The organism is Alkalicoccobacillus murimartini, assembly GCF_030813245.1.
GTDB lineage: Bacteria > Bacillota > Bacilli > Bacillales > Bacillaceae_D > Alkalicoccobacillus > Alkalicoccobacillus murimartini.
In genome coordinates this window covers 172,289-229,959 of record NZ_JAUSUA010000005.1, presented here as the reverse complement: position 1 = coordinate 229,959, position 57,671 = coordinate 172,289, and the positions used below count along the sequence as shown (strand labels likewise).

Sequence of the window (57,671 nt, the reverse complement as noted above, 5' to 3'; positions counted from 1 at the left end):
TCAGTGAGTGGCCTTAATGCCTTCCCGCGGTAAGCGTGCCCCCCATTCTCGGGAGCGATAGCGAAGGAACCACATTCGGATGACCTCTGAACCCTTTCTTGTACTGGGTATTGTGTGACTCACCCGCTCCACAGTAATAAAGGTCTAAACTCTCTCATTTTTTATATAAAAGGGCCGAACATTGATGTGTTAGACGACGTCATTGTTCGGCCCTTTTTGTGTTTAAAAGAACCTAGTCTCCTTTTTTATTCCATAAAAAGACCCGAAAATATTCAATTATTATGGTAAACTGGTAAGAGATTAAACGGAAGATACATAGATAAAAAATGGAATTGGATGGTGGATTTTATGCATTACGCAAAAACGGGTATCGTCATAACCGGCCTCTTCTCAACTCTTCTACTAACAGGTTGTTTTGGAGATGAGCCTGATCCTAAGGAAACACTTGATGCGTTTATTGAGAAATGGGAAAACAATGAATTTGAAGATATGTATGCGATGTTAACGAACGATTCAAAAGAAGCACAATCGGAAGGGCAATTTGAAGAAAGAACAGGGTCCTTATATGATTCCATGCATAGTACAGAACTGACTATAGAGGCCATGTATCCGGATGAAGACAGTGAAGATAGCCAACAGGAAACCGAGGATTCGCAGTATTCGGTTTCTCTCTCTATCACTCTATCAACAGAGATTGGTACGATCGAATTTGAAGAGCCGATCACACTTGCATTAGAAGAAAGTGAAGAGGAAGAGAGCTGGGCTGTTACTTGGGATGAATCTCTTGTCTATCCAGCTATCGAAGCAGAAGATACGATTGAATTTCAAAGATCAACCCCTACCAGAGGACAAATATTTGATCGAAATGGTAATGGGCTAGCAATAAATGGAGAAGTGTTAGATATTGGTGCAGTTCCTGGGAGAATCGAAGACCGAGATGAATTTATTAGCGAATTCTCAGAGCTTACAGGCGTCTCGGAGCAGACAGTAGAGTCGAGGCTTGACCAAGAATGGGTGACAGATGAGAGCTTTGTCCCTATTCATACCTTTCCTTCCTCGCGATTGGATTGGGCAGAAGAAGACTTAAGGCAAATACCCGGAGCGTCATATGAATTGAATAAAGGTAGGGAGTACCCATACAGCGAGACTGCTGCTCATCTTACGGGCTATATACAAGATATTACAGCTGAACAATTAGGCGAACTTAAAGATGAAGGCTACGGCACGCACGATAAATTAGGACAAACAGGGTTGGAAAGAGTATTCGAAGATCGATTAAGAGGAACATCCGGTGGAAAAATTTCTCTAAAAGATAATGAAGGTGAGACGAAGGAAACGATTCTTGAAGAAGAACCTGAACATGGTGAAGATATTACACTAACGATAGATATGGATTTACAACAAGAGATTTTTGATGAGGTGGGAGAGGACGCTGGTACAGCTTCAGCAATACATCCAACTACTGGAGAAATATTAGCGTTAGTGAACCGACCTTCTTATGATCCAAATCAAGCTTCATTTGGTTTTACTTCAAAACAGCGAGAAGAGATTGATTCAGATGAAGATAAACCGCGTTTAAATCGTTTTGCTCAAATTTATTCACCTGGATCGACGTTTAAGCTCTTAACGGCAGCTATAGGTCTAGAAGAAGGCACGTTAGACCCAAATGAAACGTTAGATGTTCAGGGGGACAGCTGGCAACCTGAGGGATCTGATTGGGGTGGTTATGAAGTCACACGAGTGAGCGATTATGGTGAACCTGTTGATTTGCGTAAAGCACTGGTGTACTCAGATAACATTTATTTTGCTAATCAAGCTCTTAACATGGGTGAAGATGCCTTTGTTAATGGAGCTGAGGCCTTCGGTTTTGGAGAAGACTTGCCGTTACCTGGTTTATTTAATACATCTTCACTCACAGGTGCTGACGGGATTCGCAATGATATACAATTGGCGGATAGTGGGTATGGACAAGGCGAAATCCAAATGACGCCACTCCATTTAGGTTTAACCTTTACGACGATTGTGAATGAAGGAAATATGATTCAACCGATACTAGAATTAGATGAAGAACAAGGCATTTGGAAAGAATCTGTAATGTCAGCTGAACACGCAGAGTTACTCCAACAAGATTTGGTAGACGTCATTGAGGATTCAAGAGGATCCGGGCATGCTGCTGCCATGGATGGCGCTCGAATTGCTGGTAAGACTGGGACAGCTGAGTTAAAAGCTTCACAGGAAGAGGAAGGGCAGGAGCATGGCTGGTTTGTCGCGGTTGATGCTGATGAAGATCCGGAGTTACTTCTTGTGATGATGATTGATGATGTGAGCGATAAAGGCGGAAGCGGATATGTGGTAGACAAAGTGGCGACCATCTTAGATTCTAATTTAAGATAGGCAGTCACCATGATCGGGCTGTATGCATAGGATACATGGATTGCCCTTATAGGCTATAGGGAGGGAAACATATGTATTCATCAAATTATTACAGGCAAGTACCATATACAGCGGGTTTTAGGCGTCCGCCTTACGGGCGGCCACCTTTTAGACCACGTCCTCCATACGGTGGATTTGGTGGTGGATTTGGCGGTAGTTTACTTGGAGGGTTCTTAGGGGGATTTGCAGGCAGTGCTTTTTCACAGCCGTACGGATATTACTATCCTCCGTACCCTCAATATCAACCCTATCCACCTTATCAGCCATATCCTTACTACCGGTAGTAACAGAAAAAAAGGCTGTCTAAAAACTGACAGCCTTTTTGTTTGTACTTTTTTAATACCAACCAGCTCCACCTACAATGACAAATAATATGAACAGCAGAACGATCAGCGCGAAGAAAAATCCAGTATTACCTTTCTTTTGTCCTTTATAGCAGCATGGATTATAAGGATATCCATAGCCATAACCTTGCGGAGGATAATAGGATCCAGGATAACCGCCATAGTAACCCATAGGATGTGTACCACCTTTCCTTTTACTATCACATTATGGAAATACTCCACAAATGGTGTGTCCCAAAAGGAAAATAGGCACTAGACTTCGGGTTACATATTAATTACCATAATAAGATTGAACACCATCGTGAATGGCGTTTGCGGCACTTTCTCTAAAGCTTGATGATTTCATCCGTTCCGCTTCGTCAGAATTGGTGATGAAACCTAACTCTAGGAGTGTCGCTGGCATTGCTGTGTTACGCAAAACACTAAAATTAGCATCTTTTACACCACGATCTCTTGTTCCGAGTTCGTTAATAAGTTCTGTTTGAATTGATGTGGCTAGACTGCGGCCATTCGTACTTGTCGGAAAATGATAGGACTCGGTCCCACTTGCAGATGTTGCTGCAGCAGCATTTGCATGAATACTAATAAAAATACTTGCGTTTGCTCGATTGGCAATCGCTGCTCGTTCTTCTAGCTGTATAAATTCATCAGTAGATCTTGTCATAATGACATTGGCTCCTGATGCACTAAGCTTGTCCGCTGCCCGTTGCCCAACATCTAAGACAACATCCTTTTCTTGAAGACCATTTGCAACAGCGCCAGGGTCACTGCCTCCGTGTCCCGGGTCAATGACAATGGTTTGACCAGATACTGATGTCGTATTTGGAGTGTCACCACTTGTTGAAATGTACTGAATCGATACATAACCAGTTTGGCCATTATAATCAATGGAGGCCCAACCATTTCCTTGATCCTCAAAGGTCAGTTCTGTTCCGGAAGATAAAGAACCAATGATTGCACTAGATTCCGATGTATCAGATCGAACATTTAACGATCCAGATACATCCACAGTTCCTGACTCGGCAGCTCCTGCAATGCTTGGAAAAAGAAAAGCACTCATCAAAAGAAAAACAAATAATAAACCTATTTTCATTCTTTTCTGTTTCACATGTTCAGCTCCTTTGAAAATCACTAGAATGTGGATCCATTATACAAAAACATATGATAGTATCAAAGAATGCTAATCATTGATGTGAAAGGCTTTGTAAGGCTATAGTCCTGTATTTTAGCTTAATAATTAGAGAGTCCTGTCAAGTTAAGAGCGTGTAACAGAAGAGTACAATCAATTGATTTGCGTTAGCGTGGTCATTTTAATTATTGGGAAATTTAAAGGCTTAGTAGAAGATTATCTATTAAATTAGTGATTAACATAAAATGGATGATTCGGTATACGAAAGAAGGGTTTTTCAAAAAAATATCGAAGAGTGTAGAAATAAAGGGTGAGAATACAATGTATGTAAAAGTAGGAATCATATTATTACTTAGTGTAGGAATTCTATATATGGTCTTTTTACAAACGAAAATCTATCAATATAGTCATCAGGAAGTCCCTGATCAAGCAGATTATCTGATTGTTTTGGGAGCAAGAGTAAAAGGGGAAGAGCCATCTCTTAGCTTACAGTATAGAATTGATGCGGCTGCGCAGTATTTATTACGTAATGAGAAGACAATAGCGATTGCTTCTGGAGGACAAGGACCTGATGAAGGAATCTCTGAGGCATTAGCAATAAAACGAGGATTAGTGAAATTGGGTGTAGAGGAAAGTCGGGTTCTGCTAGAGGATCAATCAACCTCCACCTATGAAAATCTGTTGTATTCAAAGGAACTCATTACGGAGGAAAAAGGGACGGGGATTATTGTTAGTAATGGTTTCCATTTATATCGGGCCATTTTGATGGCGAGTGACCAAGGTTTAGATGTAACAGGTTTGGCAGGAGAAACACCCACAATATCAATCATTCAATCTCATATTAGAGAGTATGCTGCATTGACGAAATTATTTTTAGACAGGCAATGGAACTAACATAAAGCAAAGAGCTGTCATGAATCCATGATTATGGATGCCCAGACAGCTCTTTGTTTATTTGCAGTGGGAGTTTTATTGTAAACCGATCCTTCCCTGGGTCCGTTTGCTGAGAATAGTAATTGAATTGATCGAGGTAAGGAGAGTAGGTACTAACAGTGACTTCCTCACTACCAGAATGAAGTGATAACAAACGCATGAATCCTTGACCGCCTGAAGGTGCGCTTTGATAATCAGCAAGTAGTTGATATACAGTCCGATCAGGCTTACCGTCATTATTGTCATCAATCAAGTCAATCTTCTTCGCAGCACCATGGTAATGCCCACATAAAACAGCATAAATGGATGAATGTTTAGCCACGAGTTCCTTAAATAAGTGATTTCCTTGTTTTGAGCGAGCCCCATCCGCTTTTAGGTAATCATGGACATTTAGAAAGACAAGCTTATCTGGATATTTCTTTAATACAGCTTTGGCCCAGTGAAGATCTTCATCAGTGATACCCCATCCCAGATAAAGCATAAGAAAATCTCTACCTCCTGCTGAGATTAAGTCATAATGATTCCGGTTATCTTGATAAGATTCCCCGTACTCCTTCTGATGCTTAAAGCGTTTTTTTCCGAAATAATGAGTAAATGGCTTATAATCAACCTTACTGTGACCAACATCATGATTGCCTGCTAATACGCCGTAAGGAATAGGTGAACGATCTAGCTTTTTTAATGCTTTGTGAGCTACCTTCCATTGCTCTTTGTCTGCATATTGATCAACAATATCACCTGTATGAATCATATATTTAATTTGATAAGAGGCATGATTTTCTTTTATCCAATCCGTCATTTTCATAAATATGTCTGGATATTCCTTACTATAATATTGTGTATCCGTCATCCATACAATCGTATCAGGTGTTGAGCTTGCTTCAACGTGATTGACAGATGATTGGCAAACCAAAACAAACAGCGATAAAAATATCATTAAACTAATTCGACTGCGTGTAAGTTGATTACGCTTCACCTACAACACCTCCATTCATATGATTAGGATGAACGGGATGTTTTATGGTTATGTATAAAAGATGATGGTAAAAGTTACACACCATTTCAACTCAGATTTGCTATTAATATGTAAAAAGGGTCTGGAAGAACTGTTTTAGCAATCTAAAAACCCGAATCAGTACGCTGTTTAAACCGCATAATGATTCGGGTTTTATAAATTTTAAAAAAGAGAGCGAGGCTACCGCTCCAGACATACACTCCGCTTTCCATGGGCGGCTGGTGAGCTTCCTTGTGCTGACGCACTGCGGAGTCTCACCCAGGCCTTTGCTCCCATGGGAGTCTCCGTGTATGTCCTACGCTTGATTTAGCTCATTTGTGAGGGATTGAGTTAATGACGAATTGAGTAAATTTCAGCTTTAACTGTGCAATCGATTCGAGTTCTTCATTTTTTCATATCATCTGTATCGTTATGTCCTAATCTGTTTTTTGAATTAACGGAGTGTACTTGGTACAAGGTTGAAGCAACGCTTGTATAACCATTCGTAATCGGCAAGTGTCAAATCACGAGGATTACCAATCGTTTGTGGATCCTTCAGGGCTTCTTTTGCCCAACGTTCGGTTTGTTCTGGATCAACACCTTGTTCTTCAAGAGTAGGTACATCAAGCTCTTCAACAAGATTATACATATAGTCAACAGCTGCTTTAGCCGCTTCATCTGTAGTCATTCCTGCTGTATTAATGCCAAATGCTTGCGCGATCCGTGCGAATCGTCCGGGTGCACCTTTCCAGTTAAATTCCATAACCGGTCCCATCATGGCTGCCACACACTGTCCGTGTGCAACAGGAACCATTCCACCAAGTGATTGACTCATTGCATGTGCTGCACCTGCAGATTCGCTTCCATAAGAAAGACCAGCAAGCATAGCTGCTTGAGCCATACCATAACGCGCTTCCAGGTCGTCTCCATCAGAGTATGCCCGGCGAATATATGTTGCAGCATATTCAATAGCGAGTAGCGCGACAGCATCAGTGACGGGTTGAGCATATTTCATTGTATAACATTCAACCGCATGAGCAATCGCATCAATACCGGTCATCGCTGTTACATGTGGAGGCATGGAAGTATGAAGTTCTGGATCAATGATTGTTAAATGTGCTGCAATGAGAGGTCCACCTGTATTGAATTTGTATTCACGTTCCTCGTCCGTGATAACCGCCCATTGTGTAACTTCAGAACCCGTTCCGGCCGTTGTTGGAATGGTTGTAAGTGGTGGAATACGGTTTTCAAGTGGTTTTTTTCCTTCTGCGGCTTCATAATCTAGAACTGGTCCATCATGTGTAATCTCTACTCCAATGGCTTTCGCTGTATCCATCGAGCTTCCGCCACCAACAGCAACTAAGCCATCACATTGATTCTCAAGATAAAAAGCAGAGCCTTCAGCTATTAGACGAGTAGGAGGATTCGGTTCGACACGATTAAAGACAACCACCTCAATACCAGCTTTTTTCAAACTTTCCTCAACAGGTTTTGTTACACCCGCATTGTAGATACCTGGGTCAGTAACAAGCAACGCTTTACTAACACCAAGGTTTTTGACTTCTTCGCCTAGATATTTAGTCGCACCAATTCCGTGTTTGATTGCTGTTGGTAATTCAAATGTATGAAACCCTAACATTGATTCTATTTTCATGTGCATACTCATTTGTCATCGTCTCCTTTTTAATGGTAATCGTTATTAGCTAAACCAATTGACTGCTTCTGGCTTGGTATTGCGATAAACATGCTTTACTTCTGTGTATTCTTCGAAGCCGATTTTACCTAGCTCGCGACCGAATCCTGACTGTTTGTAACCACCCCAAGGTGCTTGAGCAAAGTAAGGGTGGAAGTCATTGATCCAAACGGTACCCATTCGTAACTGACGAGCCACATCTTCGGCTTTATCGATGTCTTTTGTGAAAACAGCACCAGCTAGACCATAAATGGTATCATTTGCTTTTTTAACAGCTTCTTCTTTTGTCTTGAATGTTTCAACGGTAAGAACAGGTCCAAACACTTCCTCTTGAACGATTCTCATCTCAGATGTACAACCAGTAAAAATGGTAGGCAGATAAAAGAATCCATTTTGAAGCTCGGCTTGCTCAGGACGACCTCCACCAACTACAAGCTGAGCGCCTTCCTTAAGACCTACCTCAACATAGCCTTCAACCTTGGCACGGTGCTCGGCACTAATGAGTGGCCCTGATTGAGTTGAATCATCAAATCCGTTCCCAAGCTTAATTTGTTTCGTACGTTTAACTAAAGCTTCAACGAATTGATCATGAATCGATTCTTCAACAAGCAACCTCGAACCAGCTGAGCATACTTGACCTGCATGGAAAAAAACCGCATTTAAAGCTTGATCAACTGCGACGTCAAAATCAGCGTCTGCAAACACGATGTTCGGATTCTTTCCGCCAAGCTCAAGGGCTACTTTCTTTACATTTGTACTTGCTGCCTGCATAATCGTTTTTCCTGTTTCAATGCCTCCAGTAAAAGAGATCAAGTCAACATCGGTATTCTCTGCAAGCTCGGCACCCACCTCAGCACCTGCTCCAAGAACAAGATTGGCTACGCCTTTTGGAACACCAGCCTGCTCAAATAATTCAAAAACCTTCACTGAAGTAAGGGGTGTAATTTCACTTGGCTTAAGCACAAGCGTATTGCCTGAAGCAAGGGCCGGTGCAAGCTTCCAAGCTGCTTGGAGTAATGGATAATTCCAAGGTGTGATTTGACCACAAACACCAATTGGTTCACGGACGATTTTGCTTGTTGAATGTGGGATCGGGCTCTCAATCAATTCGCCCCCATCTTTATCGGCAAGACCGGCAAAGTAGAAGAACACATTCGAAATGTCATCCATATCTGCGCGGCTTTCTTCAATGGTTTTACCTGTATCTAATGTTTCAAGACGTGCAAGTTCTTCTTTTTCTTGTAAGATTAATTCTCCAATTTTACGAACAATTTCTCCACGTTCACTTGCTGGAGTTGTTGACCATGTACCTTCATCAAATGTCTTTCTGGCAGCGACAATAGCTTGTTTAGCATCTTCGCGGCTACCTTCAGCAACAGTAGCAATGACCTCTTGATTAAAAGGGTTTATGATTTCTCGCGTCTCTTTATTAATAGAAGAAACCCACTCACCGTTTATAAACATATTTAAACGCATATGAACACTCCTTTTAACTTTTCGTTTAATTTAAATTAAATGTATTGAACAAATAAAACATAACATGACTTTTTTAAGCTGTCAAAGAAAAAGGGGGAGGATCTTTGTAACAAAAAAGCAGTGAACATCATTTGATTGATGTTCACTGCTTTATCATTATCTATTATTCAGATCGTATTTCTCATTTAGGTATTGAACAAAATCACCAGATTGGAATTCATCTACCATCACGTCTAAAAAGTCATAGTACTTTAATGAATCTGTGACTTTTTTTAGCATCCTGCTCGCATCTTCCTGTTCTTCTTCTGTACTTTCAGGATCATCAATAATGGCTTGGTATTTAGGTTGCGCTTGTTTGATTGCATGGACATTCACACTAACTTCTCGTTGCCACCGTTTTGTAAAGAAGGAAGAAAAGAATTGAAAGAAGTCTCCTTCAGCTTGATAAAGGTCCTTTCTTTCTCCACGTTTAAAAACCCTGTGAATAATTTTATCATCTAACAATTTACGAACACCTAGGCTCATACTTCCTTTACTCATGCCGGTTTCATCCCGCAGTTCATCCAAAGTCATAGGGCCACCATTCATATAAAGAATCGCGTAAATCTGTCCAACCGATCGACTACCTCCGTACATATCCATTGTGTCCGCGAGGCCTTCTTTTATAATTTCATCTATTATTAACAATTTTTCAGATCGTTCATCTCTCACTCTTCTCACCTCAATGATTCAATATGTTTTATATAAATAAAATTTAGGTAGACATAGTATAGACTGATTCTGAATGTGAATCAACACGGTTGTTTAGTTGACAGTAAAAATGGGTGTGTTATAGTCCATATTATATATTTAATTTATATTAAACACAATTAACGAATTTCACAACTGGAGGCGATGTATCATCTTAAGAAAGAGTGTAAGCAAACACAGAATAGGTAGTATTGGAGTGTTTTCATTAACAGCGCTAGTATTAGCAGCGTGTGGGAGTGATCAAGGGTCTGGAGATGACATAGAGCTTGTTTATGTAGCATGGGATTCTGAAATTGCTTCAACGAATGTAATCAGTCAGGTGCTTGAGGAAGCAGGCTATGAAGTAACAATGACACAAGTGGAGCAAGGACCGATGTGGAGCAGTGTAGCAACAGGAGATGCAGACGGATTCGTTGCAGCATGGTTGCCAAATGATATGGCTTCTTCATATGAAGAGTATGGAGATGAAATGGTTGAATTGGGAGCGAATTTAGAAGGGGCGATTACAGGTTTAGCTGTCCCGACCTATATGGAAGACGTAAATAGTATAGAAGATTTAACACCAGAACATATTGATTCAATTACTGGAATTGATGGAGGAGCTGGCGTCATGATGGCAACTGAACAGGTCATTTCAGATTATGAGTTGGATATAGAGCTTACAGCTAGTTCAGATGCCATTATGACAGCAGCACTTGGCGATAGTTATGAGAACCAGGAACCGATTGTTGTGACAGCTTGGCAACCCCATTGGATGTTTAATACGTATGACCTAAAATTTCTCGATGATCCAAAAGGAGTATATGAATCAGAGGGAGAAATTCGAACAATGGTACGTGAAGGTCTAGAGGAAGACAAACCAGGAGCTTATCAGATACTGTCTAATTTTTATTGGGAACCAGACGATATGAATGAAATTATGCTTGAAATCTCACAGGACGGTGTCGCTCCTGAAGAAGCTGCAGCCAACTGGATAGAAAGCAATCGTGATAAAGTAGATGAATGGTTAGAAGGAGCAGAATAATGAAGAGAAAAAACGTAGCGGATGCTGCGTTTTTCTTTATATGCCCTTTTCTTATAAAGAGTAGGTTTCCTTTTGCCTTAAAAAGGTAGCGCATGGTACGATAGACCATAGAATAGGACAGGAGGAAGTACCTTGGAAGAATTAAATCAATGGTTTGAAAAAGGCTTAAGCCGTTACGCATATATTCATTCTATGCAAGTGAATCAGCAGCATCTATTGCAAATCTATAATTCGTTCCATTTAGAGCAATTCGAGAAAGAATCTCTTCATTCAATCCAGCCTCAAAAGTTACGAGCACTTATCTTAACAGCAGACTGGTGTGGAGATGCCATGGTGAACCTACCAATCTTTATGCGCATTGCGGATGAAGCATTAATTGAAACTCGTTACTTCCTTAGAGATGATCATCTTGAGCTAATGGATCAATACTTAACGAATGGGACAGCGCGTTCCATCCCAATTATTGTTCTTATAGACCAAGAAGGCAAAGAAGTCATGAGATGGGGGCCACGTGCTCCTGAACTTGAAGAACTTGTCTCCAAACGTAAATCTACGCTACCGGACAAAGAATCATCAGACTACCAAACGGCGTTTAAATCATTTGCTCAGCAAATGGCCGAAACCTATACCCAGGATCAGACAAGCTGGGATTGGATTAAAAACGATATCCTTAAGACTCTGCAAAAAACGCTATAGAGAAAGATATCTATTAAGTCAACTCTTCACATCGGTTCTAATCCTCATGGAGGATTAGAACGCTTTTCATATATAAAGTGTCAAACCAAGAATTACGGGGTAAGGAAATAAGATTTAAGCAAAATCAGTAGAGTTAATAGGAGGGTGATCCATGCGTTCAGCTGAAAAAGTAGAAATGGTCATAGCTAATATTGAACGGGTTGTTGTCGGGAAACGACAAGAAGTTGAACTAAGTTTAGTTGCTTTGCTTGCTGGAGGACATGTTCTACTTGAAGATGTACCTGGAGTAGGTAAAACCATGATGGTTAAAGCGATTGCCAAATCATTAGGTGCTAATTTTAAACGCATTCAATTTACACCTGATCTTCTGCCATCTGATGTCACAGGTGTATCTATTTATAATCAAAAGACGCAAGAGTTTGAATTTAAGCAAGGACCTATTATGTCTAATATCGTATTAGCTGATGAAATCAATCGGACATCCCCTAAAACCCAATCGGCATTGCTAGAAGCTTTGGAAGAAGGAAATGTCACAATAGATGGTGAAACGCACCAGTTACAGCAACCGTTTTTTGTGATGGCTACCCAAAATCCAATTGAATATGCAGGTACATTCCCTTTACCGGAGGCACAGCTTGATCGGTTCCTTCTGAAAATTAAATTAGGATATCCAACTTTACAGGATGAACTAGAAGTGCTAAATAGACTAGAAAACCAACACCCTATAGATCAACTTGAATCCGTCATTGATACAACGGAACTTCTTACATTAAGGGAACAAGTAGCGGCTATTTTTGTAGACCAAGATATTAAAAATTATTTGGTGCAAATCATCCATCAAACAAGAGGTAATGACCTGATTGAGTTGGGTGTTAGTCCACGTGGTTCCATAGCATTAATGAAAGCAGCAAAAGCATTGGCCCTCTTGAATGGCCGAGAGTACGTTCTTCCTGATGATATTAAACGGTTGGCTGTGCCTGTTCTTGCTCATCGAATGACACTTTCTACACAAGCGAGAATGTCCAATTTGTCAGCAAGAGAGATCATACAGCAGATCCTAAGTCGTGTAGAGGTCCCTGTTTCCCGAAGAAGGGTAACATCCACGTGAGGAATTCGTTTCGTTTTTTGATTCCAATGATGAAGGGGCTTGCAGGCTTATTAATACTTGGCGGCTGTTTCGCATATGCCATGTTTCAAGGAGGCTTTGTTAGCTGGTTTTTATTTTATAGTGTATTAATGGTTGGATTATTCATAATGGTTTCTGTTCTATTTACGATTCGTTTCTCCCCTGAACGAGTAATTAAACAGAAGACGTTATATGCAGGAGAACATGTGGAAGTTGAAGTAGTCCTGCGTAAGAAGGTATTTCAGCCTTTTATTTACCTAAGAATCAAAGACTTAGCCCCTAGTCAGGTGGGGTCAGTCTCTGGAGAAGAAGCGATGTTTTTCTTTTCATTTTCTAAGCAGCTGTCATTTCGTTACGACATTCATAGCCTTAAGCGTGGAATTCATACACTCGAAAAAATGGAAATCACAACGAGTGATTTTTTTGGCTGGTTTGAGCGGGTACATACCATTCACGTCCCAACAAAGATGACGGTTTTTCCAAGATATAAACAGCTTGGAGATATATCCACACTTCAGTCTCCACAACACATTAGTGGATTAACGGCAAAACCTTCCTTTAGGGAAGAAGATCGATCCCTTGCAGGCGTGAGAAATTATGTACCAGGAGATCGAATGACAAGCATTAATTGGAAGCAATCTGCGAGAAGAAAAGAGCTAATGACTAAAGAATTTGAGACTCATGAGGGACAAGCAACCATTCTTGCGTTTGATGCATATGCCTCTAAAAAATCCTATGAAGAATTTGAACGAGTGGTTGAACAGGTTGCTTCAATCACCTCTACTTTTTTGCAGTCACAAGTAGAATGTCAGCTGGCTGTTCATTTTCAAGACTGGGTGGTAGAAGACATTCAAGCTCATTCATGGGAAAAAAACTTAACCCTATTAGCTACTGTTGAAGCAAATAAGGAGTGCGCGCCGAGTATTCATCCAATGTACAGACAGTGGAAAAATCGAACCGTTTTCTATATTTGTGCTCAATTAGATGAGAGGGTGTTCAAAACCCTGGAAGGACTGGTTTTAGAAAATGCAAGGGTGAAAGTTTGCCTACTTGAGATGGAGCCAGATCAAGTAAGCTATGCCGATCGTCTTCGAAACAAAGGAATGGAACCAATTTATATGACATCATGATGGAGAGAGGAGAGGCATGCTGTTGAGGCGTAAGAAAAAAAAGCTGCATATTGGCAGAGACGGACTTCTTTATGGTTTTAGCTTTCTCCTATTGCTGGAATGGTTATTGCCACTGCCAATGATGACGTATACCGGCTATATCAATGGTTTTTTGTTTGCTACTGTTCTATTTTTTTTGGTGTCATTTCTGCAAATTCCACTACTATTTAGTTTCATTGTAAGAACAATCATTATTTTTGCGGGGCTATTTTTTCTCTTCCCTGGAGGTGGGGCCTCACCTTTTGAATGGATCCAACTGTTTATTTCAGATATGACAGTAAACATCGGGCAAATTATTCAGGGGAATTGGCATGAACTATCTGATGTGTTTCGTAGTCTCTTATTTTTTGTCTTACTGTCTATTATGAGTTTCCTTTTATTTTATTGGACGGTTTATTTACGACGTATCTTTTTCTTTTTAATGGCTACCGTTATATTTGTTGCTGTCATTGATACATTCACATTGTACGATGCCACATTCGCTATCATTCGAATTGTTGTAATTGGTTTCTTATTACTCGGGTTGGTAACAATGTATAGAACGCTTGAACTCCACCCGGTTTCTAAGGTTCCTCAATTTCTTCCTGTTAGAATTAGCTTATTAATTGTTGGAGCTTTGCTTGTCACAGCAGTTGCTGCTTTTGTCGCTCCAAAGCCAGGTCCACAATGGGCGGACCCTGTTCCATTTTTGCAGGCAGCCGTAACAAATGATGAGTCCGGACAAAGTGGAACGCAGCGAATTGGATATGGAGATAATGACGAACAGCTTGGTGGAGGCTTTGAAAATGATGATACCCCTGTTTTTATGGGCTCTGTTGAAAGGAGTCTGTACTGGAGAGGGGAGACGAAGGATTTTTATAGTGGGACTGGTTGGCAGAGTACTACACCAGAATCTCTTACCCAAACGATTAACTCTGATGATGTTCTTGAGACATCCGATGCTACAGAACGAGAGTTAAAGGAAGCTAGAGTTACCATGTATGGAGGCGCTCGTTTCTCTCATTTATTCCACCCCGGTGAGTTATATTCATCGTTCATTAACGAAAACAGTAGTGATCCGATTTATATTGATGAATTTACCGCAAAAGCTGAAGTTAGATCTGAAGATGAACCACTTTCACTTGAAGAATATAGTTTTGAATATGTTCAGCCCGCGTATACGATTGATGGATTGAGAGAAGTCAGTGGGGATGATCCTGATGACATCGTTGAATACTATACTCAGCTTCCTGATTCTCTTCCAGAAAGAGTAAGAGATCTTGCAGAAGAGCTTACCAGTGATGCCGACAATCGATATGATCAGGCTAAAGCGATTGAGGAACATTTTGCTGGTCCTGAGTTCATCTATGAAACAGAGGATGTACCGGTTCCGGATGAGGGACAGGACTATGTCGATCAATTTCTTTTTGAGACGCAGAGAGGGTACTGCGATAATTATTCTACTTCTATGGTTGTTCTGCTAAGGTCAATGGATATACCAGCGAGGTGGGTGAAGGGATTCACTGGAGGCACGCTTGTAGATACAAATGAAGAGCTAAATGTCTATACGGTGTCAAACTCTAATGCTCATTCGTGGGTAGAAGTATACTTTCCGGAAGAAGGCTGGGTTACATTTGAACCAACAAGAGGTTTCTCTAATACGTATGAATTTGAACAAGATGTTGAGAGTGAACCAGATCCACTTGAATCTCCTGATACAGAGACAGAAACAGAAGAAGAACCAGAGAATGAAGTAGAGCAAGAGCCTGAAGAGGATGAAGAACTAGAGCAGTCGGGTGTATCGGATAATCAAACAAACTCAGGTTCTTCCGTAGGCATATGGATTGTTGGCGGCATTGTTCTGGTCTTACTGGGTCTATTATTATTCTACAGAAAGACCATCTTGACCTTGTTGATGTTGCGATATTACTCGGCCAAAGACAAAGATATAGACTTTGAACGAGCATATGAACGACTATTGTGGCTTCTTAATCTCCACGGGTATAGAAGAGACAAAAGTGAAACATTAAGTGAGTATGCACACCGGATGGATCAGGATCTTCGTTCAGATGATATGAAGGTATTAACTCAAGCATACGAGCAAAGATTGTATAGTGGAAGCCAAGCTTTAACTGCATGGGGTGAACATAAACAACGCTGGGAAAGAATTGTAAGGAAAATCAAACCTTGACCACGCTAGGTACACCTTGTTAAAATAAGTCCGTGTATAGCAGAAGCTATTAATATCAGATAATTAATCTTCTAAACGCCAATGCAACGTGCTTTCTGGTATGAAGCTGCTGGTATTTTGCCTGGTGGAACCATCAATAGGCAGAGTATCAGCTTTCTTTTTTATGACCTGCTTCATGGCAGATTTGTACAATTTAATAGGAAAAGGATGGAATATCATGACTGAACTTGATCAAGAAATGATTGTTGTTCTCGACTTTGGAGGGCAGTATAATCAGCTGATTACAAGACGTATCCGTGATTTCGGCGTATACAGTGAGCTTCATTCACACAAAATCACAGCTGAAGAAATAAAGAAACTGAATCCAGTAGGTATTATTTTCTCTGGTGGTCCAAATAGTGCGTACAAAGAGGGATCACCACATTGTGATCCAGCAATTTATGATCTTGATATTCCGATCCTAGGAATTTGTTATGGTATGCAGTTAATGACTCAGCACTTTGGTGGATCTGTTGAAGCTGCTTCACACCGTGAATATGGAAAAGCAGTAATTAACGTACAAAATCAATCAGAGGTATTTAAAGGACTTCCGATTGAGCAATCTGTATGGATGAGCCATGGTGATAAAATCGTTGCGCCGCCGGAAGGTTTTGTTGTTGATGCGTCTAACCCATCATGTCCGGTAGCAGCTATGAGTAACGAATCGCAAAAATTATACGGAGTGCAATTCCACCCCGAAGTGCGTCACTCAGAGTTTGGCGATGAATTACTTAAGAACTTCACCTTTGAAGTGTGTAAAGCTAAAGGTGAATGGTCAATGGAGAACTTTATCGAAGTGGAGTCGCAAAAAATCCGCGAACAGGTTGGAGACAAACATGTACTATGTGCACTTAGTGGCGGTGTAGATTCTTCCGTTGTTGCGGTCCTTCTACATCAAGCAATCGGTGATCAGTTGACGTGTATGTTCATTGATCATGGTCTTCTTCGTAAAGGAGAAGCTGAGAGTGTGATGAAAACTTTCAGTGAAGGCTTTAACATGAATGTTATTAAAATTGATGCAGCTGAACGTTTCTTAACAAAGCTAAAAGGTGTGTCTGACCCTGAGCAAAAACGTAAAATTATCGGAAACGAATTTATCTACGTATTTGACGAAGAATCAGCAAGCCTTAAAGACATGGACTTCTTAGCTCAAGGTACTTTGTACACAGACATTATCGAAAGTGGAACAGATACCGCACAAACGATCAAGTCTCACCACAATGTTGGTGGCCTTCCTGAAGACATGCGCTTTGAATTAATTGAACCACTAAAAGCATTATTCAAGGATGAGGTTCGTAAAGTGGGATCAGAGCTTGGTATTCCAGATGAAATTGTTTGGAGACAACCCTTCCCAGGACCGGGTCTTGGTATTCGAGTTTTAGGAGAGATCTCGGATGAGAAGCTTGAAATTGTGCGTGAGTCAGACGCCATTTTACGTGAAGAAATTAAAAAGGCCGGACTCGATCGCGAAATCTGGCAATACTTTACCGCTCTACCTAACATGAGAAGTGTTGGAGTTATGGGAGATGCGAGAACGTATGATTACACGGTTGGAATTCGTGCCGTTACCTCAATTGACGGCATGACAAGTGATTGGGCACGTATCCCATGGGACGTTCTTGAAATCATTTCAACTCGAATTGTAAATGAAGTAAATCACGTAAACCGCGTTGTGTATGACGTGACGAGTAAGCCACCAAGCACGATTGAGTGGGAATAGAGTTAACCGAACCACCTTTTCTTATAACAAAGAAAAGGTGGTTCTTTTTTTATGAAACGTTATCCCAATTGATACATGACGTTAATGTTGCTAGTCTACACTAGAAGCATAGATACAATGAGGAGGCAGGATTATGAGCAGAAAAAAAGTAATTAGCTGTTTGAGTATGACTGGAATTCTACTTGTAGCTTGGGGAGCCGATGCAAAAGCAGAAGAGGACATGATTCGAATTCTACATACAAATGACTCGCATGGTCGAGCATTTGAAGGGGAGTTTGACGGAATGGGATTTGCAAAGCTCGCCACGTTGATTGAAGAGAATCGAGGAGAGCATTCCTTATTACTTGATGCCGGAGACACGTTTCACGGAACAACCTTTGCATCACTTGAACAAGGCGAAACCATTGTTCAAGCTCTGAACCTGCTTGAATATGATGCACTTGTTCCCGGTAATCATGATTTTAATTATGGACTAGAACGACTCAAAGAACTGAGTGATACAGCTGAATTTCCTGTCATTGGAGCTAATGTACTTGATGATGCTGGAGAAACGATGTTTGATCCATATGTGATAGAAGAAGTAGATGGAGTTTCAATTGGGATTTTTGGGCTAGCAACGCCAGAAACCTCTTTCAAAACCCATCCGAATAATGTTCGTGATGTTACATTTGAAGAGCCATCCATTACAGCTCAGCGTATGGTCGACCAATTGCAAGAAGAAAATGTGGATATTATTATTGCGTTAGCCCATCTTGGCATTGATGAATCAAGTGTAGATACAAGCGAAAAAGTAGCAGCAGACGTTGAAGGCATTGATGTGATTATTGACGGTCATAGCCACTCTGAATTGGAGAACGGACTTGATGCAGAGAACAACACACTGATTGCAAGCACAGGCGAATACGTGCAAAACTTAGGAATTGTCGAACTTGTTATTGAGGACGGTCATCTCAAGGATAAGAGTGCTCGATTAATTCATATGGACGAAACAGAAGAGACTGAGCCAGATGCAGAAGTAGAATCTTTGCTTAACGAGTTGGAAGAGGCACAACAAGAGATTCTTGCAGAACCAGTTGGACAAACCGCAGTTGAATTAAATGGAGATCGTGAAAAGGTGCGTGTAGAAGAGACCAATCTAGGTAACTTAATCGCTGACGTACTTCGGGAATCAACAGATGCAGATATTGCTTTAACAAACGGTGGAGGCATTCGAGCTTCGATTGCAGCAGGTGAAATCACAACGGGTGATGTAGTAGAAGTTTCACCATTCGGTAATTTTGGCGTAACAAAAGAAGTAACAGGTGCCGAGCTACTTGAGATTTTAGAAAATGGCGTGAAGGCTTACCCAGAACCGAGCGGCGGATTTCCTCAGATCAGTGGCTTCTCATTTTCCATTGATCCCGATCAAAATCCTGGTAGTCGCGTACACTCCGTGAACATTGATGGAGAACCTTTACAAGAGACACAGACGTACCTTCTGGCAACCAATGATTTTCTCGCAAGTGGTGGAGATGAGTATGAAAGCCTTGCAGAACTACCAATAGTAAATGAATTTAACGCATTAGATGAACTTTTAATGGACTATCTAAAAGGAGCAGGAGAGATCTCGCCCCAAGTGGAAAGTCGAATCCAAGTAGCAGAGGCAGACGAGGAACCGAGTGACCATACAGAGGCAGAGTACACAATTCAGTCTGGCGATACACTATTTGAAATCGGACTGCGCTCTAATGTGCAATGGACCACGCTAATTGAATTGAATCCTTCTATTTTAGATGAAGACCTTATCTATGCAGGAGAAACGATTCATTTGCCAGGGCAAAAATAGACGGTTGTGGAAAAAGTAAGAGGGATCTATTTAAGAGCAAGAAGGATTGGGATTTAGCAAGAGCAGAGGCGTGATATCAAGAGGGTGAGGGAAGAGAGTAAGAGCGTTTGGGATTTAGTAAGAGGTGAGGCGTGATATCAAGAGGTCAGGGGAAAAGAGCAAGAGCTAAGGTAATCTAGCAAGAGCTGGTGCGTGATACCAAGCGTTCTGGTATAGATAGTAAGAGCGTTTGGGAATTAGCAAGAGCACGAGAGATATCAAGAGGTCAGGAGAAGAAAGCAAGACCGCTGGAGTTCTAACAAGAGCTGGGGCAGGATATCAAGAGCTATGTTGAAAAAAGCAAGAGAGCTAGGGAATAAGCAAGAGCCGAGGTGCGTTACCAAGAAGTCAGGAACGGAAAACAAGAGAGCTTGAGATTTACCAAGAGCTGGAGAGTTAAACCGAGGTTTGGTATTGAAAGCAAAGAATCGTGAGCATTAGCAAGATCTAAAGTATAAATACTAAGACGTTAGGAACGAAAAGCAAGAACGCTTGAAATTTAGCAAGAGCAGACGAGTAATACCAAGAGCTCTTCAGAAGAAAGCAAGACCGTTGGAAATCTACCAAGAGCAGAGAAGCGATACCAAGACGGTAGGTACGATAAGCAAGACCGCAGGAGATCCACCAAGAACTAAGCAGCAACACCAAGAGGTCTGACCCATAAAGCAAGACCGCTTTATCTTCTATCAAGAAGCAGAGTACTACATCTACATCAAAAGAGACACCACACAGATCATCATTCGATGACTTGTGTGGTTTTTCCGAATAATGGGACTTGTTCTTCGTTTATTGTTCGGTTTTAATTGACAAAGTGGAAAATGATTGCTAAAATCAATTTCGTAACTTATACAAAAATGATAACTCGTATATTCGCGGAGATATGGTCTGCGAGTCTCTACAAGCTGCCTTAAAGAGCTTACTACGATTTCCTTTGGATCTGAAAGAGGATGAATTCTTTTTCTGAACTGGTGGATAGTGTATGTCGCTCGGAGCAGGATTGCTCGGAGTTTATTTTTATGGGGAAAACCCTAAGGAGGAGCAGCATGGATCGATTTTTTGGATTGACAGAAAAAGGTACTACAATAAAAAGAGAGGCAATTGCTGGTCTCACTACGTTCTTGGCGATGGCGTACATTCTAGGAGTTAATCCACTAATACTTGGGGATGCAGGAATGGATGTTAGCGCGGTATTTGTTGCCACAGCGCTCTCAGCTATGATTGGTTCTTTGATTATGGGACTTGTTGCTAATTACCCAATCGCTGTTGCACCTGGTATGGGCTTAAATGCGTTTTTTGCCTACACGGTTGTACTAGGAATGGGTTTAAGCTGGCAAGCAGCCTTATTTGCTGTATTTATTTCAAGTATTATTTTCCTTCTTATTACTGCATTTAAAATTAGAGAAATTATTATTAATGCGATACCAGCTGAGCTGAAGCATGCGGCAGGTGCTGGTATTGGACTGTTTATTGCATTTATAGGATTAAAGAATGCTGAAATTATTGTGGCGGATCCAGCGACATTTGTAGCTTTAGGTGATTTAACAAATGGACCTGTATTATTAGCTGTATTTGGGGTTGTAATAACAGCCATTTTTGTTGTTATGGGTCTTAAAGCAGGTGTCTTTTATGGACTAGCAATAACTGCAATAGTGGGTATTATATTTGGTTTAGTTGGACGTCCTGATGGAGTAGTTGCAGCTGTTCCTAGCTTATCTCCAACTCTTTTTGCAGCATTTGATATAACTAGTGCTGAAATTTTTAGTGCTCAAATGGGTATTGCCATTCTGACGTTTTTATTTGTAACATTTTTTGATACAGCGGGTACACTGTTTGCAGTGGCGAACCAAGCTGGATTTGTAAAAGACAATAAGTTACCTCGAGCAGGAAGAGCTTTATTTTCAGATGCTAGTGGTGGAACGATTGGAGCACTTCTTGGTACGTCTACAACAACGGCGTATGTCGAATCAACATCCGGTGTAGCTGTTGGTGGACGAACAGGTCTGACTGCGGTTGTAACTGGACTGTTATTCCTAGTTGCCCTGTTCTTTTCCCCTCTTCTAGTTGTTGTAACGGGTCATGTAACAGCGGCTGCTCTAATTATCGTAGGGGTAATGATGGCATCATCTCTTCGCTTTATTGACTGGACACGTATGGAAATTGCTATTCCAGCATTCGTAACATTTGTTGCAATGCCTTTAACTTATAGCATTGCTAATGGGATTGCGCTTGGATTTATCCTTTATCCAATCACAATGCTTGTCAGTGGAAACGCGAAGAAGATGCACCCGATTATGTATGTATTGTTTGTTGTGTTTGTCTTATACTTTGCCTTCTTAAGTCATTAATAAAATGTAGAAAACCGTCTCAATGTATGAGGCGGTTTTTTTGATCTTCACCTTATCTTCGCAAACACGCACGTATCTCTCAGTTCATCCCTATCAATTGCTTTACTCTCCTGCTTTAATATGGCCTCAAGTTCAAAGTTAAGGCGTTCTGCAATGGCCCGACTCTTTACATTTTTAGCATCACAGCGAATTTCAATTCTTCGTGCGTGGAGCTCGTTAATAGCAAAGTCGGTTATGCCTTGAACGGCTTCTGTCATAAATCCTTTTCCACTATAATCCGTTCGAATCCAATAGCCTATTTCAACTTTAGGAACCTCCCAGTCCATGCGATGTAAGCCAGATGAAGCAATGAGCTCGCCTGTTTCTTTTAAGAAAACAAGGAGGCGCAAGTCTTTTCTGGATAAGAAATTCACATGTGCTTCGCGAATATTCGCTTCTGTTTTTTCTAGGGATTGTTCAAAGTGTGCGAACGGTAACCAAGGCTTCAGTTCATTAATTGAGTCACAAACGGCTTCGTACATCGCTTTTCCATCACCGGGTTTTGGTGATCTGATGAACAATCGTTCTGTTTCAAAATGGTCGGGGAAATCTAGTAACATTGGATTCATTATTCTCACCTCAATTTAGATTCCGTTTAGTCTACCTGAAATGACGTTTCTTGCCAACAAAAAAATGAATGATTTTCCTTTTATTGAGGCAATCTATGGTTATTAACGTTATGAGGTGAATTGGTTATGCCTTCTATTTTTTCAATTAGTACATATGCACCTCCTCATAAGCTACATCAAAATGACACGATGGAGTTTGCAAGGGAGTTATTTAGCGAGAGTTATGAAGATATTGAACGTCTTTTGACGGTGTTTGGAAATGGGCAAATTGACGAACGTTATTTTGCGGCGCCAATGGATTGGTTTCATCAGCCACATACACTAAAAGAGAGAAATGATTTGTTTATTGAACTAGCTGTGAAGTATGGGGTAGCGGCAATTCGGAATTGCCTGCAGGATAGTCAGTTCCTGAAGAGAAGAATCGGAGTTGATGAGGTTGATGCCATCATATGTGTCACGAGCACTGGCATGTCCACACCTGGACTTGAGGCACGGATGATGAATCAGCTATCTTTTGATGAGCATACCAAACGAATACCGATCTGGGGACTAGGGTGTGCAGGAGGAGCCGCTGGGCTTAGTCGAGCCTTTGACTACTGTTTGGCTCATCCAAAAGAGAATGTCTTACTAGTTTGTGTGGAGCTATGTAGTCTGACCTTTCAGCATAACGATCACTCTAAGAGCAACCTGATTGGAACTTCATTGTTTGCTGATGGTGTTGCATGTGCCTTAGTAGGCGGAGATCAAAGCCAGCTACGTTATGATTTGGTGAAAGAAACATCGCCAGGCTATCGTGGCAGCCAGTCTACGCTAATGCCACAATCGGAAGATGTTATGGGCTGGGATGTGCGTGATACCGGTCTGCATGTGATCTTCTCGCGCAGTATTCCAGGCATTGTGGAAAAATGGTTGAAACCGAATGTAGAAGAATTTCTACAGAACCAAGGCATTGAGCTTTCTAAGGTTGATGCGTTCATTGCCCATCCTGGGGGGAAAAAAGTGTTAGAGTCCTATGAAAAAGCATTGGGTTTCTCAACTGAAAAAACAGATGTTTCGAGAGAGGTACTTCGTAAATTTGGCAATATGTCTTCACCTACCGTTCTTTACGTGCTGAAAGAATTTATGAAAGAGGATCACCCTTTAGGCTATCAGGGATTAGTGGCTGCTCTTGGACCTGGTTTCTGTTCTGAATTGGTTCATTTAGAATGGGAGGGTCATATACATTGATCTTTGTCTATGTATTTATTGCTGTGGTCATTGTTCAGAGGCTGGCAGAGGTCGGGGTTGCGAGGTCAAACGAGCGATGGATGAAAGATCAAGGAGCCTTTGAAGCGGGTGCATCTCATTATCCGGTGATGGTGGCTATGCATTGTTGCTTCTTTGTATCGTTATTAGTTGAAGTAACATGGATAAAGACTTCATCCTGGACACTTTGGAGTGTAGTACCTCTTGCGATCTTTCTAGTTGCCCAAATGATCCGCGTCTGGGCTCTAGTATCTCTCGGCAAGTTCTGGAATACAAAAATAATTGTGTTACCTGGAGCTGAACCAGTTAAGCGTGGTCCGTATCGATGGATTCGTCACCCTAATTATGTTGTGGTCATTGCGGAGGTCCTGTTGCTTCCACTTATTTTTCAAGCCTACTTTACGGCAGTAGTCTTCAGCTTATTAAATGCAGCGATGCTTATGGTGAGAATTAAGGCAGAAGAGGAAGCGCTTGACCAAGGCGGGAAGTATAGTGAAAAGTTTGAACAGGTTAGTCGTTTTGTTGCCATACGCAAAAAATGAGCAAAGGCGTGAGCCTTTGCTCATTTTTAAGTTGATCATTTAATGAGGTGGGAATAAAAAATAATCAGTAAAATAAAGATCCGATCCATCTGGAAATAATGCATAACCTTCGGGAACTGATGCGTGTGCTTCAGGTTGCTCTCTTATAATAGGTAATGATAAAGCCTGATTTTCTGCATCATACTTGATGTGTGTAGGCATGCCTAGTAGATAAAGCTGAAAGTTTGGGTCGTTCTCAAAACTTATTTTTACATTGCTGTCATTTAAGTATGTATTCACAAAGTTTAGGTTGCCCTGAACATATGTTTCAGGCGGATATTGAAACTGCTTTGCCTCTGATAGCATCTCAACATCTGGAGTTATGAGCCAGTCTAGATCTTTGAGCTCCATGAAAAATATAAACTCATGTTGCCAGTAGTCGTCCCACTCAATTGTAACGGGGATGGTGACTTCTTCTTCATTCTTATAAATAGGTTCCCCAATAGAGTAATCATTAAATGGCGTTCTCTCTTCGAATTGAGTTCGAAAAGGATCGGTGAATGACGGATCTGATAAAGAAGGATGAATATATTTCAATGGTTGTTCATGATTCGTTTGGAAATCCGTTTGATTTATCGATTGAAGGTAGTGCTCCAGTTGCTTGACTGGGCTAGAGTTAGATGGCACAAGGAAAATGACGAAGATAATAATGAAGAGGCTCATGAATCCAGCAATAATTAAGAGTTTTTTCCGATTCAAATCAAATCACTCCATTCTTATAAAAAGGAAGATATCTCCATCATAAAGGAAGAATGAACTTCCATCAACGCTATCTTTCTTAGAGAATTTGTCGAATCGAATCTACCCTCATGCTACAATATACTCGAGTACTTTTGTTGAATCAGGAGGAATGAGATTGGCAAAGAAACGAAAACAGCAGTTTACTGTTGGTACTGATGAGAGCTTGGCTGATTGCTTGGAACGGATGAAAAGCGAAGGATATCGGCCCGTTCGGCGAATGGAGAAACCTGTTTTTAAAGAAGATGGGTCAAAAACACCTGTTATTAGTCATCAGCAAGTCATTTTTGAAGGAATTTTAGAGGAAGACGAACAATGAATATCTAAATGGTTCTAACCGTTCGACTTTTAGTTGACACCCTTCGCAGAAACTTGTAAGATTAATGTGGATTCTTGATAAAAAACGAAATAATACCTCATATAATTTTGGGAATATGGCCCATACGTCTCTACCTGATAACCGTAAATTGTCAGACTATGAGGGAAAGTATCGCAGCTATAATTCCACGGAAGTCCGTGTGGACGTAGGTGCGTCAAAGCGCGGAATTAGCTACCTTTCTCTCATTATGCAGATAAAGTATCTGATTCTGCGTTTTTTTGTTGGAGTGCAGTAGTCATACGAGGGAGTGAATGATGGTCATGGAGCCAGTGGTTGGCGTTATCATGGGAAGTACATCTGATTGGGAAACGATGAAACACACGTGTGATATTTTGGACGAATTAGAAGTGCCTTATGAAAAAAAAGTAGTATCCGCTCATCGCACGCCAGACCTCATGTTTCAATATGCTGAAGAAGCTGTTGAAAGAGGATTGAAGGTTATTATCGCTGGAGCAGGAGGAGCAGCACATCTGCCAGGAATGGTTGCAGCTAAAACCCCCCTTCCGGTCATAGGTGTACCTGTGCAATCTAAGGCACTTAATGGACTTGATTCTTTATTATCTATTGTCCAAATGCCTGGAGGTGTTCCGGTGGCAACCGTTGCCATTGGAAAGGCTGGAGCAACAAATGCAGGGTTACTTGCTGCGCAAATCATTGGAGCAACCGATCATACCGTTCAACAAGCTGTTTTAACCCGTCGAAAACAAACGGAAGAAGCGGTTCTCGCAAGTAGTGATACATTATGAATGAAACAATCGTTAAACCAGGATCTACAATAGGTATAATCGGTGGAGGCCAGCTTGGTCGTATGATGGCTTTATCTGCAAAACAGATGGGTTATCGGATTGCCGTACTTGAGCCAGGTACAGATTCACCTTGTGCTCAGGTGGCTGATTATGTCATTGAGGCAGGGTACGATGATCTTGATGGAGCGGCTAAGCTTGCTGAGGTAAGTGACGTTATAACGTATGAATTTGAAAATATAGATGAAGCTACAGCAAAATGGTTGACGGAACATGGGGATTTCCCACAAGGTTTTGATGTGTTGCGTGTCAGTCAGCATCGTCTTACCGAAAAACGAACGATTGAATCGTTAGGTGTCCCGGTGGCCCCATATGCAGAGATTTCATCGCTTGAAGATGTGCAGTCGGCATTAGCTGAAGTTGGTCTGCCGGCGGTATTAAAGACTTGCCGAGGTGGATATGATGGCAAGGGACAAGCTGTTGTACGTAATGAGCAGGAGCTTGAAGTGGCAGTACGTGATCTATTACCTGCTGGTGAACTTGTCCTTGAAGGTTGGATTTCCTTTCAGTGCGAAGTATCTGTTATCGTGACTCGTTCACGTCATGGAGAGACAAGCACGTTTCCTGTGGCTGAAAATATACACAAACATAACATTCTACATCAATCCATTGTGCCAGCTCGAATTTCTGATCACACTTCAACGAAAGCTCGTGAGTTAGCTTTAAAGCTAGCAGAAGGACTGGAATTGATCGGTACGTTAGCGGTGGAAATGTTTGTACAAAAGGATGGAACGATTTTAGTAAATGAAGTGGCTCCAAGGCCTCATAATTCGGGGCATTATACGATTGAAGCCTGTAAGACATCCCAATTCGAACAGCAAATTCGAGCGATATGTGGACTACCTCTTGGGAGTACAGAATTTCTTAAACCTGTTGTGATGGAGAATTTGTTAGGGGAGCACATTGAGCCTCTGATGGCCAATTTAGATTGCCTAGGTGACATCTCGCTTCATCTATATGGAAAAGCAGATGCAAAAGAAAAACGTAAGATGGGGCATCTCACAGTTCTCAGTGAAACGGTAAAAGATGCGCTTCATCAACTTAATGAATTCCAGCAACACACTACTAAATAATCTAAAGACTATATTTGGAGGCTTACCTACATGATTGAACGTTATACTCGCCCTGAAATGGGTGCCGTTTGGACCGATGAAAACCGTTATAAAGCTTGGCTAGAGGTAGAAATTGTTGCCTGTGAAGCTTGGTCAGAGCTTGGACAAATTCCAAAAGAAGATGTGAAGAAAATCCGTGAGAACGCGAGCTTTGATATCAGTCGTATTCTTGAAATAGAAGAGGAAACAAGACATGATGTGGTTGCTTTTACTCGTGCGGTTTCAGAAACATTAGGGGAAGAGCGCAAGTGGGTTCATTACGGCTTAACGTCAACTGATGTTGTAGATACAGCCCTTTCTTATCTATTAAAGCAAGCAAATGATATTTTAGCAGCTGATCTTGATCGTTTTCTAGAGATTCTAAAGAACAAAGCTATTGAACATAAATTTACCGTGATGATGGGACGTACACATGGCGTTCATGCTGAGCCAACAACCTTTGGTTTAAAGCTAGGCTTATGGTATGAGGAAATGAAACGTAACATTGAACGCTTTAAGCACGCGGCTGAAGGAGTACGTTTTGGCAAGCTGTCTGGAGCAGTTGGAACCTATGCAAACATCGATCCACAAATTGAGCAGCTAGTGTGTGAGAAGCTTGGCTTAAATGCAGCGCCAATCTCTACTCAAACATTACAGCGTGACCGTCATGCAGAGTACATGGCGACACTTGCTCTTATTGCAACATCTGTTGAAAAGTTTGCTGTTGAGATTCGCGGTCTTCAAAAGAGTGAGACTCGTGAGGTAGAAGAGTTTTTTGCAAAAGGTCAAAAAGGATCTTCAGCTATGCCGCATAAGCGTAATCCAATTGGCTCTGAGAATATGACGGGACTTGCGCGTTTAATTCGAGGATACATGCTGACAGCTTACGAAAACGTACCGTTATGGCACGAGCGTGATATTTCTCACTCATCTGCTGAGCGTGTTATTTTACCGGATGCAACCATTGGTCTGAATTACATGTTGAATCGCTTCTCTAACATTGTGAAGAATTTGACGGTTTTCCCTGAGAATATGAAGCGCAACATGACTCGTACGTATGGTCTTATCTATTCGCAACGCGTACTGCTTTCATTAATTGATAAAGGAATGGTTCGTGAAGAAGCCTATGACCTTGTTCAACCTAAGGCGACGCAAGCTTGGGAGGAAGGCGTTCAATTCCGTGATTTGGTTGATGCAGAAGAACGCATCACGTCCGTTCTTTCTAAAGAAGAGTTGGATGAGTGCTTTAACTATGAGCATCACTTAACACACGTGGACACGATCTTCACACGTCTTGGCTTAAACTGATTCTATCTAGGAGGGTTTCAATCAATGGAGAAGCAGGAGCTACTTTACGAAGGTAAAGCTAAACGAATCTATCAAACCTCTGAACAGGATGTATTGTGGGTGACTTATAAGGATGACGCCACAGCATTTAATGGAGAGAAAAAAGATACACTCGAAGGCAAAGCAAGGCTTAACAATGAGATTTCAACGTTAATCTTTAATCATTTGAATGAAAAAGGGCTTGAGAGTCACTTCGTTCGGAGATTATCTGACACAGAACAGCTCGTTCGTAAGGTTGAGATTGTACCACTTGAAGTAGTCGTTCGTAATGTTGTAGCTGGTAGTATGGCTAAGAGATTAGGTATTGCCGAGGGTACACCATTGGTTGAACCAATCGTTGAATTTTATTACAAAGACGATGCATTAGGAGATCCACTTATAACGGAAGATCATGTATATCTTCTGGAAGCCGCAACATCTGAAGAAGTCGAATCTCTTAAGATTCAAGCCAAAAAGGTTAATCAATTATTAGTTGAGTTGTTTGCAGGGATTGGTGTGAGATTAGTTGATTTCAAATTAGAATTTGGTCGGACACATGATGGAGAACTACTTCTTGCTGACGAAATCTCACCAGATACATGTCGACTTTGGGATTTAGAGACAAACCAGAAGTTTGATAAGGATCTATTTCGCCGTAATCTAGGAAGTTTGCAGGATGGATATCAGGAAATACTAACACGCTTGGGAGGCCAATAATGTATAAAGTTAAAGTCTACGTAACGCTAAGAGAAAGTGTTCTTGATCCACAGGGAGTGGCTGTTCAAAATGCTCTTCATACAATGGAATATAAGGAAGTACAGGATGTTCGCATCGGAAAATACATGGAGCTAACATTAGCTGATACAAGCAATGTCGATGCTCGAGTGAAAGAAATGTGCGAAAAACTTCTTGCTAATACGGTCATTGAAGATTATAGCTATGAGATCGAGGAGGTTGTCTCTTCATGAAGTTTGCGGTCATCGTATTTCCAGGATCCAACTGTGACGCGGATATGTACCATGCCATCCGCGACCAGCTTGGCGAAGAGGTAGACTACGTGTGGCACAATGACACGTCACTTGAAGGGTATGACGGCATATTGCTTCCAGGAGGATTCTCTCACGGAGATTATCTTCGTTCAGGTGCAATCGCTCGTTTTGCACCAATTATGAACTCAGTCATTGAAGCGGCTCAAGCCGGGGTTCCGGTACTGGGTGTATGTAATGGATTTCAAGTACTGCTAGAAGCGGGATTGCTTCCGGGTGCTATGAAGAGAAATGAAGGACTTAAGTTTATCTGCCGACCTGTTCAATTAACCGTGACAAATGCGGATACGATTTTTACATCAGGTTATACAGAAGGCTCAGAAATCAACGTTCCCGTGGCCCATGGTGAGGGAAACTATGAGTGTGATGAAGAAACGTATCAAAAGCTTGAAGCAAACAATCAAATCGTGTTCCGCTATAGCTCGAATGTGAACGGTTCGCGTAATCAAATCGCAGGTATTGTTAATGAAGCAGGTAATGTTCTTGGAATGATGCCTCACCCAGAACGTGCAGTAGAAGAGCTACTTGGAAGTGCTGATGGCCTTCTTTTATTTCAATCAATCTTAAAAAACTGGAGGGAATCTCATGTCACTACTCGTTGAACCATCTTCTGAACAGGTCAAAAAAGAAAAGCTGTATCAGGCCATGGGTTTAACTGATGATGAATTCCAGCTTGTCGAAGAGATTTTAGGGCGTACGCCAAATTATACAGAAACCGGATTATTCTCGGTCATGTGGTCAGAGCACTGTAGCTATAAGAATTCCAAAGTACTATTAAAGAAATTCCCTGTCACTGGTGAAAAAGTACTTCAAGGTCCTGGTGAAGGGGCCGGAATCATTGATATTGGTGATAATCAAGCGGTTGTATTTAAAATTGAAAGTCACAATCACCCATCAGCAATTGAGCCTTATCAAGGGGCTGCAACCGGAGTTGGCGGAATTTTGCGTGATGTGTTCTCGATGGGAGCACGACCGATCTCAATCTTAAATTCATTGCGTTTTGGAGAATTAACCTCTCCAAAGGTTCGTTATTTATTTGAAGAAGTGGTAGCTGGAATTGCAGGCTATGGTAACTGTATTGGGGTTCCGACGGTTGGTGGAGAAGTTCAGTTTGACCCTTGTTATGAAGGAAACCCGCTTGTTAATGCAATGTGTGTGGGTTTAATCGATCATAAGGATATTCAAAAAGGACAAGCCAAAGGTGTCGGAAATACTGTCATGTATGTTGGGGCAAGCACTGGTCGTGATGGAATTCACGGGGCAACGTTCGCGTCTGAAGAGCTAAGTGAAAGCTCTGAAGAGAAACGTCCTGCTGTACAAGTTGGCGATCCATTTATGGAGAAGCTCTTGCTTGAAGCGTGCCTTGAGTTAATCAAATGTGACGCCCTTGTTGGTATTCAAGATATGGGTGCGGCTGGTTTAACTTCTTCGTCTGCAGAGATGGCAAGCAAAGCTGGATCAGGCATTGTCATGAATTTAGATCTTGTACCTCAGCGCGAACAAGGTATGACGGCTTATGAAATGATGTTATCTGAGTCACAAGAGCGCATGTTGATTGTTGTTCAAAAAGGTAGAGAAGCTGAAATTAAAGAGATTGTAGACCGTTGGGGACTACTTTCTGCTGAGGTTGGTTATGTAACAGATGACAAGCGTCTTCGTTTAATGCACAACGGTGAAGTAGCAGCAGATGTACCAGTTGATGCGCTAGCCGAAGAAGCTCCTGTTTACCACAAGCCATCATCTGTTCCAGCTTATTATAAAGAATTTCAAGAGCAGGCTGCATATGTACCCGCAATTGATGATTTTAAAGAAACGTTACTTCAATTATTGGCTCAGCCAACAATTGCAAGCAAGGAATGGGTCTATGACCAATATGACTACATGGTTCAAACGAATACAGTTGTCTCTCCAGGTTCCGATGCAGCTGTTGTTCGAATTCGTGATACGCGTAAAGCCCTTGCGATGACAACAGATTGTAATTCTCGTTATCTTTATTTAGATCCTGAAGTAGGCGGCAAAATTGCCGTAGCTGAAGCTGCTCGTAACATTGTTGCTTCTGGCGGTGTACCACTTGGGGTTACAGATTGCTTGAACTACGGAAGTCCAGATAAACCAGAAATTTTCTGGCAACTGGAAACCTCAACAGATGGAATGAGTGAAGCGTGCCGTACACTGGAAACACCGGTTATCGGCGGAAATGTTTCTTTATATAACGAAACGTCTGGTGGAGCGATCTATCCAACACCTGTTATTGGAATGGTTGGATTAATTGAAGACCTTGATCATATTACAACCCAAGATTATAAATCAGTCGGTGATCTTGTTTATTTACTAGGTGAAACAAAACCTGAATTTAGTGGAAGTGAGCTTCAGAAAATGCTGGAAGAGCGAATCTTTGGTAAGGCACCTGAGCTTGATTTGACGCTTGAAAAAAATCGTCAGTCCCAACTTCTAAAAGCGATTCAATCAGGACTTGTTGCCTCAGCACATGATATATCTGAGGGGGGACTAGCTGTTGCATTAGCTGAAGGAATGACATCTGGACATGTAGGTGTTCGTGTTCAACACGTAGGAGATAACACGAATCTATTTGCAGAGAGCCAATCTCGTTTTGTGGTAACCGTATCTCCTGAAAATCGCAGTGCATTTGAAGCGATTGTTGATGCCGAGTGTATTGGTGAAGTAACAAACGAAAATGTATTGGTTGTATGTGATGAGAACGGGAAGGCTGTTATTGAAGCATCTCAAGAAGAAATCGTTAAGGCTTGGAAAGGAGCCATTCCATGTTTGCTGAAATAAAAGGCTTAAATGAAGAGTGTGGCGTATTTGCTGTTTGGGGTCATAAGGATGCAGCTCAAATTACGTATTATGGTTTGCATAGTTTACAACACCGTGGTCAAGAAGGAGCGGGTATTGTTGTCTCTGATGGCGATACATTAAATGTTCACAAAGGTCTCGGTTTAGTTAATGAAGTCTTTGACCAGCAAACTTTAAATGCTCTTCAAGGATCAGCTGCAATCGGTCATGTGCGTTATGCGACAGCCGGTGGTGGCGGATTTGCCAATGTGCAGCCGCTTATGTTCCGCTCACAAGTGGGTGGACTTGCGATTGCTCATAATGGGAACATTGTGAATGCGAACAACCTGAAGCTTCAGCTTGAGAATCAAGGGAGTATCTTTCAGTCTACCTCTGATACAGAGGTACTGGCTCATTTAATCAAACGTAGCGGTTATTGGTCTCTTGAAGACCAATTCCGCCATGCGCTTGCGATGCTGAAAGGTGCTTATGCCTTTGCAGTTATGAACGAACATCAATTAATTGCAGCTATGGATCCTAATGGGTTAAGGCCTTTAGCGATTGGTCGTATTGGCGACGCCTATGTGGTCGCTTCTGAAACCTGTGCGTTTGATATCATCGGGGCAACGTATGAGCGTGATGTAAAACCAGGTGAAATGGTTATTATCGATGACAACGGATTACGTACAGAGCAGTATGATAAATCAACGAACCCAGCTATTTGTAGTATGGAGTATGTTTACTTTGCTCGTCCTGATAGCAATGTCGAGACGATTAATGTGCACACTGCGAGAAAGCAATTGGGGAAACAGCTTGCGATTGAAGCACCAATTGAAGCAGATGTGGTAACTGGGGTTCCAGACTCCAGCATCTCAGCCGCCATCGGATATGCGGAACAAACGGGTATCCCGTATGAGCTTGGTCTAATCAAAAACCGTTATGTAGGACGGACCTTTATACAGCCTTCTCAGGAGTTACGTGAACAGGGAGTTAAGATGAAGCTTTCTGCCGTGCGTGGTGTCGTAGAAGGAAAACGAGTGGTGATGATTGATGATTCAATCGTACGTGGTACAACCAGTCGTCGAATCGTGAACATGTTGAAGGAAGCTGGTGCCCTTGAGGTCCACGTGCGCATTAGTTCGCCGCCAATTAAGCATCCTTGCTTTTATGGGATCGATACGTCTACGACCTCAGAATTAATAGCTTCTCAACATTCATTAGAAGAGATGCGTGAAATGATGGGTGCAGATAGTCTGTCCTTCTTAAGTACAGATGGCTTAAAGAAAGGGATTGGACGCGATCCAGAAATGAGTAATTGCGGTCAATGTCTAGCATGCTTTACTGGAGAATATCCAACAGAAATTTATGCAGATACGGTTCATCCGCACGCGAAGGTTTAATTAAAGGAGGCAACGTCCGCATGTCAGATGCATACAAACAAGCCGGTGTTGATATTGAAGCAGGCTATGAATCAGTTAAACGAATGGGGCAGCATGTTAAACGTACAGCCCGCCCTGGTGTACTTGGTGGTCTAGGTGGTTTTGGTGGGAACTTTGATTTGTCTTCATTAGATTACAAAGAACCGGTTTTAGTATCAGGTACGGATGGAGTAGGCACTAAGCTAATGCTTGCTTTCATGATGGACAAACATGACACCATTGGCGTTGATGCTGTTGCCATGTGTGTAAATGATATTGTGGTTCAAGGTGCAGAACCGTTATATTTTCTAGACTATATTGCGTGTGGAAAATCAGATCCAGAGCGTATTGAAGCAATCGTCAAAGGCGTAGCGGACGGCTGTGAACAAGCTGGCTGCGCGTTGATTGGTGGAGAGACTGCAGAAATGCCTGGAATGTATGATCCAGAAGAATACGATCTTGCAGGATTTTCTGTAGGTGCGGTTGAGAAATCCAATCTAATTTCTGGAGATGCGATTCAGCCTGGTGGTGTTGTGATTGGCTTAAGCTCAAGTGGGCTGCATAGCAATGGATTCTCATTAGTCCGTCATATTCTTTTAGAAAAGGCTGGTCTTTCTCTCAATGATTCAGTTGAAGGATTAGAAGGGCGCTTAGGTGATGTCCTCCTTACACCAACAAAGATTTATGTGAAGCCTCTCTTGGCATGTTTAAAGAAGCATGAAATTCATGGGTTGGCCCACATTACAGGTGGCGGCTTTTATGAAAATGTTCCAAGAATGCTGCCTACTGGGATAAAAGTTGAAATTGACAATGGCTCATGGCCGGTTCCAGCTATTTTTGAAGTGTTAAAAGCAAAAGGCGATATTAGTGATCGTGATTTGTTTTCAACATTTAATATGGGTATAGGCATGATGCTTGTTGTACCAGAGAACGAGCACCTAGATGTGATCCGTACGCTTGAAACAGAAGGCGAACAAGCATACATCATTGGACGTGTCACTGAGGGTGAAGGCGTAACAATCGGGGGCATTGATTCATGAGAATAGCGGTATTTGCTTCGGGCACAGGTTCTAATGCAGAAGCACTGATACAGGCTGCCAAAGAGAACCAACTCGGTGGTGAGGTTGTGTTGCTTGTTTCTGACAAACCTGAAGCGGGGGCTCTTAAAAAGGCAGAAAGCTATGGAATTAAAACCGTTGCACTTGCACTAAAATCATTTGCGACAAAAGCTGAATACGAGGCTAAAGTTGTCGAGCATTTACAGGATCATAAGGTAGATTTTCTCTGTCTTGCAGGCTATATGAGATTAGTAGGGTCGACTTTATTAACTGCCTACGAAGGTCGAATTGTGAATATTCATCCATCATTGTTGCCTGCTTTTCCGGGCTTAGATGCAGTCGGACAAGCACTAACCGCTGGAGTGAGCGAAACGGGCGTAACCATTCATTTTGTGGATGCCGGAATGGATACCGGACCCATCATTGCACAGGAAACGGTTCTCATTCAAAAAGGGGATACCTCAGAGGATGTAATGAAAAAGATTCAAGCAGTTGAACATCAATTATATCCACGTACAGTGAAGCAGCTAATGGAAAGCAAAGATGTAGGAGGAGACGGACATAATGAGTAAGAGACGAGCATTAGTCAGTGTATCTAAAAAAGAAGGACTTATCCCGTTTGTTCAAGGGTTGGTTGATCAAGGAATTGAAGTCATCTCCACAGGTGGAACAAAGCGTGCTTTAGAAGAAGCGAATGTTCCAGTGATCGGAATTTCTGAGGTAACTGGTTTTCCCGAAATTCTTGATGGACGTGTGAAAACCCTTCATCCTAACATTCACGGTGGTTTACTTGCTATGCGTGAAAAAGCAGAGCATCAAGAAGCTTTACAAACGCATGATATTGCACCGATTGACTTTGTAGTAGTGAACTTATACCCATTTGCTGAAACCATTGCCAAGCCATCATCAACCTTTGAGGATGCGATTGAAAATATCGACATCGGTGGGCCAAGCATGTTGCGATCTGCTGCCAAAAACCATAATCATGTAACTGTGGTAGTGGACCCAGCTGACTATGACGTTGTCTTAACTGAACTAAAAGAAAGTGGCTCTGTGAATGGTGAAACTCGCCGACGTTTAGCGGCCAAAGTGTTCCGTCATACCGCAGCTTATGATGCAATGATTGGGCAATATTTAACTGAGGCTGTAGGGGAAGAATACCCAGAAACCTTAACACTTACATATGAACGCAGCCAATCTCTGCGCTATGGGGAAAATCCTCACCAGAAAGCGGCTTTTTATAAAACCACATTAGGAAATAAAAGCTCCATTGCACAAGCAGAACAATTACACGGAAAAGAGCTTTCTTACAATAATATCGGGGATGCAAATGCTGCCCTTGAAATTGTAAAGGAATTCTCTGAACCAGCTGTTGTTGCAGTAAAACACATGAATCCTTGTGGTGTTGGTACGGGAGAAACGATTAATCAAGCATTTAATCGTGCATATGAAGCCGATTCTGTTTCTATTTTTGGAGGAATCATTGCACTAAATCGTGAAGTGGATGCTGCTACAGCTGAAACGATGTCTACGATTTTTCTTGAGGTCTTACTGGCTCCTAGCTTTACAGAAGAAGCAAAAGCGATTTTGACGAAAAAGAAAAATATCCGTTTACTTCAAGTGACTGTAGAATCTAGCGAAAAAACGGCTAATAAAGTTGCATCTGTTCAAGGTGGATTACTAGTGCAAGAGGAAGATACACCGAAAGTGGATGAATCTAGCTGGACCGTTCCAACAAAACGCCAACCAACTGAAGATGAGTGGACAGCTCTTAAGCTTGGTTGGAAAGTGGTCAAACACGTCAAATCAAATGCCATTGTTTTAACAAATGGTGAAATGACTGTAGGAGTAGGTGCTGGGCAGATGAATCGAGTGGGTGCTGCTGGCATTGCGATTGAACAGGCCGGAGAGCGTGCACACGGATCGGCGCTTGCATCTGATGCGTTCTTCCCAATGGGAGATACAGTTGAAGCCGCAGGCAAAGCTGGAATCAAAGCCATTATTCAACCAGGAGGATCTATTCGTGATGAGGAATCGATCCAAAAAGCAGATGAATATGGAATTGCAATGGTCTTTACAGGTGCTCGTCACTTTAAACACTAGGAAGGAGCGTTGTCGATATGAATGTACTCGTAATTGGTAGTGGCGGCCGTGAGCACGCGGTTGCTTGGAAGCTCGCACAAAGCTCAAGAGTGGAAAAAGTGTATGTAGCACCAGGAAACGCTGGTATGACAGATATAGCAGAGCTTGTCTCGATTGGCGAAACGGATTTTGCTGCATTAATTACTTTTGCAAAAGAAAACGATGTTGAGTTAACGATTGTAGGACCTGAGGTTCCATTAAGCTTAGGAATCGTGGATCATTTTCAAGAGGCTGGTCTTAAGGTATTTGGCCCTAGTCAAGCGGCTGCTCAAATTGAGGGTAGCAAATCGTTTGCTAAGGATCTCATGAACCGCTATGGCATTCCAACAGGTGCGTCTGCTACATTCTCTACCTTTGATGAAGCAGCAGCGTATGTGAAGGAGCAGGGTGCTCCAATCGTGATAAAGGCAGACGGTTTAGCAGCAGGAAAAGGTGTAACGGTTGCCATGACCGAAGAAGAAGCCTTGGCTGCATTATCTGATATTTTGGAAGCCAATCGTTTTGGTGACGCAGGAGCAAAAGTACTCGTGGAAGAGTTTCTAGAAGGTGAAGAGCTTTCTTTAATGGCTTTTGTCCACAATGATGTTGTGATACCAATGGTTGGAGCTCAAGATCATAAGCGTGCTTATAACAATGATGAAGGCCCAAACACTGGTGGTATGGGTGCTTATTCTCCTGTTCCTCAGTTTAACGCAAACCAAGTCGATGTAGCTGTTCGAGCGGTGTTAGAGCCGGCAGCTGCCGCAATGATTGAAGAAGGCACTCCGTTTACTGGAATCTTGTATGCTGGCTTGATGATGACCCCAACTGGCCCAAAGGTCATCGAATTTAACGCACGATTTGGTGACCCTGAAACCCAAGTGGTTCTTCCTCGACTTGAAACAGATTTAGTCGATGTGATTGAACAATTATTGGCTGGCGAAAAACCAGACTTGCTTTGGTCCGAAGAAGCAGTTGTTGGAGTCGTCATGGCAAGTGTTGGTTATCCAGGAGCCTACGAAAAAGGTGCGGCGATTAGTGGACTTGAAGCTGCAGCTAAAAATGGATTAGTATTTCATGCTGGTACAGCCCTTCATGATGGGATCTGGCAAACAAACGGCGGACGAGTCCTTCTCGTTGCTGCGCGTGGAGAAACGATTCGAGATGCAAAAGAGCATGCCTACGAGTCCATCCTACACATTCAGAGTGAGGGACTTTATAACCGAACAGACATAGCAGATAAAGCAATAAAATAGTGTGAATCGTGGCACCTGTCTAGCGCAGGTGTCTTTTTTGTTGTGGTGAAGGTTGGAGTTAGGGGAGAGGTGAATGGAGTGATGGAGGGTAAGGTGAGGCGATGGAGAGTCGAATTGAAGCGATGGAGGGCAAAGTGAAGCGATAGATCTCTGAATTGAAGCGATGGAAGGTAAAGTGAAACGATAGATCCCTCAATTGAAGCGATGGAGGTGAAAGTGAAACGATAGATCCCTGAGTTGAAGCGATGGAGGGTAAAGTGAAGCGATAGATCTCTGAATTGAAGCGATGGAAGGTAAAGTGAAACGATAGATCCCAGAATTGAAGCGATGGAAGGTAAAGTGAAACGATAGATCCCTCAATCAAAGCGATAGAGGCAAAAGTGAAACGACGAAGGACCTACCATCCCATTATAAATAACGTAATGCATCGGTTTCCAAGTAGAAAAAACCCATCATTTTAAGATGGGTTCATCACACGACCGTCTTGTTTATGTTCTTGCTTTTTCTTATCTGTCATATAGATAAGTGGACAGAAACGAGTTATTCCTTCTGCGACCTTCATAGCTCCAATGATAATGCCGATAATACCTATAAGAGAAGATTTTCGCTGCATTTTTGAAGAAGCAAAAGCAAGAACTGACAGTCCGCATGTAATGCGACAAAGTGATTGTATACGACTTAAATTTGGTTTCATTTCTGATTCCTCCACTTTAAAAAATTAGAAAATGTCTTTTTTTAATAATGTGTGAAAAGATGTCACAAGTTTTTCCTATATATACTTGATTTTGTGATAACATATAGACAAAAGATAATGAAATGGGTGATCTGCCAATGACGGAACGAATTTACCGCTGGACAAAAAAACGCTTGCGCCAGCACCTTGATGTCGTCAGGGGAGAAAAAGCGCCTTCAATTGTTCTCAAAAATGCTACGTATCTCAATCACGCCAGGAAAAAATGGCTTAATGCAAATATATGGATTGCGGATGATCGAATTGTGTATGTTGGACAGGAGCTTCCCCCGGTAACAGACAAGGATACTGAAATAGTTGATTGTAAGGACTCGGTGATTGTACCAGGGTATATAGAGCATCACGCTCATCCTTTTCAACTTTATAATCCCCACAGCTTTGCAAAATATGCTTCGGCTCATGGGACCACAACCTTGATAAACGACAATCTGTATTTCTTTTCGAACGTTGAAAAAAAGAAAGCGCTTTCTCTGATAGAAAAGCTAGAAGAGATGCCAACAAGCATGTATTGGTGGGCGCGTTATGATCCTCAGACGGAGCTTCAAAGTGAAGCACATTTTACAAATTCACGAATGAAGGCTTGGCTTGAGCATCATCTTGTTGTTCAAGGTGGTGAGCTAACATCTTGGCCGAAGGTTTTGGAGGGTGACGATTCAACTCTTCATTGGATGCAGGAGACAAGCAGACTGCGTAAGCCTATTGAAGGACATCTTCCAGGTGCTTCTGAGCGTACATTGTCGCAAATGGCGCTTTTAGGTGTAACCTGTGACCATGAATCAATAAATGGAGAAGAAGCCGTACGTCGATTAGATATGGGGTATATGACGTCATTACGACATTCGTCTATGCGTCCTGATCTTCCGAAGCTTCTGAGTGAAATGCAAGAGCTAGGTGTAGATCATTTTGTTCGTTGCATTATGACAACAGATGGTTCCCCCCCTTCCTTCTATGAAGATGGGGTTATGGACAAATTAATCAAAATGGCTCTTGATAGCGGCTTATCAGATTTTGATGCGTATGGTATGGCTACTTATTATGTAGCTAGATATTACAATTTGGATCATAAGCTTGGCATGATTGCACCTGGGCGAATTGCTCATATTAATTTCCTATCTGACAAGAATACTCCGAAGCCAGTTTCTGTTCTTGCGAAAGGACAATGGATTGTTAGGGATGGTAAGCAGTGTCAAGAAGAGGATACTTTCCCTTGGAATGATTACGGTATTAAACCACTTGATACAAGCTGGGATTTGGATGAGAATGAGCTTCACTTTTCAATGCCGATGGGAATTGAAATGGTGAATGCTGTAATTCTTAAGCCATATCGCATATCTGTTGAAGGTACGGTTAATGAGTTAAGCCAAAATCATGATGAGAGCTTCTTTGTATTAATTGATAAAAATGGTAAGTGGATGATTAATACTATGATTAAAGGCTTCTCTGATAAAATTAAAGGCTTTGCCAGCTCATTTTCTAACACGGGAGATTTCATTTTAATCGGTAAAAATGTGAAAGACATGGTCGCGGCCTTTCGTGCTGTAAAGGCTCAAGGTGGAGGAATGGCTTTAGTAGATGATGGAGAAGTCATTGGCAGGCTTGTGCTGAAATTAAATGGCGCAATGTCCGATAAGTCGATGGAAGGCATTATGGAAGAGGAAAAACATTTTGTTAAGCTTCTTCGTGAAAGAGGCTATAAACATGAAGATCCTATCTATAGTTTGCAGTTCTTTTCGTCCACACATCTACCATATATCCGGGTCACACAAAGAGGGATCTATGATGTAACAAAGAAAAAGATACTCTTTCCTGCGATTATGCGTTAAACTAGAATAGTATTAAAGTATCTGGCTACAGTCAGGCATGCCGAAATTTTTGGAAAGGCGTGAAATAATTGCAAATTGATAAGCTTCGTGGAAAAGAACTTGATCAACTGTTTCAAGCGGTTCTCTCATTAAAAAGTCTTGAAGAATGTTATGAGTTCTTTGATGATCTGTGTACGATTAATGAAATTCAGTCATTAGCTCAGCGACTTGAAGTAGCAAGAATGCTTCAGAATGGATACACGTATCATAAGATTGAAACAGAGACAGGGGCAAGTACTGCCACTATATCACGTGTGAAACGATGCCTTAATTACGGGAACGATAGCTATACTATGGCTTTAGACCGAATTAAGGAAGATCAGACAGGATCCACAGAATAATTCATACACAGAAGCTATCTGGCACGGTGAAAACCACTGTCAGGTAGCTTTTTTTGTTTAATCAGTGCATACATATAAAAAATAGACTACAATAGTTCAAATACTAAAAAAGCGACTTGGAGAGGAGCTTTCACTCTGAATACGAAGAATCTACAATCAAACATTGCAGCTGCATCAAAGCAAAAGCTACCTGAATTGGTTGTCTATAACGGAAAAGTAATCGATGTCTATACATTAACCGTACTTGAGGCGGATGTGGCCATTTCAGAAGGCATAATCGTTGGCATTGGATCTTACCCCGAAGCAAAAGAACGTTTGGACGCTCAAGGTGCTTACATCTGTCCGGGTTTAATCGATGGTCATATTCATATTGAATCAACGATGGTGCCACCGGAAGAGTTTTGCAAAATTGTTGTGCCTAAGGGGATAACAACGGTCATTGCCGACCCTCATGAAATCGCAAATGTAGGGGGAGCTGAGGCAGTACGATATATGCTCGAGGCTTCAAGAGATTTGCCACTAGATGTCAAAATGATGATTCCTTCTTGTGTTCCTGCAGCGCCATTTGAGCATAACGGAGCAGACGTGTCAGCTGAAGACGTTCAAACCCTTTTTGACGAAGGCGAGGCCTTTGGCTTAGGAGAAGTGATGAATTATCCAGCTGTCCTTTCAGGAGACGCGAATATGTTAGCGAAAATAGAAAGCGCCAAAAAAGATGGTCGAGTCATTGATGGTCATGCTGCTGGATTGGATATACATGCGTTGAATGCCTATCGGACCGCTGGCATTGTAAATGACCATGAGGCAGTCACAGCGGAAGAAGCATTACATCGTGTTCGTCGCGGAATGTTTGTATTAATCCGTGAAGGTACTGCCGCTAAGGATCTAGAGGCACTGTTGCCAGCAGTGACAACGGCGAATGCCCGAAGATTTGCATTTGCAACAGATGATCGCCATCTAGACCATCTGGTGAAAGAGGGAAGTATCGATGGAAGTATTCGCAAATCAATCTCACTCGGACTACCCGAACTACAGGCCATACAGCTGGCTACACTTAATGCTGCGGAGGCCTTTGGTTTACATCAAAAAGGAGCCATTGCACCTGGGTGTGAAGCGACGTTTCTTCTTGTTAGTGACTTAACCAACTTTGTTGTGGAATCTGTCTATGTGAAGGGAGAATGGATTGCTCAGCAAGGGGAGCTAGTGAAACCAGTGAGAGAGTCAGTGACCGCCCCACAATATTTGCAAAAGAGCATGAAGATGGCACCAGTGACACGAGAAGATCTTAAATTACCAGCAAAATCAGGTATGGATGCAACGATCATTTCCATTACCCCCGGTTCAATTATTACAAAAGCCATCACTGAACCTATTCAATGTGAGCAGGGGTTTTTTATACCCTCACCATCAAATAACCAACTGAAGTTAATTGTTGCTGAACGACATAAACAGCTTGGTCATGTCGGTGTTGGGATTGTAAAAGGTATTCCGATTCAGAATGGAGCCATTGTATCAACCGTTGCCCACGATTCACATAACGTCATTGCGTGTGGTACGGATGACGAGAGCCTATTGACTGCGATTCATCACGTAGAATCCATTAATGGGGGGATGGCCGTAGTAAAAGAGGGCAAAGTAGTGGCTAGCCTACCACTTGATCTAGCAGGCTTAATGTCAACAAAACCGTACGAAGTGGTTCAAAAAGAGGTTCAAGAACTAGAAACAGCTCTTCATGAGGTAGGTTTTACAGAGGAATGGGATCCATTTCTAACTCTTGCTTTTCTAGCTCTACCAGTTATTCCATCTATAAAATTAACGGATACTGGATTATTTGATGTTCTTTCCTTCAAACATATAGCCATTCAATCAGAACAAAACCAGCCAGTTGAGTGATCTCAACTGGTTTAATTAATTTGTGCGCAAAAACCCTTTGAGTGGAAAAAGGAATAAAGCACAAGTTCCCATTAAAATAGTTGAGAAATTGGCGAGATTTTTTGACAAGACCGGTCGAAAGGATTATTCTAGATAGGGTAAAACAGTAAAATGCCTTGCCGATCATTTTGTAGTGTTTTTTTGGTTATGTTTGTGAGTGAATTCACATATAGAACAAAAAGCAGGAGACTCTACATAATCCTATACAAGCTAGGAAAAAATAGCTCAAGGCTATAAAGTAAAGGAGAATTGTATATGTCAGAAACGACGGAACACCAACAAGTTTCACTAAACAAGCAACAAGTTGAATTACTTGACCAACTTCTGAAGCCAGAGGTACAGGAATCTCTTACTACTTTGGTTGATCAGTTACCAAAACTGACTGAACTAATTACAGTCATGACTAAATCATATGATTTTGCTCAATCTGTTGCTACAGATGATGTCCTAAAAGCTGATACAGTGGCTGCGATTACTGAAATTTTGGAGCCAGTTAAAGAAACAGCGAAAGACGTCGCACAAACGGCTATCGAAGCAAAAGAACGTTCTGAAGCTAGCAACGAAGTCATTGGAATTTTCGGTCTCATGAAATTATTAAAAGATCCTCAAGCTCAGAAGCTTTTCCGCTTTACACAAGCTTATTTGGCTGTCATGAACGAGCGCGAAAACAAGAAATAAGCAAAGCTGAAATGTAGGATAGTTGACTTAAAAACGGAGGAAAAAAAGAATGTCAAAACATATTGTCATCCTAGGTGCGGGTTATGGCGGACTTTTATCTGCTTTAACTGTTAGAAATTATTATAATGAATCACAAGCAAAAGTCACAGTTGTGAACCAAACAGGCACACACCAAATCATTACAGAATTACACAGATTGGCTGCAGGAAATGTTGCGGAACAAGCTGTTGCCATGCCTTTAGAGAAACTATTTAAAGGAAAAGCGATTGACTTAAAAATTGCGACTGTAAATTCATTCTCTGTAGATAATAAAGAAGTTTCTTTATCAGATGGCACAACACTTAATTATGATGCCTTAGTTGTTGGGCTTGGAAGTAAAACGGCGTACTTTGGTATTCCAGGTCTTGAAGAGAACAGCATGGTGTTAAAATCAGCTGAAGAAGCAAATCAAGTGCATAACCACATTAAAGATCGTATTCGTGAGTACGCTAAAACGAAAAACGAAGCAGATGCTACAATTGTTATTGGTGGCGGTGGTCTAACAGGTGTTGAGCTTGTTGGAGAGCTTGCTGATACGCTTCCTGAATTTATTAGAACATTAGGAGTCGATCCTAAAGAAATTAAGTTGAAGCTTGTAGAAGCAGGTCCAAAGATTCTTCCTGTTCTGCCTGACCACTTAATTGAGCGCGCAACAAAAAGCTTAGAGAAACGTGGCGTTGAATTCTTAACAGGTCTTGCTGTAACAAATGTTGATGGAAACGTGATTGACTTGAAAGATGGTCAAAAAATTGTTGCTAACACATTTGTTTGGACTGGTGGGGTTCAAGGAAATCCACTTGTTGGAGAATCAGGTCTTGAAGTGAACAGAGGACGTGCAACAGTAACAGACGGTCTTCAGTCTACTTCACATGAAGATGTATTTGTAGTAGGAGACAGTGCTGTCTACTTCGCTCCAGATGGTCGTCCATACCCACCAACTGCTCAAATTGCTTGGCAAATGGGTGAACTCGTTGGATACAATCTGTATGCTTATCTGGAAGGAAGAACCTGTGAGCCATTCAGTCCAATTGATTCAGGTACATTAGCAAGCCTTGGTCGTAAGGATGCAGTTGCTACAGTTGGTCAAAATGCTACACCACTTAAAGGAATGCCTGCTTCTCTTATGAAAGAAGCAAGTAATGTGCGTTACCTAACACACATTAAAGGGTTATTCAGCTTAGCTTACTAAATAGCTATTTAAGGCGAAAGTTCCTACAGGAGCTTTCGTTTTTTTGTGATTTCCTTTATAATGGTAATAATATGATTAAAGGAGATGAAGCCGATATGGCACGTTCAAAGGCAAGCAAGCATAGACAGAAGCTTGAGCGCGAAGGAAGACGAAACCCTGAAAATAACCGCAGTCCTTATGCATTTGCAGACCTAACAACAAGAAGAACAAAAACGAAGAAGGATTACGTATATAAACGAAAACCAAAGAATCATTTGTTCCCGAGTGGAGACAATGATTCTTTTTATATGGGCATGATAAAAAAAGTGCTGATTTCTTAGGTGCAATTGTAAGATGAGCGTTTACTTGTAAAGAAACATCCTGTATGATAATGATTATCAATATTAATTTAATTCGTCATACGTATAATTATACATGAAAGAGGTGTAGCTTTTGTTTGCAGAACATAAAATCAGCCGGGCTGATGGGTTAACTGGATATGTTGTAGATGAGTTCAATGGAGTAATTCATGTAATCTGGGAAAATCATCAAGTAGAACAATATGTATCAGAGCAAACAGAGGATCTACATTGGTAAGACGATAAGATAGGGTGGAACATGGATGGGGTTCAGTTTGAAGCAAAGCCAAGAATCTACCGATAATCAATCGGAGCTAAAAGAGATCCAAAAAAGACCGATGCTAGCATCCTTTATTCTTATAGCAGGATTAGCTATTTTACTTCTTTCAATGGGGATATCGATTTCCCTTGGAGCGGCTGATATTGACCTTAGGACGGTTTGGGATGCTGTGTTTCATTTTAATCCGGAATTAACACAGCACCAAATTATTCAGGAACTGCGTATGCCACGAGCATTAGGAGCAGGTCTTGTTGGGGCATTTCTAGCCGTATCTGGAGCTATCATGCAAGGTATGACTCGTAATCCATTAGCATCTCCTTCAATTATGGGCGTGACAGATGGAGCAGCGTTTGCCATTGCGATTGCCTTTGCTTTTTATCCTAGCACTTCGTATCTTCAGCTTATGCTTTTTTCGTTTGTTGGAGCAGGGTTAGGAGCAAGTCTTGTTTTTGGAATTGGATCAATGTCTCGAAGTGGATTAACACCAGTGAAACTAGCGCTTGCTGGAGCAGCGGTTGGTGCTTTTTTAAATGCTATTTCTTCAGCGATAGCCATTCGCTTTGATGTGGCTCAAGATATCAGCTTTTGGTTTGCTGGTGGTTTAGCAGGCACAAGGTGGATTAGTATTCAGCTAATGATTCCAGTCGCTATTATTGGTCTCGCATTAGCCATTATTTTAGCGCGTTCAGTGACGGTTCTAAGCCTTGGCGAGGAAGTCGCTAAAGGCCTTGGTCAACGTACACGATTGGTCAAGGTACTCGGTACGGTTGTGGTACTTGTCCTTACTGGAGCAGCTGTTTCAGTAGCGGGTACTGTAGGATTTATAGGATTAGTGATACCACATATGACTCGATTTTTGGTTGGGGTTGATTACCGCTGGATTATTCCGTGCTCAGCCATTCTTGGTGGATTACTTTTAGTGTTAGCTGATATTGGAGCACGTATGGTGAATCCACCGTTTGAAACACCAGTGGGGGCAATTACTGCTGTGATTGGCGTTCCTTTTTTCCTTTACCTAGCCAGACGTGAAGGGAGAGGAATGTAATGGATTTATCAACCATAACAAAACAAAGCAAGAAGCCATACATCATTATGGCTGTTGTAGCAGTTTCTATCATATCAATGTTTTTCCTCAGTTTGAATCTAGGGCTTATTCGTATTGCTCCCTTAGATGTACTTAGAACACTTAGTGGCATGGGAAGCGAAAGAGATGCGTTAGTTCTTTTTCAATTTAGGTTACCGAGAATGGTCATTGCCCTTTTAATTGGAGCAGGGTTGGCAGTTTCAGGTGCTATCCTACAAAGTGTTTCACAAAATGGCTTGGCTGACCCTGGTATTTTAGGAATAAATACTGGAGCAGGGTTTGCTGTCGTATTATTTATATACTTTTTCCAAGGGTCCTTAACGGGGCTTGGGACATTGTCTATATTCATCATGCCTTTCTTTGCCCTATTAGGTGCTAGTTTGGCCGCATTTTTAATCTATACGATTGCATGGAAAAAAGGGATCACACCAGTACGGTTGATTCTTGTAGGAATTGGTATTAACGCAGCCTTTAGTGCAGCACTGATTATCTTCCAATTAAAAATGAACCCACGAGATTTTATGCAGGCGACGATTTGGCTTGCAGGTAGTATCTGGGGAACGAATTGGAAATTTGTCTTAGCCACACTACCTTGGATCGTTATTCTTTTGCCAATTACGATGTACAAAGCAAGGTTCTTAAATGTTTTAAATTTAGGAGATCAAATTGCAACAAACTTAGGAACAAGAGTGGAAAGAGAACGTCGAATTTTATTATTCCTATCCGTTGCTTTAGCGGGGGCATGTGTTGCAGTTGGAGGCGGAATTGCTTTTCTTGGGTTAATTGCTCCACATATAGCAAGACGATTGGTTGGACCGAAGCATCAGTTTCTCGTTCCGTGTTCAGCGTTGATTGGAGCCCTTCTATTGTTAGTTGCTGATATGATAGGACGTAACATTTTACAGCCTTCTGAAATTCCTGTTGGCTTGGTTGTTGCTGTTCTAGGCGCACCTTATTTTATATACCTACTAATTAAAACCCCATAATATAGGAGTGATTGAAGTGGTTAGACTTACGACAGAAGGTTTAGATATCTCATATGGAGATCGAGATATCGTCAAAGGGTTGGATATAGAAATACCAGAAGGACAAATCACAACCATTATTGGACCAAACGGTTGCGGTAAATCAACCATTCTTAAAACAATGGCCCGGATTCTTGCAGCAAAAAAAGGAGCTGTCTATTTAGATGGGACAGCTATTCATAAGGAATCAACCAAAACCATTGCCAAAAAGATGGCGATTCTTCCCCAATCACCTGATGCGCCAAGTGGACTAACGGTTAAAGAACTTGTTTCTTATGGTCGTTTTCCACATCAAAAGGGCTTTGGTAAGCTAACAAAAGAAGATCATGAACTCGTGTATTGGGCGCTTGAAGTGACAGGTATGCTTGAATTTCACGATCGCTCTATTGACGCATTGTCAGGAGGGCAACGTCAGCGTGTGTGGATAGCGATGGCTTTGGCACAGGAAACAGATCTGTTGTTACTTGATGAACCAACAACTTATTTAGATCTTGCACACCAACTTGAGGTTCTTCAACTGCTCGAACGTCTAAACAAAGAGCAGAATAGAACAGTTGTCATGGTAATACATGACTTAAATCATGCAGCACGGTTTGCTCATCATATGGTGGCTCTGAACCATGGGACGATTATTAAAGAAGGTCTTCCTGAGCAAGTAATGACATCTGAGGTATTAGAGCGGGTATTTAATATTGATGCAGAAGTTGTGAAAGACCCTCGTACGAATAAACCAGTATGTCTCACATATGACTTGCTAACTACGAAGGTTGTTGGATCTAAGAATACGTATGCTTACGCTTAACATGATGATTATTGAATCTTTACATTAGCTTTATCTCTAATTAACATGCTCCCTCTATAATAAAGGTATCACTAGAAGAGAGGAGCCGTGTTCATGGAGACAGAAGAGAATATCGTCATTGGTTCAGGTTGGGCTCTGCTAATTAGTCTACCTTGCTGGGCTGCATTAGCTGGAGTTGTTAAAGGAATCTCACTTCTAATGTAGAACTCTTCATTTTTGAATTCATATGATCCAGAACACGCCCTAAGCTTGAGAGCTAGGGTTTTTTTGTGATGTTTTCCAAAATTATCTGAAAATTTATTATGTCGCTTTATAGCGTTATAGCAGAAAAGAATGTTAGAATAATTTGAACGCTTTAGAAAGAGAGGAATGTGAACATGCAATCAGTAGAGAGAGTAGGACAAATAATCAGTAAGTACTTTGCTTTAATTGTAATCTTAGTTAGTGTCATTGCTTTTGCTGTACCAGGGATCTTTACTTGGATTCAACCGTACATCACGTTTTTACTTGGAGTTATTATGTTTGGTATGGGGTTAACGATGAAGGCCTCTGACTTTGCGATTGTTGCTAAAAAACCAATTCCTGTCCTTATTGGAGTGGTAGCGCAGTTCGTCATAATGCCGGGTATTGCTTTTGGTCTTACGCAGGTCTTTAACTTGCCATACGAACTTGCCGTTGGAGTTATATTAGTTGGAGCTTGCCCAGGCGGAACGGCATCAAATGTGATGGTCTTTCTTGCAAAAGGAGATTTGCCTTTATCCGTAGCTATGACTTCGATCTCAACGATACTCGCACCGATTATGACACCAACAATCATGTATATACTCGCTAGCCAATGGGTGGATGTAAATACAGGCGCTATGTTTATGTCTATCATTAATGTAATTATTATTCCAATTGCAATAGGTATTTTGCTACGTAGATTTTTCCCTGTTGCTGTAGATAAAAGTGTGAATGCATTACCGCTGATTTCAATTGTAGCGATTTTAGCGATTGTGACGGCAGTTGTTTCATTAAACAAAGATAATTTGGCAGCAACAGCCTTTTTACTATTCCTAGCTATATTGCTTCATAATGTGTTAGGACTGTTGCTTGGATATTTCACAGCTTGGGTCTTTAAACTAGATGAGACAAAGAAGCGGGCTGTTTCGATTGAGATTGGCATGCAAAATTCAGGACTGGGTGCATCTTTAGCAAATCAGTATTTTGAGCCAATTACAGCATTGCCAAGTGCCATTTTCTCTGTTGTCCACAATATTACTGGTCCTATTATGGTATCAATTTGGTCAAAGAGACCAACTAATAAGTAGTTAAAATGACAAAACCGTGGATGCAATCTTTAATGTTGTATCTGCGGTTTTTTTGTGTTGTATAAGGGAAATGGTTAGACGACAATCCACTAAATCTTTGTTATAATAGCCGTACTTAAGCTTCACCGTAAGATGTAATTAAGAAAGTCCGCATTGGCGGCTTTTTTTGTGCACACGCTCATAGGAGTTGATAGAATGGCTGAGTATCAGCATTGGAAGCATATATTTAAGCTTGATCCCAATAAAGACCTGACTGATGAGGATCTAGAGGCAATTTGTGAATCAGGAACAGATGCCATAATGGTGGGAGGCACAGACGGTGTCACGTTAGATAATACCTTACAGTTACTTGTTAGAGTGAGGCGATATGCGGTTCCTTGTGTGCTAGAGATTTCCAATACAGAATCCATTACACCAGGATTTGATTATTTCTTCATCCCCACTGTTCTTAACAGCCAAAAGACAGAATGGATTACAGGCCATCACCATACTGCGTTAAAAGAATATGGGGCGATTATGAATTGGGATGAAATCATTCCTGAAGGCTACTGTATTTTGAATCCTGAGGCTAAAGTTGCTCAGCTTACAGATGCGAAAAGTGAGCTAGATGCTGAAGATGTGCTTGCCTACGCGAGAATGGCAGAACAATTGTACAAGCTACCGATCTTTTATATAGAATATAGTGGAACTTACGGAGATCCAAATATTGTGAAACAAGCTTCCTCGGTTCTTGAAAAGACAAGGTTATTTTATGGTGGTGGAATTAAAAGTAGTGAACAAGCTGAAGAAATGGCAGCTTATGCGGACACAATTGTGGTCGGTGATGTCATTTACGAGGATCTAAAGCAAGCGTTAAAAACAGTACATGCTGTAAAAGGAGACTTGCTTTCTTAGTAGAGTTTAGTAAGATAGACATAAGAACATTTGTTTGGTGGTGAGTGTATGCAAAGTAATATTGTTGAGAAAATGTTAGCTGGGTTAAATCCCGAACAGAAACAAGCCGTGATTACAACAGACGGTCCATTATTATTAATGGCAGGAGCAGGAAGTGGAAAGACAAGGGTATTAACCCATCGCATTGCATATTTGCTAAGGGAAAAAGAAGTAGCACCTTGGAATGTATTAGCTATTACATTTACAAATAAAGCAGCTCGCGAGATGAAGGATCGAGTTGCAGGGCTTGTTGGGCCGATTGCCGAGGATATCTGGATTTCTACCTTTCACTCGATGTGTGTAAGGATCTTACGAAGAGATATTGACCGAATGGGTTACAGCCGTAGCTTCTCTATTTTAGATTCAACTGATCAGTTATCAGTCATAAAGCAGATTTTAAAGAAACAGAACATAGACCCGAAGAAATTTGACGCAAAGAGTATTTTAGGCTCGATAAGTGGAGCTAAGAATGAATTGCAAAAGCCTAATGAATTTGCAGCAAAAGCAACAGGTCCATTTCAAGAAGTGGCCTCAGATGTCTATACGGAATATCAAAAGCGCCTTAAGCAAAACAATGCGCTTGATTTTGATGACTTGATTATGAAAACCATTGAGTTATTTAAGTTAGTCCCTGAGGTATTAGAATTTTATCAACGTAAGTTCCAATACATTCATGTGGATGAGTATCAGGATACAAACCGCGCGCAATATATGCTTGTTAAAATGCTTGCGGAACGATTAAAGAATGTATGTGTTGTTGGTGACTCGGATCAGTCGATCTACAGATGGCGTGGCGCGGATATTGGAAATATTCTTTCGTTTGAAGAAGATTATCCAAATGCTGCGGTTATTTTGCTCGAACAAAATTATCGGTCGACAAAACGAATTCTAGATGCCGCTAATAAAGTCATTAATAATAATGGTAATAGAAAGCCTAAGAACCTTTGGACGGAGAATGACGCAGGGAATAAGATTGGTCAATTTTCTGGGGCGACGGAGCAGGATGAAGCACATTTTGTTGTCCAACAAATTCGAGACGCCGTTCAGAATGCTGACTACTCATATTCTGATATTGCTATCCTTTATCGTACAAATGCACAGTCCCGTATTATTGAGGAATTTTTTGTGAAATCTAACTTTGACTACAACATTGTAGGCGGCACAAAGTTCTACGATCGTAAAGAAATTAAAGATGTGCTAGCTTATTTGCGTCTGATCTCTAATTCAGATGATGATATTAGCTTACAACGAATTGTGAATGTTCCCAAACGCGGGTTAGGTGCTACAACCGTTGATAAAGTGCTTGCTTATGCTCTTCAAAATGGTATGTCCATGCACCGAGCATTATTTGAAGTAGATGAAATGGGCGTAACCGCTCGTGCTCTTGGTAAGCTTAAGGAATTTAGAGACCTAATCGCCAACTGGGTAAAAATGCAGGATTATTTGACTGTTACAGAGCTTGTTGAAGAAGTCTTAGAGAAAACAGGCTACCGTGATGCATTAAAAAATGAGCAGACATTAGAAGCACAAAGCAGACTTGAAAACATTGATGAGTTCATTACAGTTACGAGAGAATTTGAGAAGCGTAGTGAAGATAAGACGCTGGTTGCTTTTCTAACTGATCTTGCGTTAGTTGCTGATATTGATCAGCTTGATGACAAGGAAGAGGAAGGTCCTAAAGACTCCATAACCCTCATGACTCTTCACTCTGCAAAAGGTCTTGAGTTCCCACTAGTTTTTCTCATTGGACTCGAAGAAGGCATTTTTCCGCATAGTCGTTCACTTTTTGAGCAAGATGAGATGGAAGAGGAACGACGTCTTGCTTATGTAGGTATTACGCGTGCAGAGAAGCAATTGTTTATGACCAATGCAAGAACTCGAACCATTTTTGGTCGCACAAATGCAAATCCACCATCTCGCTTTTTGAAGGAAATCCCTGAGGAATTTGTAGAACTTCTAGGAGAGCAGAAAGAGCGCGGAATGCAATCTAGATCCGCCATTTCGCAACCGACAAGAAGACCAGCAGCCCGTCCATCTAAACCTCAGATTGCTTCCACTGGAGGAGAAGGATATTCATGGAGTGTTGGTGACAAAGCCCACCATAAGAAGTGGGGAGTTGGTACAGTAGTTAGTATAAAAGGAGAGGGGCAGTCTGTTGAGCTTGATATTGCTTTCTCACCACCAACTGGTGTGAAGCGATTGTTTGCTCAATTTGCCCCGATTACGAAAGAATAGAGAGGACGAGCAGAATGGATAAGAATCTAGCCACAAAGCAGCTTGCTGAGTTAAAAGAGAAGCTGGAGAAGTATGGCTATCATTACTATGTATTGGACACTCCTATAGTGCCGGATCAGGAGTATGACCGGCTGTTACATGAACTTCTAGAAATTGAGGAGCTGTATCCTGATCTAGTGACCGATGATTCTCCTTCCGTTCGAGTTGGTGGTGCACCGCTTCCTCATTTTACAAAAGTTGATCATCGAAATCCGATGATGAGTTTAGGCAATGCTTTTAATGAGCAAGATTTACGTGATTTTGATCGCCGTGTACGTCAATTTGCTGGAGAGTCTCCAGTTACGTATATTTGTGAACTGAAAATAGATGGCTTAGCTGTATCATTGACTTATTCAGATGGAAAATTGGTTCGTGGTGCCACACGAGGCGACGGAACAACAGGCGAAGACATCACGAGTAATCTAAAGACCGTATCAGCTGTGCCGCTTCGACTCAAGACCCAAGTAGATCTTGAGGTACGAGGAGAAGCTTATATGCCGAAGCGTTCGTTCGAGGCACTGAATCAAGCGAAGAAAGAAGCAGGTGAGGAGCCATTTGCGAATCCGCGTAATGCGGCCGCAGGTTCCTTACGACAGCTTGATCCTAAAATCGCAGCAAAACGAAATCTCTCTTTATTTGTCTATTCCATTGGCGAATTAAAAGGCAAGGAAATCGATTCCCATTACGAAGGACTATCTTTCCTAAAAGAATCTGGCTTTAAGGTGAACCAGGAAACGACACGTTGTGAGACGATTGAAGAAGTGATCAACTATACCGAAAAATGGATAGAGAAGCGCCATGACCTTGCGTATGAAACGGATGGTATCGTGATTAAAGTTGACTCACTTGATTTACAGAAAGAGATGGGATTCACTGCAAAAAGTCCACGCTGGGCAACTGCTTATAAGTTTCCTGCAGAAGAAGTAGTGACCAAGCTGCTTGATATTGAGTTAAATATAGGACGCACCGGTGTTGTAACACCAACGGCAGTTCTAGAGCCGGTAGCAGTAGCAGGTACTACGGTCAAAAGAGCTTCCTTGCATAACGAAGATCTTATTCGTGAGAAAGATGTGAAGCTTGGAGATTCTGTAGTGGTTAAAAAAGCAGGAGATATTATTCCTGAGGTTGTTAATGTTCTTGTGGACTTACGAACAGGTGATGAAAAAGACTTTCATATGCCAACACACTGTCCGGAATGCAATAGTGAACTGGTTCGAATTGAAGGGGAGGTTGCTCTTCGGTGTATTAATCCAGAGTGTCCTGCGCAAATTCGAGAAGGCTTAATTCACTTTGTATCCAGAACAGCGATGAATATTGATGGGCTTGGTGAAAAAGTAATTACGCAGCTATTTGCACATCAACTCATTGGAAATGTGGCAGATTTATATACATTAAATCGTGATGAATTATTGAGACTTGAACGAATGGGCGAAAAGTCAGTAGATAATCTGTTACAATCGATAGAGGCTTCTAAGACTAATTCATTAGAGCGTGTCTTATTTGGATTGGGCATTCGGTTTATTGGATCAAAAGCTGCCCGGACTTTAGCACAGCAGTTTCAAACGATCGATTTGTTAAAGAATGTAACGAAAGAAGACCTCATTGCTGTAGATGAAATCGGCGAGAAGATGGCCGATTCTATTGTTAGTTATTTTGAAAAACCAGAAGTACATGATCTTTTAGAGCAATTAAAACAAGCTGGACTAAATATGGTTTACACTGGACCACAGCCAGTAGCCTTAGCGGCTGGGTCATCAGATTCAGCTGTAGCAGGTAAAACGGTTGTCTTAACAGGTAAGCTTGAGCAACTTTCCCGCGATGAAGCAAAAGAACAACTAGAGCGACTCGGTTGTAAAGTGACAGGTAGCGTGAGTAAGAAGACAGACTTGTTAATAGCGGGTGCAGATGCAGGTTCAAAACGTTCAAAAGCAGAAGAGCTTAATATTGAGATTTGGGATGAAGACCGATTGATGCAGGAGCTGAATCAAGGTTAATTAACGCATGAGAGGGGCAAGACGGTTCATGTTTAAAAAATGGACATTGGTAGCCTTACCACTGGTATTAATTGTGACGGGATGTTTTCCTTTTTCCCAGGAGGAACCGGAGAATACAGAGGTTGATAATCCAAATAATGACCAAGAAATTACTATTGTTCCGCCAGTATCTTCACCGGAGAATTACTACCAGACCATTTTAGATAATGGTCAGTATATGAGTGGAGAAGCACGTGGTTTTGGCACGGATGTGGTGTACAATCGATTGGATTTGGATCAATTAGAGATGGGATTAACCCGCATTGCGAAAGAACATTTTCCGCATGACCAGTATTCTTTACGTGAAGGTTATTTCATAAACAGAGATGAATTAAATTCTTGGTTAAGACGTTATGACGAGGAGAACAATCCAAATGGATTGAACCCACCACTTGGTGACGGTGATAACCAAAGGGAACAAGAAGAAAGTAATCCGAGAACCTTATCTCATATTCTAGAGCAGAATTATATGGTTGAGAACAGTAATGGCGAGTTTGAGTTAGGTGGCATTGTTGTTGGTATTTCGTTAAACAGTGTCTATAATTTCCGAACGGAAGATGATCAAGGTCGATACAATTTCTTTAGTACGCCTTTAGATGAAAACATCACTCAAGAAGATGGCGAACGAATTGCGGCAGAAGTGGTATCTCGTCTAAGAGATGAAGAACGCGAGGAAGGCGTATTTAATGACATTCCAATTGTCGTCGGATTGTTTAGAGAGCAGCCACGCGAATCTATTATCTCGGGTACTTATTTCCAAACAGCCATTGCCGAGCCAGGTTCTGAACTTGGAAGCTGGGATTCTATTGATGAAAACTTTTATCTGTTCCCTTCTGATCGTGCGAACCAGGATGTTCGAGATGATTCAGACGAGTTTGGTAGGTTTCAGGAGCAAATTCAAAACTTCTTTAGGACCTATGTCGGAGTTGTTGGTAAAGGATTCTACCAAAACGATAGATTGACAGAGCTCACAGTCGATATTCCGTTACGTTATAACGGGAAAACAGAAATTGTTGCTTTGACACAATATATTGCTTCTTTAATTCCTGATTATTATGATGATATAAAAGTTGAGGTCAACATTAATTCAGTAAATGGGGAACAAGAAAGCTTGGTCGTTTCAGAACCAGGTGAAGATCCCTTTATTCATGTGATGGACTAAAGGAAAAGCCTTATTTCTTTCCTATATTTGGAGAGAGATAAGGCTTTTTTGTGTAAATCTCTAACAATCTCAAAAAACTATTTATTAAACAGCTATTATTATGATATATTAAGTTCGGTTAGACATGAGAGAAGGGTGGTCATCAGACTTCTGATGACTAGGGCCGCTCATTTACAACTGCTCTTTGTATGTGGACAAACCATATACAAAGGGGTGGGATGTATAAATAAAAGGGGGCAATTCGTTTGAAAAAGTGGTTACAAACACTAACATTATCAACTGTAGCAGTTCTTGCACTTTCCGCATGTGGAACGTCAGGAGATGACAACTCTTCAGGTGATGGAGACGCAGGAGATGGAGAAGCAACAGAGCCATCAGAATTTAAAGTAGGAATGGTTACTGACGTAGGTGGGATTGACGATAAGTCTTTTAACCAGTCAGCGTGGGAAGGTCTTCAAGCATTTGGTGAAGAGCAAGGACTTGAAGAAAATACGAATTATCAGTACATTCAATCTGGTAGTATCGATGAATTCGAACCTAATTTACGTGAATTAGTTCGAGCTGATTTTGACCTATCTTGGGGAATCGGCTTCCTAATGGAAGATGCGATCCGCACAGTAGCGTCACAAAATGAAGATTCACAGCTTGCGATTGTTGATACGGTCGTTGCTGATGATGACGGTAATCTAATACCTAACATTGCTAATATTACATTTAAAGAACATGAAGGCTCATTCCTTGTAGGTGTTGTTGCAGGAATGCGTTCAGAATCAAATAAAGTTGCTTTCCTAGGTGGAGTTGAAGGTGAGCTAATCAAGAAGTTTGAGAACGGTTTTAAAGCAGGAGTTATGTCTGTTAACCCTGATGCTGAAATCGAAGTTCAATACGTAGCGGACTTTAACGACCCAACAAGAGCACAACAAATTGCAAATACAATGTACTCAAACGGCACAGATATTATCTATCATGCTGCTGGAGATTCAGGTAATGGTGTATTCACAGAAGCCATCAACCGTGCTCGTAACGACGAAAACGTATGGGTAATCGGTGTAGACCGTGACCAATACGAAGAAGGTGTTTATGAAGGTGAAGAGTCTGTAACATTAACTTCAATGGTTAAACGTACTGACCAAGCCGTACAAATCGTTTCTGAAGATACGATGAATGGTAACTTCCCTGGTGGTGAAGTACTAGAATTTGGTTTAGATGATGAGGCAATTGATATCTCAGAATCTGAGCAAAATTTAACGGATGAAGATCTTAGTGC

Annotated in this window: 51 protein-coding genes and 2 riboswitches (1 of these 53 cut by a window edge); of the genes, 42 read left to right on the top strand and 9 right to left on the bottom strand. The window is 41.5% G+C overall.

Going from position 1 to position 57,671, the window contains the following annotated elements; all coding sequences use genetic code 11:
- The first annotated feature begins 348 nt into the window (after positions 1-348).
- Both J2S05_RS16060 and J2S05_RS16055 read left to right on the top strand, forming a co-directional pair.
- Complete coding sequence (locus J2S05_RS16060; RefSeq protein ID WP_306984561.1) at positions 349-2,394, top strand: penicillin-binding transpeptidase domain-containing protein; 2,046 nt, start codon at positions 349-351, stop codon at positions 2,392-2,394.
- Between the two features lie 71 nt (positions 2,395-2,465).
- Positions 2,466-2,717 (top strand): hypothetical protein, encoded by a 252-nt coding sequence (locus J2S05_RS16055; protein WP_306984560.1) that lies wholly within the window; start codon positions 2,466-2,468, stop codon positions 2,715-2,717.
- A 52-nt stretch (positions 2,718-2,769) separates the two neighbouring features.
- On the opposite strand, the gene J2S05_RS16050 is transcribed toward J2S05_RS16055, so the two are convergent.
- Together J2S05_RS16050 and J2S05_RS16045 are read right to left on the bottom strand one after the other, a co-directional pair.
- Positions 2,770-2,949 carry a YjcZ family sporulation protein gene (locus J2S05_RS16050; protein WP_306984558.1) on the bottom strand — a complete coding sequence of 60 codons (180 nt, stop codon included), beginning with the start codon at positions 2,947-2,949 and terminating at the stop codon, positions 2,770-2,772.
- A gap of 99 nt (positions 2,950-3,048) precedes the next feature.
- Positions 3,049-3,885: an N-acetylmuramoyl-L-alanine amidase gene (locus tag J2S05_RS16045; RefSeq protein WP_306984556.1), complete on the bottom strand. Its 837-nt coding sequence runs from the start codon at positions 3,883-3,885 to the stop codon at positions 3,049-3,051.
- A gap of 342 nt (positions 3,886-4,227) precedes the next feature.
- Here J2S05_RS16045 and J2S05_RS16040 point away from each other — a divergent pair, with 342 nt between their 5' ends.
- Positions 4,228-4,800: a YdcF family protein gene (locus tag J2S05_RS16040; protein WP_306984554.1), complete on the top strand. Its 573-nt coding sequence runs from the start codon at positions 4,228-4,230 to the stop codon at positions 4,798-4,800.
- 31 nt (positions 4,801-4,831) lie between these two features.
- On the opposite strand, the gene J2S05_RS16035 is transcribed toward J2S05_RS16040, so the two are convergent.
- From J2S05_RS16035 to J2S05_RS16020, 4 genes are all read right to left on the bottom strand, one after another.
- Positions 4,832-5,815, bottom strand: a complete 984-nt coding sequence (locus tag J2S05_RS16035; RefSeq protein WP_306984552.1) for a metallophosphoesterase — start codon at positions 5,813-5,815, stop codon at positions 4,832-4,834.
- A 472-nt stretch (positions 5,816-6,287) separates the two neighbouring features.
- On the bottom strand, positions 6,288-7,499 hold the full coding sequence (locus J2S05_RS16030) for an iron-containing alcohol dehydrogenase (RefSeq protein WP_306984550.1): 1,212 nt from the start codon (positions 7,497-7,499) through the stop codon (positions 6,288-6,290).
- Between the two features lie 33 nt (positions 7,500-7,532).
- Positions 7,533-9,002 carry a betaine-aldehyde dehydrogenase gene (gene betB / locus J2S05_RS16025; protein WP_306984548.1) on the bottom strand — a complete coding sequence of 490 codons (1,470 nt, stop codon included), beginning with the start codon at positions 9,000-9,002 and terminating at the stop codon, positions 7,533-7,535.
- A gap of 156 nt (positions 9,003-9,158) precedes the next feature.
- The gene (locus tag J2S05_RS16020) at positions 9,159-9,713 is read right to left on the bottom strand and encodes a GbsR/MarR family transcriptional regulator (protein ID WP_306984546.1); all 555 of its coding nucleotides are present in this window, start codon (positions 9,711-9,713) and stop codon (positions 9,159-9,161) included.
- Positions 9,714-9,948: 235 nt separating this feature from the next.
- Here J2S05_RS16020 and J2S05_RS16015 point away from each other — a divergent pair, with 235 nt between their 5' ends.
- The 8 genes from J2S05_RS16015 to J2S05_RS15980 all read left to right on the top strand — a co-directional run bounded on the left by J2S05_RS16015 (position 9,949) and on the right by J2S05_RS15980 (position 21,905).
- Positions 9,949-10,776 carry a glycine betaine ABC transporter substrate-binding protein gene (locus J2S05_RS16015; protein WP_306984545.1) on the top strand — a complete coding sequence of 276 codons (828 nt, stop codon included), beginning with the start codon at positions 9,949-9,951 and terminating at the stop codon, positions 10,774-10,776.
- Between the two features lie 132 nt (positions 10,777-10,908).
- Positions 10,909-11,472, top strand: a complete 564-nt coding sequence (locus J2S05_RS16010; RefSeq protein ID WP_306984544.1) for a thioredoxin family protein — start codon at positions 10,909-10,911, stop codon at positions 11,470-11,472.
- Positions 11,473-11,623: 151 nt separating this feature from the next.
- The gene (locus tag J2S05_RS16005) at positions 11,624-12,580 is read left to right on the top strand and encodes an AAA family ATPase (RefSeq protein WP_306984542.1); all 957 of its coding nucleotides are present in this window, start codon (positions 11,624-11,626) and stop codon (positions 12,578-12,580) included.
- The gene (locus J2S05_RS16000; protein ID WP_306984540.1) at positions 12,577-13,728 is read left to right on the top strand and encodes a DUF58 domain-containing protein; all 1,152 of its coding nucleotides are present in this window, start codon (positions 12,577-12,579) and stop codon (positions 13,726-13,728) included. The genes J2S05_RS16005 and J2S05_RS16000 overlap by 4 nt, the downstream gene beginning before the upstream one ends.
- A 16-nt stretch (positions 13,729-13,744) precedes the next feature.
- A complete protein-coding gene (locus J2S05_RS15995; RefSeq protein WP_306984538.1) occupies positions 13,745-15,937 on the top strand; it encodes a transglutaminase TgpA family protein in 2,193 nt (730 codons plus the stop codon).
- Positions 15,938-16,154: 217 nt separating this feature from the next.
- Positions 16,155-17,696, top strand: a complete 1,542-nt coding sequence (gene guaA, locus J2S05_RS15990) for a glutamine-hydrolyzing GMP synthase (protein ID WP_306984536.1) — start codon at positions 16,155-16,157, stop codon at positions 17,694-17,696.
- A 133-nt stretch (positions 17,697-17,829) separates the two neighbouring features.
- Positions 17,830-19,521, top strand: coding sequence for a 5'-nucleotidase C-terminal domain-containing protein (locus J2S05_RS15985; RefSeq protein ID WP_306984535.1), 1,692 nt, complete (start codon positions 17,830-17,832; stop codon positions 19,519-19,521).
- 881 nt (positions 19,522-20,402) lie between these two features.
- Positions 20,403-20,502: riboswitch (purine riboswitch) on the top strand.
- A 101-nt stretch (positions 20,503-20,603) separates the two neighbouring features.
- Positions 20,604-21,905, top strand: a complete 1,302-nt coding sequence (locus tag J2S05_RS15980; RefSeq protein ID WP_306984534.1) for an NCS2 family permease — start codon at positions 20,604-20,606, stop codon at positions 21,903-21,905.
- 47 nt (positions 21,906-21,952) lie between these two features.
- Here the strand turns inward: J2S05_RS15980 and J2S05_RS15975 are convergent, their stop codons facing one another.
- Positions 21,953-22,513 (bottom strand): GNAT family N-acetyltransferase, encoded by a 561-nt coding sequence (locus J2S05_RS15975; protein ID WP_306984532.1) that lies wholly within the window; start codon positions 22,511-22,513, stop codon positions 21,953-21,955.
- A gap of 126 nt (positions 22,514-22,639) precedes the next feature.
- Here J2S05_RS15975 and J2S05_RS15970 point away from each other — a divergent pair, with 126 nt between their 5' ends.
- Complete coding sequence (locus tag J2S05_RS15970) at positions 22,640-23,740, top strand: type III polyketide synthase (RefSeq protein WP_306984531.1); 1,101 nt, start codon at positions 22,640-22,642, stop codon at positions 23,738-23,740.
- Positions 23,737-24,300 carry an isoprenylcysteine carboxyl methyltransferase family protein gene (locus tag J2S05_RS15965; RefSeq protein ID WP_306984529.1) on the top strand — a complete coding sequence of 188 codons (564 nt, stop codon included), beginning with the start codon at positions 23,737-23,739 and terminating at the stop codon, positions 24,298-24,300. Before J2S05_RS15970 ends, J2S05_RS15965 begins: the two co-directional genes overlap by 4 nt.
- A gap of 39 nt (positions 24,301-24,339) precedes the next feature.
- On the opposite strand, the gene J2S05_RS15960 is transcribed toward J2S05_RS15965, so the two are convergent.
- Positions 24,340-25,038 (bottom strand): hypothetical protein, encoded by a 699-nt coding sequence (locus J2S05_RS15960; protein ID WP_306984528.1) that lies wholly within the window; start codon positions 25,036-25,038, stop codon positions 24,340-24,342.
- 157 nt (positions 25,039-25,195) lie between these two features.
- On the opposite strand from J2S05_RS15960, the gene J2S05_RS15955 reads away from it, so the two are divergent.
- From J2S05_RS15955 to purD, 13 genes are all read left to right on the top strand, one after another.
- Positions 25,196-25,396 (top strand): NETI motif-containing protein, encoded by a 201-nt coding sequence (locus J2S05_RS15955; RefSeq protein WP_306984526.1) that lies wholly within the window; start codon positions 25,196-25,198, stop codon positions 25,394-25,396.
- A 77-nt stretch (positions 25,397-25,473) separates the two neighbouring features.
- Positions 25,474-25,575, top strand: a riboswitch (purine riboswitch).
- Between the two features lie 141 nt (positions 25,576-25,716).
- Positions 25,717-26,202: a 5-(carboxyamino)imidazole ribonucleotide mutase gene (gene purE, locus J2S05_RS15950; RefSeq protein WP_306984706.1), complete on the top strand. Its 486-nt coding sequence runs from the start codon at positions 25,717-25,719 to the stop codon at positions 26,200-26,202.
- Complete coding sequence (purK, locus tag J2S05_RS15945; protein ID WP_306984524.1) at positions 26,199-27,332, top strand: 5-(carboxyamino)imidazole ribonucleotide synthase; 1,134 nt, start codon at positions 26,199-26,201, stop codon at positions 27,330-27,332. The genes purE and purK overlap by 4 nt, the downstream gene beginning before the upstream one ends.
- Positions 27,333-27,362: 30 nt before the next feature.
- Positions 27,363-28,658 carry an adenylosuccinate lyase gene (purB, locus tag J2S05_RS15940; RefSeq protein WP_306984522.1) on the top strand — a complete coding sequence of 432 codons (1,296 nt, stop codon included), beginning with the start codon at positions 27,363-27,365 and terminating at the stop codon, positions 28,656-28,658.
- Between the two features lie 24 nt (positions 28,659-28,682).
- Positions 28,683-29,393, top strand: a complete 711-nt coding sequence (gene purC / locus J2S05_RS15935; protein WP_306984519.1) for a phosphoribosylaminoimidazolesuccinocarboxamide synthase — start codon at positions 28,683-28,685, stop codon at positions 29,391-29,393.
- Positions 29,393-29,644: a phosphoribosylformylglycinamidine synthase subunit PurS gene (gene purS, locus J2S05_RS15930; RefSeq protein WP_251610127.1), complete on the top strand. Its 252-nt coding sequence runs from the start codon at positions 29,393-29,395 to the stop codon at positions 29,642-29,644. Before purC ends, purS begins: the two co-directional genes overlap by 1 nt.
- Entirely contained in the window at positions 29,641-30,324 is a 684-nt protein-coding gene (gene purQ, locus J2S05_RS15925) for a phosphoribosylformylglycinamidine synthase subunit PurQ (RefSeq protein ID WP_306984517.1), read from the top strand. Before purS ends, purQ begins: the two co-directional genes overlap by 4 nt.
- Complete coding sequence (gene purL, locus J2S05_RS15920) at positions 30,308-32,521, top strand: phosphoribosylformylglycinamidine synthase subunit PurL (protein ID WP_306984515.1); 2,214 nt, start codon at positions 30,308-30,310, stop codon at positions 32,519-32,521. Before purQ ends, purL begins: the two co-directional genes overlap by 17 nt.
- Positions 32,506-33,918: an amidophosphoribosyltransferase gene (purF, locus tag J2S05_RS15915; RefSeq protein WP_306984513.1), complete on the top strand. Its 1,413-nt coding sequence runs from the start codon at positions 32,506-32,508 to the stop codon at positions 33,916-33,918. The genes purL and purF overlap by 16 nt, the downstream gene beginning before the upstream one ends.
- A 20-nt stretch (positions 33,919-33,938) precedes the next feature.
- A complete protein-coding gene (gene purM / locus J2S05_RS15910) occupies positions 33,939-34,976 on the top strand; it encodes a phosphoribosylformylglycinamidine cyclo-ligase (RefSeq protein ID WP_306984511.1) in 1,038 nt (345 codons plus the stop codon).
- Positions 34,973-35,566, top strand: a complete 594-nt coding sequence (purN, locus tag J2S05_RS15905; RefSeq protein ID WP_306984509.1) for a phosphoribosylglycinamide formyltransferase — start codon at positions 34,973-34,975, stop codon at positions 35,564-35,566. The genes purM and purN overlap by 4 nt, the downstream gene beginning before the upstream one ends.
- Positions 35,559-37,097 carry a bifunctional phosphoribosylaminoimidazolecarboxamide formyltransferase/IMP cyclohydrolase gene (purH, locus tag J2S05_RS15900; RefSeq protein ID WP_306984507.1) on the top strand — a complete coding sequence of 513 codons (1,539 nt, stop codon included), beginning with the start codon at positions 35,559-35,561 and terminating at the stop codon, positions 37,095-37,097. The genes purN and purH overlap by 8 nt, the downstream gene beginning before the upstream one ends.
- 17 nt (positions 37,098-37,114) lie before the next feature.
- On the top strand, positions 37,115-38,371 hold the full coding sequence (gene purD / locus J2S05_RS15895; RefSeq protein ID WP_306984505.1) for a phosphoribosylamine--glycine ligase: 1,257 nt from the start codon (positions 37,115-37,117) through the stop codon (positions 38,369-38,371).
- Positions 38,372-38,828: 457 nt separating this feature from the next.
- Here the strand turns inward: purD and J2S05_RS15890 are convergent, their stop codons facing one another.
- The gene (locus J2S05_RS15890; protein ID WP_306984503.1) at positions 38,829-39,065 is read right to left on the bottom strand and encodes a YgaP family membrane protein; all 237 of its coding nucleotides are present in this window, start codon (positions 39,063-39,065) and stop codon (positions 38,829-38,831) included.
- 137 nt (positions 39,066-39,202) lie between these two features.
- Here J2S05_RS15890 and J2S05_RS15885 point away from each other — a divergent pair, with 137 nt between their 5' ends.
- The 16 genes from J2S05_RS15885 to J2S05_RS15810 all read left to right on the top strand — a co-directional run.
- Complete coding sequence (locus tag J2S05_RS15885) at positions 39,203-40,945, top strand: adenine deaminase C-terminal domain-containing protein (protein WP_306984501.1); 1,743 nt, start codon at positions 39,203-39,205, stop codon at positions 40,943-40,945.
- 68 nt (positions 40,946-41,013) lie between these two features.
- A complete protein-coding gene (locus tag J2S05_RS15880; RefSeq protein ID WP_306984498.1) occupies positions 41,014-41,325 on the top strand; it encodes a YerC/YecD family TrpR-related protein in 312 nt (103 codons plus the stop codon).
- A gap of 195 nt (positions 41,326-41,520) precedes the next feature.
- A complete protein-coding gene (ade, locus tag J2S05_RS15875) occupies positions 41,521-43,218 on the top strand; it encodes an adenine deaminase (RefSeq protein ID WP_306984497.1) in 1,698 nt (565 codons plus the stop codon).
- A 294-nt stretch (positions 43,219-43,512) separates the two neighbouring features.
- On the top strand, positions 43,513-43,935 hold the full coding sequence (locus J2S05_RS15870; RefSeq protein WP_306984496.1) for a helical membrane plugin domain-containing protein: 423 nt from the start codon (positions 43,513-43,515) through the stop codon (positions 43,933-43,935).
- Between the two features lie 49 nt (positions 43,936-43,984).
- Positions 43,985-45,163 (top strand): NAD(P)/FAD-dependent oxidoreductase, encoded by a 1,179-nt coding sequence (locus J2S05_RS15865; RefSeq protein WP_306984494.1) that lies wholly within the window; start codon positions 43,985-43,987, stop codon positions 45,161-45,163.
- Positions 45,164-45,258: 95 nt separating this feature from the next.
- Positions 45,259-45,483, top strand: coding sequence for a hypothetical protein (locus J2S05_RS15860; RefSeq protein WP_306984492.1), 225 nt, complete (start codon positions 45,259-45,261; stop codon positions 45,481-45,483).
- 112 nt (positions 45,484-45,595) lie between these two features.
- A complete protein-coding gene (locus J2S05_RS15855) occupies positions 45,596-45,739 on the top strand; it encodes a hypothetical protein (RefSeq protein WP_306984490.1) in 144 nt (47 codons plus the stop codon).
- Positions 45,740-45,764: 25 nt separating this feature from the next.
- The gene (locus J2S05_RS15850) at positions 45,765-46,826 is read left to right on the top strand and encodes a FecCD family ABC transporter permease (protein ID WP_306984488.1); all 1,062 of its coding nucleotides are present in this window, start codon (positions 45,765-45,767) and stop codon (positions 46,824-46,826) included.
- A 14-nt stretch (positions 46,827-46,840) separates the two neighbouring features.
- Positions 46,841-47,851, top strand: a complete 1,011-nt coding sequence (locus J2S05_RS15845) for a FecCD family ABC transporter permease (RefSeq protein WP_306984704.1) — start codon at positions 46,841-46,843, stop codon at positions 47,849-47,851.
- A 16-nt stretch (positions 47,852-47,867) separates the two neighbouring features.
- Positions 47,868-48,692, top strand: coding sequence for an ABC transporter ATP-binding protein (locus tag J2S05_RS15840; protein WP_306984486.1), 825 nt, complete (start codon positions 47,868-47,870; stop codon positions 48,690-48,692).
- Between the two features lie 377 nt (positions 48,693-49,069).
- Positions 49,070-50,002: a bile acid:sodium symporter family protein gene (locus J2S05_RS15835; RefSeq protein ID WP_306984484.1), complete on the top strand. Its 933-nt coding sequence runs from the start codon at positions 49,070-49,072 to the stop codon at positions 50,000-50,002.
- Positions 50,003-50,197: 195 nt separating this feature from the next.
- Entirely contained in the window at positions 50,198-50,896 is a 699-nt protein-coding gene (pcrB, locus tag J2S05_RS15830) for a heptaprenylglyceryl phosphate synthase (protein WP_306984482.1), read from the top strand.
- Positions 50,897-50,944: 48 nt separating this feature from the next.
- A complete protein-coding gene (gene pcrA / locus J2S05_RS15825; protein WP_306984480.1) occupies positions 50,945-53,170 on the top strand; it encodes a DNA helicase PcrA in 2,226 nt (741 codons plus the stop codon).
- A 14-nt stretch (positions 53,171-53,184) separates the two neighbouring features.
- Complete coding sequence (ligA, locus tag J2S05_RS15820; RefSeq protein WP_306984478.1) at positions 53,185-55,203, top strand: NAD-dependent DNA ligase LigA; 2,019 nt, start codon at positions 53,185-53,187, stop codon at positions 55,201-55,203.
- 28 nt (positions 55,204-55,231) lie between these two features.
- Entirely contained in the window at positions 55,232-56,404 is a 1,173-nt protein-coding gene (locus J2S05_RS15815; protein ID WP_306984476.1) for a CamS family sex pheromone protein, read from the top strand.
- Positions 56,405-56,649: 245 nt separating this feature from the next.
- A protein-coding gene (locus J2S05_RS15810; protein ID WP_306984474.1) for a BMP family lipoprotein crosses the window boundary here: on the top strand, positions 56,650-57,671 show its 5' portion. The gene runs 91 nt beyond the window's last position; only the first 1,022 of its 1,113 coding nucleotides appear in the window; its start codon is at positions 56,650-56,652; the stop codon falls past the right edge of the window.

Excerpts from the sequence above, each read along its gene's own strand:
- J2S05_RS16060 (WP_306984561.1), top strand. The coding sequence starts at position 349 with ATGCATTACGCAAAAACGGGTATCGTCATAACCGGCCTCTTCTCAACT.
- J2S05_RS16055 (WP_306984560.1), top strand. The coding sequence starts at position 2,466 with ATGTATTCATCAAATTATTACAGGCAAGTACCATATACAGCGGGTTTT.
- J2S05_RS16050 (WP_306984558.1), bottom strand. The coding sequence starts at position 2,949 with ATGGGTTACTATGGCGGTTATCCTGGATCCTATTATCCTCCGCAAGGT.
- J2S05_RS16040 (WP_306984554.1), top strand. The coding sequence starts at position 4,228 with ATGTATGTAAAAGTAGGAATCATATTATTACTTAGTGTAGGAATTCTA.
- J2S05_RS16030 (WP_306984550.1), bottom strand. The coding sequence starts at position 7,499 with ATGAGTATGCACATGAAAATAGAATCAATGTTAGGGTTTCATACATTT.
- betB (WP_306984548.1), bottom strand. The coding sequence starts at position 9,002 with ATGCGTTTAAATATGTTTATAAACGGTGAGTGGGTTTCTTCTATTAAT.
- J2S05_RS16005 (WP_306984542.1), top strand. The coding sequence starts at position 11,624 with ATGCGTTCAGCTGAAAAAGTAGAAATGGTCATAGCTAATATTGAACGG.
- J2S05_RS15995 (WP_306984538.1), top strand. The coding sequence starts at position 13,745 with ATGCTGTTGAGGCGTAAGAAAAAAAAGCTGCATATTGGCAGAGACGGA.
- guaA (WP_306984536.1), top strand. The coding sequence starts at position 16,155 with ATGACTGAACTTGATCAAGAAATGATTGTTGTTCTCGACTTTGGAGGG.
- J2S05_RS15985 (WP_306984535.1), top strand. The coding sequence starts at position 17,830 with ATGAGCAGAAAAAAAGTAATTAGCTGTTTGAGTATGACTGGAATTCTA.
- J2S05_RS15980 (WP_306984534.1), top strand. The coding sequence starts at position 20,604 with ATGGATCGATTTTTTGGATTGACAGAAAAAGGTACTACAATAAAAAGA.
- J2S05_RS15975 (WP_306984532.1), bottom strand. The coding sequence starts at position 22,513 with ATGAATCCAATGTTACTAGATTTCCCCGACCATTTTGAAACAGAACGA.
- J2S05_RS15970 (WP_306984531.1), top strand. The coding sequence starts at position 22,640 with ATGCCTTCTATTTTTTCAATTAGTACATATGCACCTCCTCATAAGCTA.
- purE (WP_306984706.1), top strand. The coding sequence starts at position 25,717 with ATGGAGCCAGTGGTTGGCGTTATCATGGGAAGTACATCTGATTGGGAA.
- purK (WP_306984524.1), top strand. The coding sequence starts at position 26,199 with ATGAATGAAACAATCGTTAAACCAGGATCTACAATAGGTATAATCGGT.
- purB (WP_306984522.1), top strand. The coding sequence starts at position 27,363 with ATGATTGAACGTTATACTCGCCCTGAAATGGGTGCCGTTTGGACCGAT.
- purC (WP_306984519.1), top strand. The coding sequence starts at position 28,683 with ATGGAGAAGCAGGAGCTACTTTACGAAGGTAAAGCTAAACGAATCTAT.
- purS (WP_251610127.1), top strand. The coding sequence starts at position 29,393 with ATGTATAAAGTTAAAGTCTACGTAACGCTAAGAGAAAGTGTTCTTGAT.
- purQ (WP_306984517.1), top strand. The coding sequence starts at position 29,641 with ATGAAGTTTGCGGTCATCGTATTTCCAGGATCCAACTGTGACGCGGAT.
- purL (WP_306984515.1), top strand. The coding sequence starts at position 30,308 with ATGTCACTACTCGTTGAACCATCTTCTGAACAGGTCAAAAAAGAAAAG.
- purF (WP_306984513.1), top strand. The coding sequence starts at position 32,506 with ATGTTTGCTGAAATAAAAGGCTTAAATGAAGAGTGTGGCGTATTTGCT.
- purM (WP_306984511.1), top strand. The coding sequence starts at position 33,939 with ATGTCAGATGCATACAAACAAGCCGGTGTTGATATTGAAGCAGGCTAT.
- purN (WP_306984509.1), top strand. The coding sequence starts at position 34,973 with ATGAGAATAGCGGTATTTGCTTCGGGCACAGGTTCTAATGCAGAAGCA.
- purH (WP_306984507.1), top strand. The coding sequence starts at position 35,559 with ATGAGTAAGAGACGAGCATTAGTCAGTGTATCTAAAAAAGAAGGACTT.
- purD (WP_306984505.1), top strand. The coding sequence starts at position 37,115 with ATGAATGTACTCGTAATTGGTAGTGGCGGCCGTGAGCACGCGGTTGCT.
- J2S05_RS15890 (WP_306984503.1), bottom strand. The coding sequence starts at position 39,065 with ATGAAACCAAATTTAAGTCGTATACAATCACTTTGTCGCATTACATGC.
- J2S05_RS15885 (WP_306984501.1), top strand. The coding sequence starts at position 39,203 with ATGACGGAACGAATTTACCGCTGGACAAAAAAACGCTTGCGCCAGCAC.
- J2S05_RS15870 (WP_306984496.1), top strand. The coding sequence starts at position 43,513 with ATGTCAGAAACGACGGAACACCAACAAGTTTCACTAAACAAGCAACAA.
- J2S05_RS15865 (WP_306984494.1), top strand. The coding sequence starts at position 43,985 with ATGTCAAAACATATTGTCATCCTAGGTGCGGGTTATGGCGGACTTTTA.
- J2S05_RS15860 (WP_306984492.1), top strand. The coding sequence starts at position 45,259 with ATGGCACGTTCAAAGGCAAGCAAGCATAGACAGAAGCTTGAGCGCGAA.
- J2S05_RS15850 (WP_306984488.1), top strand. The coding sequence starts at position 45,765 with ATGGGGTTCAGTTTGAAGCAAAGCCAAGAATCTACCGATAATCAATCG.
- J2S05_RS15835 (WP_306984484.1), top strand. The coding sequence starts at position 49,070 with ATGCAATCAGTAGAGAGAGTAGGACAAATAATCAGTAAGTACTTTGCT.
- pcrB (WP_306984482.1), top strand. The coding sequence starts at position 50,198 with ATGGCTGAGTATCAGCATTGGAAGCATATATTTAAGCTTGATCCCAAT.
- pcrA (WP_306984480.1), top strand. The coding sequence starts at position 50,945 with ATGCAAAGTAATATTGTTGAGAAAATGTTAGCTGGGTTAAATCCCGAA.
- ligA (WP_306984478.1), top strand. The coding sequence starts at position 53,185 with ATGGATAAGAATCTAGCCACAAAGCAGCTTGCTGAGTTAAAAGAGAAG.
- J2S05_RS15815 (WP_306984476.1), top strand. The coding sequence starts at position 55,232 with ATGTTTAAAAAATGGACATTGGTAGCCTTACCACTGGTATTAATTGTG.